A 57,671-nucleotide genomic window follows, 5' to 3' on the forward strand; every position below is an offset into this window, starting at 1 on the left:
AAAAAAACCTCTGCGTGTAGAGTATTTATTGAAAACACAGCGCAAGAAAGCAGCGTGATGCAACATACAAAAATTGCCGGCATTGACTGGTTACAGAAGAAGCTCGCCACTAAAGTATACGATTTAAGTATTTCTCCTTCTGCCATTATTGAAATTTTACAACAGGGAGAGAAGTATAAGGAAACAGGCAAGCATTTACATAATATTAATGAACTAAAAAATGTATTTTCAGAGTTATTAAAAAGCTCTTTTAATACTGAAAAACACGCTTAATGATTTTGGGTAAGTTCTCTCATATGTTCGAAGGTTTTTTTACTTTGTGCATCAGCTAACTTTAAGAGGGTTACAACCTCAGTGTTTAAACCATTGACCTTAACTTGCTGCTCAATAAGCTGGCACGTTTGCGCTAATCTTGTTGCACCAAAACTATAACCGCTACTTTTTAAGCTATGAGCGCACAGTTCAATTTCTGCGGCATCGGTTGAGGAAAGCATTTGCGCCACTAACTTTTTAGACTCATCAACAAAAACGTTTATCAGTTCAATGGCTGTGCTATCACCAACATCATACTTTAGTTGTTCTATTACAGATGTATCTATCATAATTTTCTTTTGGAGCTCATTGTGAATAATCAGATTATATTGTTTGTAGACTCTTCAATGATTGGTGGTATTGAAACTCATATTATAGAGTTATACAAGCTGCTTAACAAAAACCAGCTTAGTTGCTCGGTTTTATTTTATAAGAATCATGGGAATAATGAATTTTATGAGTTACTTGATAAGCAAAGCATACCGTATGATTTTCTGCAAGGTACACTCATTAGTTTAATCAAGCGGTTTCGCAGTTACGATCGCAATACAGTTATTCACACCCATGGTTATAAAGCCGGTATTTTAGGGCGTTTGGTTTGTAAAATCACAAATAAGCATTGTGTTAGCACTTACCATGCAGGAGAGGCTGGTACAGGAAAAATGTGGCTGTATAACAAATTCGATTTATGGCTTAGTTGGTTATCAACTAACTTTGCAGTGTCTGAAAAAATTAGTAAAACAATTAAAAACGCCCAATTACTGGAAAACTTCATCGCAATAGCCGAACCTCCCAGCACTGGTTTTGCACAACCGTTACTTAGAGTCGGGTTTGTTGGGCGCTTATCTTATGAAAAAGGCCCTGATATATTTTATGAGTTAGCTGAAAGTATGCAGACTAATAAACAGGTACAGTTTCACCTTTTTGGGGATGGCCCGATGCGTGATCGTATTCCACAATTAGACAACCTTCATTACCATGGTTTAACACCCCGAGATGATATTTGGCAACATTTAGATGCCCTACTTATTTGTTCAAGAGAAGAAGGCCTGCCTATGACGCTTCTAGAAAGTATGGCGCATTATAAAATTGTTATCAGCAGCCCTGTGGGCGCTATTCCTAGCATTATAAACAATGGAATTAATGGCTTTTTAATGAAATCAGCAAATACACTAGAGTGCCAACAATCGATAGAAGCATTACTTGCCTTGCCGGCAATACAAAAAAGTGAAATGGCACACTCAGCATACACTATGCTTGAAGAGCGTTTTTCAGGTAGAAAACAATTTAACTTGCTGCAAAGTGCTTATACAGCAAAAACATTATTATAAATTTTCTTCCCACCCTTTAATTTTTCGGTACAGGGTTGAAGGGCTTACATCTAAAAGAGCGGCAGCTTTGGGAATATTAGTTGCGCATATTTTTATGACCCGCTCTATATATTCTTTTTCGGCGATCCACAAAGCCTTAACCTCACTTTCAACCTGCGGTAACTCTTCAAACTCTTGAACTGGTAACGATGTATGTTGCTCTTTAACCAGCCCCTCGTTACCTGACTCTTTTTGCGGGCTTTGTGGCAATGCTGGTAGCATAGATACATCAATCCACTCTTGTGGGTTAAGCACTAAAATATTACGGATCACATTTTCCAGCTGCCTAACATTACCAGGCCAATCGTATTGTGCTAAAAAGTGCTTCACATCATCGGTTATCCCTTTATAAGGATGTTGCTCTTCCTTGGCTATTTTAATAAATAGCGCTTGCGCTATTTCGATAATATCTCTGCCGCGCTCTCTAAGTGGCGGCAACTCAATAGGAATAACATGTAATCTGTAATACAAATCTTCTCTAAATCGACCTGCCTCAACCTCAGCAAGCGGGTTTCTATTGGTAGCACAAACAAACCTCACATCAACCTTAACTTGTTTTTCGCTACCGACTTGTTGATAAGTACCTGTTTGAATAAAACGAAGTAATTTACTTTGTAAATTAATATCCATTTCACATAACTCATCTAAAAACAATGTCCCCCCATCCGCCTGCCCTGCGGCACCCAAGCGGTTTGCAATTGCTCCAGTAAAAGCACCTTTTAAATGGCCAAATATTTCACTTTCAATCAAATCTTTGGGGATAGCAGCACAATTAAGTGCAACAAAGGGCTTGTCGGCACGATTAGAGGCTTGATGAACTGCTCGTGCACAAAGCTCTTTGCCAGTACCACTTTCACCGGTAATAAATACCGTGGCTTTACTCGCTGCAGCAGAGCTAATAACTTGATACACCGATTGCATTTGCTTGGAGCTACCAATCAAGTCAAAGTAACGACCGTTTTCATAAATATTTTTATACTTGGTAACCGTTTGTTTTAAATCTTTTATTTTGAGAGTGTTGTTAATGGTTATACGAAAACGTTCTGCCTCTACAGGCTTTTCTAAAAAATCACTAGCGCCTAACTTAATCGCTTGAATCGCCATTTCTTTGGTAGCATGCCCAGTTAATACAACAACTTGCGGAAAATTATCAGGTTCTAGCTGAGCAAGAATATCCAACCCGTTCATATCGGGTAACATCACATCGAGTACGATCAGATCGGGTTTTATTTTATTAATAATATCAAGAGCGGTTGCCCCATCATTTGCCACTAGTGTGTTTACACCTGTTGGTAAAAGATAAGACTGATACATCATAGCAAGCGACTGGGTGTCTTCTACAATCAGTATTGTTGGTGGCATAATCCCATTCCTTTTAGCGACTCGCTAAGAATTATTTAGAGAAAAAATATTAACTTATGGATATTAAGTTAACTATACATAGTTAATTAAATCAAATTCAATTAATGATTATTAATGAGGCATCATCCACTTCTTTAGAAAGCGCAACCTGAGAATTTTTCCATAACGAGTGTGCAAAATCCTCTGCTGAGGAGCTTTGCATAGGGATGATTTTTTTTAATTCGGTCATTTCGTCTTTATCGGTAAAGCGGTTATCCGTCCAACCATCAGTATAAAGTATAATATGTTCAACATTATCAAGCTTGGCTTCATATAAAGTATATTGATGATCATTAGACAGCCCAAGCAATGGTCCGGTACCATTTAGCTGAGATAGCTCACCATTTTTACTGATAATAACCGGTGCGGGATGACCAGCATTGAGCCAATACAACTTATTATTTTCTAAAAAACAAATCATTAAAGTGACTAAGCTTGATTTACATAATTGCTGTTTATAAAGCGCATTATTGAGCGCAACGAGCATTTCTTGATACGCTAACCCGGTCGCTAAAAAGCCACTTATAAAACCTTTTATAGCAAAGCTTTCTTTGAGCGCTTGTAAGCCATGACCCATCATATCACCGAGTATAAAAGCAGTACCTTCATCATTAATTGGCATAAAAAAGTCACCGCCATTACCCACACTAATAGAGCCAAAAATATGCGCTGTTTTACCATGCCCTAAAAGCACTTTAGAAGGTGTTAATCCGAATGTACTTTGATAGGACAAGTATGCAAATCGATGAGTTACTCGATCTATGCTTTGTAATAACTTATTTTTTTTAACTGGTTTTATTAAGTAATCATCAACCCCTAATCGATTAATTTTACTGATCACTTCTTCGCTATCATCGCCAGTTAACATCACCACCGATAACTGAGATTTTAAATTCGATTTATTAAGCTTTTCCAGTAATGGCTCACACGTTCCTTGTTTAAGTTTATGATCAAGTAACAATATACTAGCATCAGAGGTTAAAATAGCTTGCCAGCCAGCCTCTATGTTTTCACAGGTGACGACATTAAATTTATCTTTTAGGTAGGCGCTCATTAATGCTAATTGAGTGACATCATCGTCGACATAAATAATACTCGGTCGTTTATCAATGTTAGTTAAGGGAAAAGAAAAATAGTTTTTTCCTGCTCGCGTGTCGTAGGTGGCATCCGCAAAGTAATGGCGAATAAGTTCAACCCCCATCCCTCCTTCTACCAGCTCAGCCGATGCTAATGTCCATGAAGAGTTGTTTTGTTTAAATAAATTATAAGGCTTAAGTTCATCTATAAAAGTTAATTGGTAAGTATCATGATTTATTTGGTTAATACGCAACATTATAAGCTGCTCATCGCCCTCATTATGGCGAATTAAGTTAGTTAGGTATTCGGTTGCGACTAAGCCTGCTGCATCCGCTTCATCTCGGGTCACCGATAAAGCGCCCAGTACATGCTTAAGTACTTGGCGTATTTCAGTTAAGGTCGGCCATAATAATTCAAAACGCCGCTCAAATAATATATCCATAAAAGTCTCAGTAATGTTTAAACAACCACTTTTGTTTATTTATTTTGCTGGTTAAAAAAGCGCACAGCCTTGGCCATTTTGGAGAGTGTCGTTGGAAGAGCAGTAGCATGCGCTCCCCTAAAGGAGCAAAGCTATGTTGACTTACCAGTAACTTTATATTGCTATGACCCGCTTGCTTAAGTTCTGCCACGCCTTGACATAACGACTCTTCATTATTAATACCTAGCGCAATAGTAACCAAGGTCAGCTCGCTACATAAGCTTAAAGAATGCAGTGGTACATTATTACGATTTAACTTTAATGCTGGCGACATATCCAGCAACACATAATCATATTCTTGCTTTAAACGCAGTACCGCTTCATTTAAAACATGTTTGTTTTTTGCTGAATCAATTGACTCTAAATTGTGAATTGTAAGTACTTCAATACCTTGATAAGGCATAACACTGAGCTGACAGGAAATATCATCAAAACGCCACAACTTAGTCAATGTTGGCAGCTGTTTGTCTAAACGAAACGAACTAATAGGGTTAAGGTCGATAACGAGTACTGACTTATTTTGACTTTTTAAACGTTGAGCAACACTAATACAGGCTGTGGATGAACCTTCGCCACCGTACAAAGAAATAAACGTCACGCACCGTGCTTCATCATCAATCAAGGTGTTACAGATGGTTTCTAGTTCATGATACTGCCCAGGTATCAAGTTCATAAGCTTATCACCAAAGCAATTATGGTTATAAAGTCGAGGAAGTTATCTTTAAATTGACTAATTAGGTCTTGACCTTTATCAGGGACATATAGCGTATCTCCAGCTCTAAGTACCGGAATATTGGCCGAGTTTGGAGACTTTATAAATTCCTCAAGATTAAACACGCGAGATTGTTCTTTACAGCATGAATGGTTAACAACCACTATTTTGTCAATGAGAGCTGAACTTGACGGCCCTCCAGCTTCAGCAAGCACATCTAAAATAGACATCGTATCATCAAAGTTATATCGACCCGGCTTTTGCACTGCCCCCATAATACGAACAACTCGCTCTTTAGGGGTACGTAACCAATCTTTGTCTTTTTCTGGAATAAATATTGTGTCGCCGGGTGACACATGAGGAAATAACGTTTCATCACCAGTTTCAAAATACATCGCTAAATCAAGTTTGCTCACTCGAGCGCGATTACCATTACGGTGCGTAACTCTAATATTACGAATATCCGCACTACCATTAGGACCATCTGCTGCTGCCAAAATATCAATAAAATGCATATTGTCATTGAACGCATAGCGCCCAGGGGAACCTACTTGCCCCATGATATAAATAGACTTGCTCGATTCTTGACGTATCCATTGCGATTTATTGTCTCCGGGGTCTACTGGTAACTCCTCAACAATAATAGTATCGCCAGCAATTAAACTCGGCAGCGCAATTTCACCGTTAGTAATGGTGTATTTTTCTAGATCAAATCGTTGGGTGACATCGCCATTTCGCAAAATTTTAATATCGTTCACGTTAGCCCCTTTAGTAGGGCCACCAGCATGCGCTAACAGATCAGTAAAGTCCATTTCGTCACTCCACTCATAACGACCAGGAGATTGAATAGCACCTATAATCTTAATCGCTCGTTTTGTCGGAATTTTTAACCAACTTTTTTCATTAACATCTGTTTTTTCAGGAACAAATATTACATCACCGGGGTTTAAATCGGGCACTTTAGCGGTGGTTAATCCCTCACTATAACCCTGTAAATCAAAAAGTATGCTCTCTCCCGCAGGGGTTAATATTTTTATTTGGCGTGTTTCTGCAAAGCGAGTTGGGCCCCCTGCATTTGCTAAAATATCTAAAAAGTTAGTACTGTCAGCAGCCTCATAGGCCCCCGGCTTTTGTACCTCACCCATAATATAAACCGTGCGTGATGTAGTATTTACATCATCCACCATAATCGGCACATATATGGTTGACCCTGCTTTTAGTAGCGGCATGTTGCTATCGGTAGGTTTATCTAAATATGCTTTTAAATCAAAAATAACAGGAGCTTTATCAACGATCACTCTAATTTTAGTTACATCCGCATAGCGAGTAACCCCTTCCGCACGCATCAGTGCATCTAGAAGAGTCATATTTTCTTTAAACGAAAAACTACCAGGGTTATGCACTTCGCCAAGCATAGTAATGGCACTGTTGTCGCTTGCATCCCCTGTCGCACTAAGTGTTTGTGCATCAAAATCAATTTGCACGTTACCAAGGAGCGGAGAAACAGGCACAAACACAGTATCTTCACTTTTAAGCTTTGGTAATAAATTTATGTCGCCTGAGTCTAAATATGCTTTGTAATTAAATTCAATTACTTCATCTTTGCGTCTTATTTGTAAACGATCGAGCTGTGCGCCAGGTCTTAAACCATTAGCCTTAGCTATCACCATCTGAATATTGCCATCATCAGGAATACTCACCTGTGAGGGCGTGATCACATACCCTAAAACATTAATAAATATGTCTCTGCTTCTAAGCTCTACATAAAAGTCATTTATAGCAACAAACAACTCTGCAAGAATAGGTTTAAGTTCTGCCTCTATTTGCGTAACCGTTTTATTACCGACCTGAAATTGCCCCACCTCAGGTATGTTAATTTGACCTTTTTTATCGACCTCAAAAGTTGTTTCAAATTCAACTTCCCCTGGGACATATAAAAACAGCTTGTTACCTGCTTGCACTATAGGCTCATCGGCTTTTTCAGCAAACGCAGAGCTTGATACTAAAAAGAAAAAAACGAAGACAGCAAAAATAAATCTCATACATTACTCCTTTCTCTTTTCAATAATTTTAGTCCAATTCATTAGTGACTTTACTTGTTTGCTATCTTCACTTTGCACGTTAGCATCTAAAATAATAGCCTCAACTCGGCGATCTGAATGACGTTTTTGCTCACTTTGTTCCGACTCACTAAATGGTTTTAAACTGCCTTGGGTTAAAGTGGTAATGTTATAGGTAGGCACACCATAAACACTCAACCAATGCTTAACAGTATCTGCGCGTTTTAAAGCCAGCTCGTAATTACTATTTTTACTGCCTACAGAGTCAGTATGCCCGATAAGTAAAATACTAATACTTTCTAGTTGTTTGATTAAATCGGCTGCTTGAGCAACTCGTACGGCATATTTAGGGGTTATTTCAAAGGCATTAAATGCAAATTGGTTATCGCTATTTAATAACTCCGCTATTTGCTTTTTTACATTAACTAATGCGGGTTGTTCATCAATCGATGCAGCGCAATTAGTCAACTTTCTAACAGTATCAAAATGGTTAGCTAATTGATTAAGGCCATGATAATGAATTAATAAGTCATGTTCCGCGTCTTCCCACATTTGAGCTGCGATTAAACGACGAATACGATTCTCATAAATTTGGGCTTTTAATAACTGTGCCGGCATACAGGCATTAATATCCTGCGACTTTAATAATTCAAGCTTAAGTTCTAAGTGCTCAAACTCGCTCCTTACAATACTCTCAGGTTGATTAAATGTTTCATCTAGCTGCTGATCATCTAATGGATAGTTTTGGTATTTTTCGGCCAAGCCTCCCTGCCCTTCATCTGGCCAAGTAGCGCATCCGCCTAAAAACATGAAAATGAAAATTGCTATGCTCGCCTTCATAAAACTCTCCCTGATAACCTCTACACAGCGTCAATAAATGGAATGGTTTTATCCACTCTTAATAAGTTCATTAACTTAAACGGCTGCCCGGTGACATTAAGTAAAGATAGCTTATTACTTTGTTTTTCAATTCTTTTATATAGAAAAACAATAGCACCTATTCCCGAAGAGTCGATAAATTCGGTTTTAGAGAAGTCTAAAACAACAAAATTAGAGTCTTGCTCAACGAGCAGCTCAAACTGATCTTTTAGCTCATCGACAGCAAAGCCTGAAAAGTCATTAGGAATGGTAATAACGGTTGGATCGGTTTTGTGGGCTACATTTTTCATTTTAATCACCTATTAAAAGTATGAACTCAAATAGACAGTTACAAGAAGAATGCCAAACTTAAGACATTGAAATATAAAAGCTTTAATGGCTTACTAATTAATTTTTGAAATAGAAGTGCATAATGCAATTGCTTTTTGGGTGTACAATTGCATTATGCGAAGCGGGTTATTGGCCCTTACCAGTAAAAATAACAACCAATGTTTTAAAGAAAATAGTCAATTCCATATAACACCAGCTACGAGCTGATGAAGTGCTCAACATATAGGCGTAATCCCAACCAATTTTATTACGTGCATCGTCAATAGTTTCATCATAGCCATTCATTACTTGCGCTAACCCAGATATACCTGGCTTTATGCCATAAGTACGCTGACAAAAATACGGAATATCTTTTTCAAGTTTTGAATAAAAAACAGGTCGTTCAGGGCGAGGGCCTATCAACGACATATCACCTATGAGTACGTTCCAAAGCTGAGGTAATTCATCTAACCGTGTCTTACGAATAAAGCGCCCTACTGGGGTAATACGCGGATCATCTTTACTTGCCCATACGGCTCCACTTTTAACCTCAGCATCAACCACCATAGAACGGAATTTTAATACGTTAAAAAGTGCCACAAAGTCATCATCACTTTGCCCTACTCTTAACTGTTTAAACAACACTGGTCCTTTAGAGCTGAACTTAATCACCAATGCAACCATGAGCATTACAGGAAACAGAACAATTAAGCCAGTAGCAGAGCCTAAAATATCAATACTGCGTTTTACTGCTCTGATTATTAAATTATTAGACTGCTTAGTTTGGTGAACGCGCTGCCAATGCTTACTATAATCACCGCGTTCAAATTTAATAATCCCCCAAAAAGCACACAAGTATGCCGCAACCAAATAGTTAATACTGTCGATCACCGGCCATTTAACTTTTATGCTCAAAAGCTGTTTTAATACACCCAGCCCATGTATAGCGGCTAATGTAATACAGGCTACTTTGGCTAAAAACACGTTAGAGAAAACCGCCAGAGAAATTAGTAATCCATAAATCAGTACCAGTATAATGGGCATAATGCCACGTAATACCTTGTGCGAAATATAATTAAAGCTTACCCAGCCTAGTTTTGGATTAAATAGCTCAGACAGCATTTTAATTTGCTGCCAATTGCCAGCGCCTAACCTTACCCTTCTTGCATAATCATGGCTTTGTTCATCGCATTCACGTTCAACAATGTTGATCTCGTTATTTACTAGCGCTTTGCCACCTTTATTAAGTGCTTTCATCGACAAAATAAAATCATCGTTTATAGTGCTCGCATCTAATAACTGAACATATTCAGCGCGTATAGCAAACATGGCACCCGGTACGCCAATAACAGCGCCTAATGATGACTCCATACTTTTTACTTTATTTTGATACTGCCAATACTGTTGCTGCTCTTTGGTGGCTAAGTCATCTAATATGTACACCCCCGTGATCACATTGACCTGAGGGTCTTTAAAATCAGCATCGATTTTATTTAGTACATCAACGCTGAGTAATGCGCTGACATCGGTAAACAGCAATACATCGTAATTTGGCCTGGTTAGTTTTATTAACTCATTAACACCAAACGACTTGCCTTTATTGACCTTATTAAAATGCAAATGACACACTACATTTTGCTTTGCAAGATGCGATTGAGCAATCATCGCCTCGTCATAGGTTTTGTCTGTACAGCCATCAAGATAAACATGAATAGCATACTGCTCTGTGCTGTATAACATAGAGCCAAGGTTATAGAGCTTTTCACGAATATGTTCTTGCTCGTTGTAGGCGCACATTAAAATACCAAAGCGCGTGGTTGCCGGGGTAGCGTTTAATTCGATGTTCACTTCATCGTTACTAAAAAGCTTTAATAGCAATAAGTAACCAACATGATGGTACAACACCAACACAATCAAAATCGCCAATGTAATCAGTAAAAAAGTCATTGTAATCCCCTTATGAAGCTAAACCATTATAAAAATGGTCATAGGCTTCGCTCATTTTGTTTGCATCCGCAATTGAGAGAATATACTCTCGAATGCATTGCCCGTGCTTCATTTCCAATGCTTTTAATAGGGCAAGTTTTAAGCCAAAAGAATCATTAGGTTTTACTAAAATACCCTGCTTATCACTGACAACTTCACTAATGCCACCGACATCAGTTGCCACTATTACTTTGCCACATGCCATCGACTCTAAAATAGACAGAGGTAAGCCCTCTCGTTGCGAGTACAAGCACATCACATTAATGGCAGAATAAAATAATTTCATATGCTGCACATTTCCTAAGAAATGTACTCGCTCTACCACCCCTAGTGACACTGCAGCACTCATTAATGAAAAACGTAAACTGCCATTACCAGCAAATACGAGTTCAATCTCTTTGGGTAGCGCAGGCAGTAATTTAATTAAATCTAAATGCCCCTTACCTGGCTCTAAACGAGCAGAGCATCCAATGAGCTTTTTGTCATGGGGCAAGTTAAGCTTAATCCGTGCAGTAGCGTCATCTGTATCTATAAACTGTTGAAAATCAATGCCGTTAAGAATAGTACTATCAGCTTTAATAGCGGTTTCGTTGAAAAACTCATTAGCGACCACATTTGCATCGGCCACCCAATGAATTTTAGTCAGCTTATTCAATACTTTTGTGATCACTCGCTGTTTAAAGTTTTTTAAATACCACGCATCATGAATTGTCGATACGTGTTTAATACTTGGATTAACTAAACAGGTGAGGCTAGCGTAAAGCATTGGGCCAATGTGATGGCTATGAATCACTGTAATATTATGTTTTTTAATTATTTCACTAAGCTTTTTAATTACACTTAGTTCAAATTTAGGGGCTTTGTTTAAGCTTATAAGTTTTTGCTCAAAGGCTGACAGTGCTGGCCATTCATTTATTGCATCCCTTTCAGTTCCTTCCAAAGAAACAAGAATACTGGTGTTTGCAAATCGACTTTTTTGCATCAAAGTCACGGCCATTTTTTCCAGCCCACCTATTTTAAAGTGTTGAACTAAATGTAAAACGTTCATGTTAATTTCCCTCACTAAGGAAGTGCATTGATGGACTAACCCCAGCATGTAACGTGCTGTGACCAACAATGGGTAAAATGGTAACCACGTCTAGTGACGATAGTTTTTCAATGGTTTGAATATCTTTTAAATGACTGTCGAATAAGGTCGCAACAAACACACAGGTGACACTGGTAAATATGCCTAAAACAATACCCATAATAATTGCCACCACGAGTGAAGTATTAATTGGTTGAGTAGGACTATAAGCTCGCTCAATGGTTTTAACTTTGTCAGGGCCTTCATACTTAACCAGCTTGCCTGTCACTTTTGCCATTTCGTAACGCCCTAACATGTCTTTATATAATGACTGTTTAACATCGTAGTCACGCTCGAGCTTTCTAAGTTGTTTTTCTATATCACTGGTTACTAGTAAGCGCTCGCTCACTGCATTGACTTGTTTTTCTAACATGTCGTATTCTTGCTGATGCTGCAGAACATTATTTTTAGCTTCTTCTAGAGCGAGTATTTGTGACACCAACACATTACTTTCATTGTCATTTCCACTGGGTAAGGTATTAGCCATTTGCCAAAGCTGATCAATATTAGTGGCATCAAGGCCTTTACCACTTTCAATTAACGCTTGTTGCCGTGCTCTAATGCTGAGTAGTTCGCGCTTTTTTGAAACCACTTTGCTGTGTTTATCGGTATAGCGGGTTTTTAAAAAACTGAGCTCTGATTCTGCAGTAATTATTTTCTCTTCTATACGACCGAGAATCGGGTTTGCTTGACCCATTTTTGTAGTAAGTGCCTCAAGCTTGGCATTAGCGCCTGAGAGCACAATGGACTTTTGTTGTTGATCACTTAATAACTTATCGAAAGTTTGCCTATTACTGTGTAAAACAGCGGGTAAGGTATTACTGTTTTTTGCTTTAAAGCTTGCCAATGAAGCCTCAGAAATCTCCAACTCTTCTCTTAAACTTACCAGTTGCTGATAAAAAAATTGCTCAGAGGTATCCAGTGATGCTTTCGTTGGGGCTAATAAACTTTCTATAAATTTCTCTACCACTTTTTCAAGCACCGCCTTCATTTGGGTTTGGTCATGCCAAATAAAGTTAACCCGAACTAGCTCGTCTCCCACCAATGATAAGGAAAGCGCCTGTGAAAGCTCTTGATGTATTTTTTCTATTTTGGCGGGGGATGCATCCTTTGGTACTAAATTGGTTTCTTTTGCCACGGCAATCAGAACTTTGCGGCTAATCACTAAGGTACGCAAAGCTGCCATCCTATTTGATAAATCAAACGAGAACGACAAATCATCTAAATAGGGATTAAGCAGCGCCGATTCTTCTATAAGAATAGTGGCGTGGTTTGTATATTGTTTTTGTGACGTTGCCGCGAGTACAATCACTACTACGGGTACAATCAGCAACGGCAAAACAAATAACTTTGCCCTGGTGTAAACAGCGTACAAAGCTAAATAAAGTAATCTTTTTATTTGCTCTCTAACTAACATATTCGCTACCCATTGATTTGCATATTGCTATGCGAAACTTTGCGGCTATTTGCAAAATAAAAATTTACAGCGTAAATAGCCTTCTTTAATGGAGTAGTTGCACAGGGCGCGCCAATATTATAGTTATGGTTTAATCGGAGGGATTTAATATTTGTAGATCGTTGATCACAGTGAGAGCTTTTACCGGCCAGCTATGCTCTTTCGCTATGTTTTTTTGGACTGCATGCAATAAACTTAATTTTGCTTGACTGAGTGACAACGCCTGATCAATTTTTTCAATAAAGTTATTCTGTGACTGAGCGATAAAAATTTGCGAGTGATAATGATTCACTGCCGCGAAATCGGTTGCGACTATCGGTTTGCCTACCGCTAAATATTCTTTTAATTTAAGCGGGTCGCAAGCCCTAATTTGCTCATTATCGACAAATGGTAAAATAGATACATCCCAATGAGCCGAGAAAGATACCAACCGTTTATGCTCAACCGCACTAATATGCGTTACATTTTTAAACTGCAACAACCCTGAAATGGGAGTGGTAATATCGCCAACTAATACCAATTGATATTGCGGCCTAGCAGTGGCCAACGCCATTAATAAAGGGATATCTAGCCAGGCATTGATACTGCCATAAAAGCCAATAATGGGGGCTTCAATAGCGCTGATTTCTGCGGCTTTGTCGACATTACTCGTAAATAAATCAAAGCTCACGCCATGTGTTAGTAACTTAGTTTTTTCAGCAGGCATTTTAGTTTTTAATAACTCGCTGATCACATAAATAAGATCTGCGTTTTTAATCAGCTGCTGCTCAAAAGGCGCAATCAGCATAGGATCAACCCCAGCCAGCGCACTAAAATCGTCACCACAATAATAAATTAGCGAGTCGGTGGCTCTTTTATCAAACAGATAGCATGCCGTTGGCACACTTAACCAATATACAATAGGTTCACTGGTTTTATGAGCACCAATATGACGAGAGAAAACCCAACGGTTATAACAGCGCACTAAGCCATTATCATGCCATGGTAAAATAGGCAGTTTATATACCGTCATATTTTTAGGCGTGGCTATTTTACTATTATTAGAGGGTTGAAATAGCTGCTTAAATTTATTAAAAATACGTTTTATGTCGTGCAGCTTTACGCTAGGTTTACGCATTCCCACAGAATTAACCCAATTCACTTGCTGTCTTTTTGCAAGCTCTGAAAATAAATGCTGAGTACTACTAGGGTGGCTCCCCCAATCTTCTGCAAAAACAATAAATTTCATTCGCTCACTCCACTATGTTTTTGACTACTTTAGCCGGATTACCTGCGGCAATAGTAAAATCGGGAATATCTTTGGTTACCACACTGCCCGCCCCTATAATGGCTCCTTTACCTATGGTTACTCCAGCAAGTACCGTAACACCGGTCCCAATCCATGCTCCACGCTTAATAATAATATCGCCAATTTGACTCTCATCATCACTTTGGCCGTTCGCACGACGTTCACAATCAATTGGGTGACCAGGAAAGCCTGCTAAAAAAACACGTCCCGCAAGTCTTACATCATCTTCAAGTACAATTTTTCGTCCTACCGAAAACGCATTTTGCCAGCCAATATCAACATTATTACCAATACTTAGTAGAGGCTCACGCTCATTACTTACACGGCCACACAAAGTGCTGATCCCCGAGATCCTGACATCGTTTTTACATTCAACCCTTAATTTACCAATTACCTGAGGCATACCCGAATATAAATATAAACGTTTTTTACTGCCTTGAATTTGGCTTTTAAATAATGGGGTGTAATAAAATATTCTCAGCAGTTCATGAACAAACTGCTTTATAAAATGGTGCAGATGATAAAGCCCACTATGTAGTAGAGGAATAACGGGTAGCTGTGGATTACGCAGCGACTTTGCAAATTTAAACAAACGTTTTGCCGAGGGACTGTTACTATTTTTTAGCCAATACTTTAGTTGGGTCACCATAAGACGAATCCTTATTACTATCGATAGTCAGCTTTTCTAGGGCAATGGTCAGGGACAAAATGATATACAAAGGCCACGTAAAAGCTTGAGTTAAAAACGTACCTGCAACCATAAAACCAATTAAACCGGCTTTTAGCGCATTAGCATTCACTGTCACTTCAGGATTAAAGTTAAGCTTATTAATGCAAAATACTCGAGACAAGCTGCGATAAATACTGGCGATAACCAGTAAAAAAATACATATACCAACAAAGCCTGTTTCACCAAGTACCTGAAACCACGTACTATGCACTGCATGATTCTTGCCATCCCAGTGCGGGCTATAAAAGTAATAGTTTACGAAGAAGTTATTTACCCCAACTCCTGTTAGCGGGTTAGCAAGCGCCATGTTTATTGCAGCTTGCCAAGCATATATTCGACCCATAGCAGACTCGTCAACTCCACTTTCAGCAGCACCACCACTTTGCCTATCTGAAATCCCCGCAAAGACCATCATGGCAAGCATGGCAACTGCCCCACATGCAGCCACAACCACTGGATTTTTTACCTTTTGATATAAAAAGAAACTCAAAATAGCAGCAATACCTAATAGGCCGCCTCGGCTTTGCGTAGCTATCACTCCTGAAATAGCCAAAATTAAACCAACGCCTGCAAATAATCGTCGATATGGATTGTTGTATGTATTAAATAATTCAGCAGCTAAAAAAGACACAGGAAACATCAGCACTAAAGATAAATCATTAGGATCGCCCAGTTGTGAACGATACTCTCGAGAAATAGTGACTCGGGTGCCCTCAACTAGCCCCACACCATTAATTTTGTTATTCAGTGCCACCAGCGCAATGGCCACACCAGAAATCATAATTCCTAGTCTTACGTAACTAAAGTGAGAAAATCGCGTTAACCACCAGCTGATCACAAACACCATAATAAAAACTTTAACCAACACTCCAGACCAATACTCAATAGCAACGCCACGGTTTGAAGCCGAAAACACACACACAGTAAGCCAAACAAACCAAATGACAAAAATAAGATGAGCTGAGCTCCAATGCGGTTTTAATGTTTTGGAAATAAATAAATGCCAGAAAATGGCCAGTAAAGAGGCTAGCGCTAAGAGTTTAGGGATTTTAAGCGGCATTAAAAATACAAATGCCTCATGGATCCTAAAATAACTAAATAAAATAAATAAGATAATAAACACAGTACTAATACGCACGGCTAATACGCCAGCAAATGGCAGTAACAATAAAGCAAAAGCAGCTATGGGCCCAAATAACGAATATAAGCTTAAAATAAGCGCCGTTATCACTAAGCCATTTATTAATAAGTAATGCTCTTTATACCAGTTAACCATGCGCCTTCCTTGCTAAAAGCCGTTGCAATATTCCCGTGATGTGGTGTTTATACTTTTTAAATAACAACGCAAACAAACATATCAACACAGCAACCTGTCCTACAATGTAGTAAGACACTTGAGTCACACTTAACGAAAACACAAGAATAAAGCACAGCCAGCTAGGGAGCAGACTGTGTACTTTAAATGCTAAATGCTCTAGCTTTTGACTAATAACTACAAACAGTAGCGTTTTTAAAGTTTGCGCCAATGCTAACGATACAACAGCACCTAATATTCCCCATTTTGGCACTAAAAAACTTAATGCAATTAATACGCTCGTAGCACTCACTGCATTAATAATAGTCACAAACAAGCCGTTATAGTGAACATAACAACCAATATTAAGTAAATCGCTATGGTGTCTCAGCACAACAATGAGTATTAAACTGGGTAATAACCAGGCATTAAGTAAATAATTTTGTGGTAAAACGAGGGTGAATAAGTGCGGCGCTAAAAGTAGCATTATGCAGCAAAGGGTAATCGCAATCTCAAGGCTTAATTCACATAAAAACACATAGTGGTTGCGGCTTGAGGTTAACTCGTCAAAACGGCGTGAAAACCACCACATTCTGATTGGTTCAAATGTAAACGAGGTCATGACTGCAAATTGCAGAGCGACATAATATTGAGCGAGCTTTTCTTTGCCCACACTGGCTACAATATACCAGTTTTCTGCGCCATTATTAGCGTACACAAAGAGTGAAGAGACAATAATGCTTAACAAAAACAGCGTATTTTTAGGCGTAATATTCCATGCGATACATTTAAAACTAATATTAATCGTGCGTGCTATTTGCCACAGTGACAGTATCAGTACAATAAAACTCGCTATCACACCAGATAGCATAACGCCGGTTACACCATAGCCTAGATATAGCAAGATGATGGTCAGTAGAGTTTGTCCGACCCCTTGTAAAACAGCTAAATAGCAGAACTGCTTAGCCATTTCGTAATACCTAAAAAAACAAAATACAATCGACAACACCGACGAAAATGCCAAGTTAACAGCTAATAATTGCAAATCTATTTGATTAACAGAGATAGGTAATAAATTCAGCAAAAGGTCAGCAAACAATACAACAGCAATTACAAATGCAGTGCTTAACACACTACATAAAATCAACGCATCCCTAAATAAAGCCTGCTTAAAAACAACGCTTTTCATTTGCTGTTTAAAAAGGAGCTCAGGTAAGCCTAGGCACAACAACAAAGACATTACGGCTGAAATAGAGACTAAAAAATTAAGTTCACCAAACTGTGCAGGGCTTAAAAGACGAGTCGATATAGGGAGTAAAGCAAAGCCAAGCCCTTTGAGCAATAATGTTGATAGTCCAAAATAGGCTATTTGCTTAAGTCCGTTCATCTTCATTCCTTATGAGTTTTGCACCCAAGATGACAACTTTTTAGCTTGTGAGCTGGCATTAAATTTATTTGCTACCAATCGTTTAGCATTGATACCTTTGGCATATCGTTCATAGGGATTAAGCTCACAGAATTGAGTTAAGATAGTCTCTAAACCAATAATGCTTGAAGGCTCACATTTAAAACCAACAGAATCATTTACAATTTCTTTTGCCCCCATAAGCTTGGTCGTTAGCACAGGAATACCACTGGCCATAGCTTCTTTAAGAACTACTGGCCCAGTGTCTCTGTCACCATTACTAGATACACAAAATGGCGCAACCAGTGCTGAGTAGTTACTGGTATTTTTTGATAACCAAAGAGGCGTACGACGCCCTAAAAATCGAACATCTTTATCAAGCCCAAGCTCTTCACACAAAAACTTTAAATCATTCATTAATGGGCCTTCGCCCACGATGTCTAGACATATGGCGTATTTTTTACTTAATTTTTTTATAGCGGGTAATAGAAATTGCAGTCCTTTTTTTTCAACTAAGCGCCCAATGAATAACAATTTAACAGACTCATGAAGTCGATTTGGAGTGCTGCTAAATAAACTTAAATCAACACCACAATGCAATAGCTCAACTTTTCCAACTTTGTAATTACTTAGTTTTTGAGCCATGTCTTTACACACAGCAACCGAGAAATCACATAACGAAAGCTTGAGTTTGAGATCGGTATCGTTTACATATACATCATGGCCATGACCGATTGATGAGACACTAATACCCGCAATTTTGCTAGCAACAATCGAGTATGCCAACGGTGCATGCATAAAGTGACAATGTATATGAGAGATACCGTGCCGCTTAATTATTTCTGCAATGTTTAACCCATACCCTAGAAGCGACATGGCTGAGATTGAGGTAAAGCGAAAAGCAATTTTAGCAGCGTTAAGAGCTACTAGCGGCTTAGACATTGCAAATTTAGCAGCAGCACTAAAAGACTTTTTAATGATAATTACATTTACACTGCTATCGAGATTTGCACTGGTATTTAAATTCTCAAAGGTAATAACACTTACTTTATGACCTGCTTTAACAAGTGCATTTATTTCTGTCACCACAAAGGTTTCTGACGGGATATGGAAGCTTGGTACAACAATGCCTATATGTTTCATGCTAAATACTCCAAAAGATTCTAATGGTTATTTCGCAAGAACCATGCCCAGTTAAAAAGCACTAAAAATGGTTAGATTAAAGTCAATTTGCGAACATATATTGCAAAATGCAAAGCATTAGACAAAAAACACTCCACAAAGCTATAAAAATACTTGGCGCTTAACTTGCGTAGCACTTATCTAGTTAATTAATAGAAGCCAGGGTGCAGCTCATGAATATAGAAATAAGCGTTATTATCCCAAACTACAATTGCAAACAGTATTTAGCAAAGGCACTGAGTAGTGTTATTGCTCAAAAAAATGTCAATCTAGAAATTATCGTTGTAGACGATGGCTCAACCGATGGCAGTGTTGAATGGTTGAGAAAAGCGCAGAACACATTTCCACAGCTGGTTATTTTAGAACAAGAAAATACCGGTGTAGTTAATGTACGCAACCGCGCTATTGCAGCTTCTAAAGGGGACTATATTGCATTCTTAGATGCCGACGACTATTGGAGTGATGATAAACTGTATGAGCAATTAGGTTATATGAAAGAAAACTCCGAATGTGTTTTAAGCTTTACTAACTATATGCATGTAAATGAAGACTATGAGCCTATTGTGGATTGCTTTTCTTTTTGGCCTGAATTTTCAAAATTTGTTGATAAGAAAAATATGGGCTACCAAAATTTAAAGTCGCCAATGGACTTGCTTATTTTTGCTAATGTAATAGGAACCTCTTCAGTTATGGTTAAACGCTCAGCCATTAATTATATCGGCCGATTTGATAACGTATTAAACAGCGCAAGTGATTGGGATTGCTGGTTAAAACTTGCAAGAATTGGTGATGTAGCTTTTTCACCGCGCATAGCCATGGATTACTTAATGAGAGCGGGCTCTATTACTGCGAATCGTAAAAATAGGCTCAACGCGATGAAAGAAATTGTTTCACGCTGCAAAAGAGATGCTGGAATGATTGCACAAATAAAAGCACAGGCACGTATATTAGAATGCTACGGTGAGTATTATCGAGAAATAGGCGCAAAATTTAAAGCGTTATCGACTACAACTGCCGCGTTTACGTTATTCCCGCATAAACGTAATTTACGCCATTTATTACATGATTTAAAAAACACATTTACTACTGCATCATAAATACTTCGCCAATACACAGCAAATAGCGTTTAAGCTATTTGTTTTGTATTGGCCTAAAGTAAATACTTCACCTAACTTTTTAAATTTAATGTATAACTTAATATTTTATGATCGCTGCCTTTAAACTCACTCACTTCCAGAGAAGATAAATTAAACTCTTGATTGAAAATACAATGGTCAATTGGCAAGCCTGTCATTAAAGTGTGTTTTATTGCAGTAGGTGCAAAGCTGGTATATGCATTTGCAGCTGCATAACAACTTTGCGCATTAAACCAATTAAAATAGCTCGACCAGGGAACAATATTTAAATCTCCCGCAATAAACCAAGGATCTATCTCTTTTGTACTCGCCTCGTTCATTGCTGATAATAACCGATTACGATTATGCCAATGAGTAGCAGTTCTTGGTGAAGGTGGATGGGCAATAAAAGCGGTAATAGGATGTTTATCTAATAACAGCTTAAGCTTAATATAACCTAATCGGTCGCCATCTAATTTAACTTGCTGTCTGTGTATAATCGGTAAACGCGAAATAACCACAATGCCGTAGGGGATCCCTTCGACTTCGCGATAACCAAACAAACTAGCTTTATTTAAAAACGGTTTAAGCAAATGCCGGTTTAAATCGCTAAACTCCTGCAAAACAAGCACATCCCATTGCTGGTTTTGTAAGTTCTTTAGATGCATGTCTACATAGGGATTATTGTAATTGAGGTTAATTTGCTTAACCGTTATCGCAGCCTTCGAGGGAATGACTTCTAATGAATGCAGCGGTAAAAGTGAACTTAAATTGATAATACAAATAATCGCAATCACTCCCCCTAGCCATAGTTTTTTTAGCGCAAGCAGTAACAATGCAAAAAACAACGCAGCAGCTAACAAAGGAAACCGAAAGGATATTAATAAATCAGCGTAATAAAACTGCCACGGATTAAATGCGGCAACAATTAGCAGCAAGGCAATTACTGCGATAACAGCAATGCTATAACCTCTTTTTGAATTACACCGCCTACTCGAAATAACCTTGAACATGAACGCCCCTTTTAACAATAAAAAAAGAATATACCTGAGTATATTCTTTATCTTAACTTTGAGTTTTATCAATTAAGCCGATAAAACTTAACCAGAACTCGACATAACCTGATGTTATCTAATCTCAAACATTTGGTTTTGTGTTTGAGCATCAAACTGCCAAGTAAAAGCAAGTGGTTGGGTGCTGGTATCGTAAAACCAAATTTCCGCTACTAGCTCAATATCTTGTCTGCTCATCGCAAGTGTGGTTGTGAGTGCCCCTTGCGTTAGAGGGGCTCTGAATAAGCAGTTATTGTAATCTGCTCGTTCTGTATTCAATTTTTTCTGACAAATATTTAGATACGCTCTTTCATCGCCTCTAGAAAGCGCTACATCAATAGCTAAATTAAATTTTGTTGATAAGTTAAAGTCATTATTTATAACTAAACTTGCCATACTTTGAGGCTCAACTGTTACAGGATCTGCAACCGGTGGAGCGACATTGGTCGGTGCAGGTGCTGCACCTTCATCGCCTCCGCCCCCGCAGGCTGTTAACAGTGATAATGAGCATAAGATAACGGTTAATTTATTCATTACTGTTCTCCTTTAACAACCACACTCGGTGCGTTGTAACTGTTAAACCACTGCGGCGCTTGCTGACCTGACGACTGTGCAAAATTAGCAAAACGATCATAAGCATTGGTGATATCCACCCCTTCAAGTGGATGTAGCCACTGCATACCGACTTCAATCGCCCAGGGAAGGCCATTTTCAGTTTGAAAAAATAACTCAGAGGCTTGCTGAGTGGCATCATCTGCACCATTAACAGCGAATAAACTACTATCGAAAGCCTCTGTTGGCGCTTGGTTTTTTAGATGAACCTCCCAGCTTCTTGCATTTTTACCAACTAAAAAGTCACCATGATAAAATCCTTCGCTACCAAAAATGAACGGATCGAGAAGTGTACCAGGTGCATTCGCTAGCGCTTTAGCTGCTTTTAATGGAATAGTCATACTAAACGTTACTTTACTGTTTACGTCACAATTGCTTTCGGTTCTAAAGTAATCACAGCCGGCTTGCTTCGTAATATGTTGCCAAGTGTCCTGCATGAAAATCAAAATTGCCTGCTCACGGTTTGCTTCTAATGGCGAGTCTAGTTGCGGCTCTCCATTGATAGTGTAAATGATATTTTGCTCATCAATTTCACTACTTAAAATAGCATTGGTTGTGCTATTAGTAGTTTCTGTAAGCCTTACAGCAAAACCATTGTGATAAGTTGCGCCCACTCCAACAAGTTGACCATCAATTTTATAGCCAACCACATTGCTTCCTTCAATCAGCTGCGTAGTACGATAATTTACAACGACATCATTAAAGTCGTAATCGCCTGAGAACGGCCATTTATCTTCATAGGCAAGCGTAACCCAATCGTTTTCACCAGGATAAACAGCGCTAGCAAATGTGGTTATTGGATAATCTTCCACTTCGCCACCTAGCACCCCACCCGTGGCAGTAATTAATGATGCCTCGGAGCCATCAGTAACTCGAAAGCGAGCCCATGTTTGCCCTGCTTTAACATTGCTCGGTACGCTAACTAAAATACTATTATCGCCTTTGTTAAGCGGATACTTAGTTACCATGCGCTCAGATTCACTAAAGCCACCATTTTGATCCCAGTCAAACCAAGCATATAAAAAGCTATCAGCTGACGCGTTAACAATAATTTGGCTATCTTGTCCTGCAGCAATCGCGGTTACAAAACTAACCCCGTCATCGGAGTCATCAATGGGATTCTTGATTAAATCATCATTCGTATTGATGTTTTCACCATCGACCGTTTCACCCAAGTAAATAAGATTACTACCAGTACTATTAGGATCAAATAAGTGTCGAGCGCCACTTTGCTCAAGACTCGTGTTATATGGGCGAGGAGCATCACCAAAATCGATAGAACTATCGGTAACTGCAACTTCTGCAATAGCGCATCGCGCACCATCATTTTGACTAGATTTAGGTCCTGAGGTAAATACGTTTGCTGTTGGTGTGTAGTCAACTACGGGGCTAATACTTAAATCAACTTTATGTATTTTTCCGCTTTTGTTATTACTAAAGTAAAACTGACCGTCAATGTCAAAGTAAGCGGCACCAAATGCGCCCGTATCATCACCAATGTCGAGCTGAGTTATAAATTTAGAAGTATTATTAGCAACGTTAATTTCATGCAAATCACCATTTGATTCAACTGCATAAAGTAAATTACTTTGTGGATGAAAGGCAAAATCATAAATCCCTAAATTCCAGTTAGCACTATTAGGTAAAAGCTGCGCAGTAATCTCAGCGGTTAGATCTGAGTTTAAATCGATTTCGTAAAGGCCAAACCGAGGAGTATAAACATAATATGAAGCGCGCTGATTTGCTGCATCGCCTGTTACCTGAATGTCACCTACATAAAAATTAGTATCTGGCAGCCCTGTGATATTTAAGCGAGCCATTTGGTAGTTACTGTCTATTTGCACCACACTTTTTGGTGCTTGGCGGCTAAAGCCATACAAGTACTGATCTTTATAATTAAAGCCAATGGCGTTTACGCTCTCATTGTTTGCCTCAGTAGTAAACGTTAAAGCCGCGGCTAACACCGTTGGTTTAGCTGATACTAAATCTATACCGTATAACTGTGCTTTGGCATCTTGCATTAAAAAAGCCTGACTTGGACAATTCTCAAATGGCTGACTAAGAACGGTGCAAGGCCACAATACACAGCAAACTTTTCCGAGATGGGTTAATTTCATACGTAAGCCCTCTATAGTTACATAGTTGAACTAATGCAGACTTTATTCCAAACTTTAACCTATTGAATTTAAATAATAATAAAAAATTACATCACTTAGATATGCAAGTTGCAACACATGTCTTTGCATTATGCGAGAGTAAAAATCACCTTCACAAACTCTCTGTATCTATGCTCTTAGACACGGGCTATTTGCTCTAAGTATGCAGCAGTTGAGTAAGCTTCATTAAATAAAGTACAATAGTAAAATTAAGGCAGGCCTTTTTAACGGCTGTGCTTGTTCATTTTAGGTAAAAAATCATGGCACACTCTCGCGGAAACTTATTCATTTTATCGGCACCTTCTGGGGCAGGTAAATCTAGCTTAATAAATGCACTACTGAAAAAGCATGCTGATATGAAAGTATCGGTATCGCACACCACTCGCGCACCGCGCCCTGGTGAAAATAATGCAGAACATTACCACTTTGTATCAGTTGATGAGTTTAAAGCGCTGATTGCCAAAGATGATTTTTTTGAATGGGCACAAGTATTTGATAACTATTATGGTACTTCTAAGCAAGCGATTGAAGAGCAACTCGCCGCAGGTATTGATGTATTTTTAGATATTGACTGGCAAGGCGCTCGCCAAGTTCGAGAAATAATGGACGACGTAAAAACTATCTTTATTTTACCGCCATCAAAACAAGAGCTAGAACAACGTTTAAATAATCGCGGCCAAGACTCTGCTGAAATTATTGCAGGTCGAATGGCGCAAGCTCAATCAGAAACCTCTCATTACAACGAATACGACTATGTTGTAGTGAATGATGATTTTGATACTGCTCTACGCGATTTAGAAACCATAGTAATTGCACAGCGATTAACGCTAAAAGCACAAACAACACGTCATCAAACTTTAATTAATGAGCTGCTCAAGTAATCTAAATTACGATTAATTTTCGGTTCATGGCTTAAAATAGATAAAAATTAACCACTGGCTATTGGCGAAACTTGCTGCGTGCAGTAAACTACGCCTTTGCTTTTAAATTATTTTGGAGTGCTAAGATGGCTCGCGTAACAGTTGAAGATGCAGTAGATGCAATTGGTAATCGTTTTGACTTAATTTTAGTTGCGGCCCGTCGTGCCCGCCAAATTGCTGTTGGTGGTAAAGATCCACTAGTAGATCCTGAGAACGATAAGCCGACAGTTGTTGCTTTACGTGAAATCGAACTTGGTTTAGTTGATAATTCTTCAATGGATGTTATTGACCGTGAAGAACAACAACATCAAGAAGCGGCAGAACTAGCTGCTGTTGCTGCCATTGTTGGTGGCAACCAATAATCAACCGCCCGGTCTGATTTAGCTAACGGCATAGTTTTTCAACTATAGCCGTTGGCAATCCTTTGTTTTCATCGTATATTCGTAACTTATCCTAACTTATTTGCTTCACGAGAACATTGGAGTGTGAATGTATCTTTTTGAAGGTCTTAAAAAGAAAATCTCAAAATACTTGCCAGCAGACGATGTTGAGCTAGTTCAAAAAGCCTACGTGGTAGCCCGAGAGGCTCATGAGGGTCAAACTCGTTCAAGTGGCGAGCCTTACATTACTCACCCCGTTGAAGTCACTCAAATATTAGCAAGCATGCATCTTGACCATGAAACGCTCATGGCAGCACTCATGCATGATGTGATTGAAGATACCGATTTTAGCCAACAAGATTTAGCTGAAATATTTGGTGAAACGGTGGCAGAACTCGTAGAGGGTGTGAGCAAGCTTGATAAATTGAGCTTCAAAGATAAAAAAGAGTTCCAAGCTGAAAACTATCGAAAAATGATTATGGCAATGACCCAAGATATTCGGGTTATTTTAATCAAGCTAGCTGATAGAACACACAACATGCGTACACTAGGCGCACTTCGTCCTGATAAGCGCCGCCGTATTGCTCGTGAAACCCTTGAGATTTATGCACCAATTGCTAATCGCTTAGGTATTCATGATATAAAAAATGAGCTAGAAGATTTAGGTTTTCAAGCACTGTACCCTATGCGTCATCGTGCACTTAAATCGGAAGTGGCTAAAGCGCGTGGTAATCGCAAAGAAGTTATTTCAAATATTCAAACTGAAATTGAAGCTCGCCTTGAAGAATCTGGCATAAAAGCGACCGTATCAGGCCGTGAAAAGCATCTATATAGTATTTATAAAAAAATGCTCAATAAAGAGCTGCTGTTTAACGAAGTCATGGATATTTACGCATTTCGTATTGCAGTAGACTCTATGGATACCTGTTATCGCGTACTTGGTGTAGCTCATAACTTATATAAGCCAATCGAAACCCGTTTTAAAGACTATATTGCTGTACCAAAAACTAATGGTTACCAATCATTACATACTTCTTTAGTTGGCCCGCATGGTATTCCTGTAGAAATTCAAATTCGTACTTTAGATATGGATCACATGGCTGATAAAGGGGTCGCAGCTCACTGGATGTATAAAAAGTCGGGTGACAATGCGGGTCATACTGCACAACAGCGCGCACGCCAATGGATGCAAAGCTTATTGGAATTACAACAAAGTGCAGGTTCCTCGTTTGAATTTGTAGAGAATGTAAAAACAGAGCTATTCCCAGAAGAAATTTATGTCTTTACCCCAGATGGTCGGATTATTGAACTTCCTATGGGTGCAACGGCGGTTGATTTTGCTTATGCCGTTCATACTGATGTAGGTAATACTTGTGTCGGTGCACGTGTGAACCGCAAGCCTTATCCTTTAAGTAAAGCCATTGATACAGGGCAAACAATAGAAATTATTACCAGTTCAGGCGCTCACCCTAACGCAACATGGCTTAACTTTATTGTTACTGGCAAAGCACGCTTGGGCGTACGCAACTACCTTAAAAGTCAACAGCATGAAGAAGCGTTATTACTTGGTCGTCGCTTACTTGACTCAGCGCTAGGGGAAAACAAATTTGATAACCTGCCAGCTGAAAATATTACCCGAGTGCTTGAAGAGCATGAGCTTTCCTCTACCTTAGAACTGCTAGTAGAGATTGGCTCAGGTAACTTAATGAGTATGCTGATTGCTAAACGCTTGTTACAAAACGACAATGATGATTTAAACGACATCGCAAAGCGTGCCAAGGCAACTATTATTGGTACCGAAGGTATGTTGGTTAATTATTCTAAATGTTGTCGTCCTGTACCTGGAGACGCTATTACTGCCCATGTTAGCCAAGGTAAAGGTTTAACCGTTCATCGCCAAGAGTGTAAAAATATTCGTGGTTGGGAAAATGATCGTTCGAAATACCTAGTCGTAAAATGGGATGATAATCCTGAAAAAGAATATATAGCGACTTTAAGAGTAGAAATCATTAACCACCAAGGTGCGCTGGCTAAATTAACCAATGTGGTCGCCACTACGCAGGCCAATATTGTAGAAATAGCTACCGATGAAAAAGAAAGTAATTTATACGTGATAGACTTAGGGATCACAGTTAAAAACCGTATTCATGTCGCCAATATTATGCGCCGCATACGTGTTATGCCCGATGTACAAAAAGTCTATCGTAAAAAATAAAATAGGAACATCATGAATAAAGCATTTATATCAACGGATAAAGCACCTGCAGCAATTGGTACATATAGCCAAGCAGTAAAAGTGGGTACAGCTGTTTATTTATCAGGGCAAATACCACTTGTCCCAGAAACAATGGACGTTATTTCTGAAGACTTTAGTGAGCAAACACATCAAGTATTTAAAAATATCAGTGCGGTTTGTGAGGAAGCTGGCGGTTCTATTCAAGACCTAGTAAAAGTTAATATTTACCTTACTGATCTTTCAAACTTTGCCATTGTGAACGAAGTTATGAGCCAATATTTTAAACAGCCTTACCCTGCGCGTGCAGCTATTGGCGTTCGTGCACTCCCTAAAGGTGTACAAGTAGAAATTGACGGCATTATGGAACTTCCTTCAACAAACTAACCTCTATAAGCTATGAGCGCCGCTCATAGCTTTTATCCCATTCTATAGCTACACTTTGATGAATTCTTGACTCAAAACTAAAATTCTAGCACTCTGTAATCACGTTATTTTATTAAACCTTACTTTTGTAGTAGAAAAGGATAACTTGTGTTTAAGCTTGCTCATAATGGCAATGTATTGCTCGATACGAGTAAATCTGCACCCACCAGTGCTGCTTTTATCATTGAAGCAATTGAACAATCGCCTTACAGCGAGTGTGAAATCGATCATGACGCCATAAATAACTATTTCAGTAGTGCAACACCTGAACGAATCTTAGTCGTTGCAACACGCCACGATGCAACCTTAATCGTTGAAATCAGCGATGATAAAATGCTAGCCACTGGCACGCTCACTCTCGCCAAAGGTGGCGCAACACTCAGTTTTGATGAAGCTAAAAAAGAATTAGTGAAAGCGCATGTTGCTAGAGGTTATAAACAAGCATTTTTAGAGCAGCTTTTACAAAAGCAATTTGAGCTTCCTCCGGGCTCTGTAGTTAGCGGACCACTCGCTAAAGGACGTTTACCTACTGACGGCCAAGATAGTAAATTTAAAGCCATGGTTAAAACCTTAAAGGACCGCCTTAAAGCACCCAAATTAAAAGAAGATGGTAGTGTTGATATGCGTGATTTTGGTAAATTAGCAAGTGTTAAACCGGGTGAATTACTAATCCAGCAGCAACCTGCTACTCCTGGTCAAGAAGGGTTTACCGTGATAGGTGATGTTTTACCAGCCAAACCAGGGCAAGTTCATGCCCTAATTGCAGGTGAGGGTACTGAAATATCAAAAAATAACCCGATGGAATTACTTTCAACTATTGCCGGCGTGCCTGTTGAAATAAATAACGGAATGCGTGTTGACGATATTTTCACTGTTAACGATGTGTCTGTAAAAACAGGCCATATCGACTTTGAAGGTAGTGTTATAGTTAGTAAAAATGTAGAGCCTGGAATGCGGATAAATGCAACAGGTGACATTACCGTTTTTGGTACAGTCGAATCTGGAGAATTAACCGCCGGTGGCGATATACTTGTAAAACAAGGGGTGATTGGCCATCAAAAGCCTGAAGATAAATCACTTTCTTGCAGAATAATTTGCGCAGGTGATGTGCATGCCTCACACTCTCAATATTGCTACATTGAAGCTAACAGCATATTGCTTGACCGCCAAGCCAGCCACAGCTCAATGAAAGCAAAAAATATAATTCAAATTGGTCAATCAGAACTACCTAAAGGAAAGTTATTTGGAGGTGAAATTTTAGATGCCACTAAACTAATTGCCGGAGAAATTGGTAACGAATCAGGGGCTAAAATGGCAATTAATTTAGCCGCTTCAGCTACTCAAATGACCAAAGATATTGATAAATATTTTAGTGAATTAACAGCTGCAAATGAACAGGTTGATAGCTTACAAGCTGCATTAGAAAAAGCAGATTTAATTAAAGATGCTCATAAAAAAAGCGAGCTCATGAATAAGATTGGATCAACTCAGATACATCATAGTCAACAAGCTGAACAACTAGAAAAGCAGATAGCGAGTTTAGAGCAAAAACTAAATACCATGCTCGATGAAGCCATTTTAACCGTAAATACCGTTTTACATTCTGGAGTGGAAATCCATATATTCAACAAGTTACTTAAAACAACTCGTAACTTTCCACCAAGTAATGTTAAGTTAGAAAACAATAAAATAGAAATTGAGTTTAAAACTTAATTATAAGGGGCTGTTAGTAACAGCCCCTTATTCTTTATAGTAAGCCGTCTACACTGTCATAGGTTTGTGCTGGCCACACACCTACCTGCACTTGCCCTATGTGTTGTTTTTGTAATAACAGCATAGCCAAGCGAGACTGACCAATACCACCACCAATTGTTTGAGGAAATTTACTTTCTAACAATGCTTTATGCCAATCAAACTCTAAACGGTCTTCGTCACCGGTAATTCCCAATTGAGCTTGCAAAACTTCAGGACTCACTCGAATTCCCATAGATGATATTTCGAAAGCATCTTCAAGAATTGGATTCCATACTAAAATATCGCCATTTAATCCCATATACTGATCACATGTTGGTGTTGACCAATCGTCGTAATCTGGCGCTCTCACATCATGAATTTTACCATCACTTAATGCTCCGCCAATACCAATTAAAAACACAGCACCATATTCTTGAGCAATCGCTTTCTCACGCTGCTTAGCGCTAAAGTCAGGGTACATTTTACGCAGTTCTTCACTGTGTACAAAAGTAATTTTAGCTGGCAAAAATGCTCTTAAGCCAAAGCTTGCACTAACATATTGTTCAGTGGCTTTAATACCTTGGTAAATCGTTTCAACCGTTTGCTTGAGAGTAGATAGCGAACGTTGCGTACTTTCACAAATAACTTGCTCCCAATCCCATTGATCAACATAAACAGAATGGATTGGGCTTAATGAATCTTCATCAGGTCGCAACGCTTTCATTTGCGTATAAATTCCCTCACCTTGTGAAAAGCCATATTCACCCAAGGTTTTACGCTTCCACTTAGCAAGAGAATGCACCACTTCGTAACGGCTATCTGCAATCGCTTTAATATTCACAGCCACGGCGTTCTCGTGCCCACTTAAGTTATCCTGTGTACCGTCGCCTACTTTAGCTAAAATAGGCGCTTGAACTTCAATTAAGCCCAGTTTTTGTTCTAATTGCTGCGAAAAGAACTGCTTAACTTTACTTATTTGCTGCTGCTGCTGCACATAATGTGAACTCATAATAATTGGCCTCATTCCCAGTTATTGTATTTACTACTTAGCGCACAATCACGCTTCAATGAGGTTATCGTAACAATTAAACTATTTAATTCAATATCCCATAATAAAAATAGCTTTACGATATTAAAACCATTAAAAAAGTGGTATAAAAATAACTAATACCATAATTAAAGACGGTTAAATCTATGGAAAATTATCAAATCGATAATCTTGATAAACAGATTCTGCATGCATTAATGGATAATGCGCGTACACCTTATGCTGAATTAGCAAAACGCTTTAGTGTAAGCGCAGGAACAATTCATGTGCGAATCGAAAAAATGAAACATGCAGAGATCATCACAGGTACTCAACTAACCATTAATACAAAGCAATTAGGTTACGATGTGTGTTGTTTTATTGGTATTAATTTGAACAACGCGCGCGATTATCCGCAAACACTTATAAAATTAGAATCATTAGAGGAAGTGGTCGAAGCATATTACACCACTGGTAATTACAGTATTTTTATTAAAGTAATGACTCGCTCTATCGATCATCTACAAGATGTATTAATCAATAAAATACAGGCAATAGAAGCCATTCAATCAACCGAAACCCTGATCTCATTACAAAACCCGATTAGTCGAACAGTGGTGCCTTAAGGTGAAAAATCTCGTATAATTTGCCGAAAAAGAGGACTCCCATGCAGCAAACTCGTTACCAAAGAATTGAAAATGTACTTTCACGTCGTCAAACCGACCTTACCGTATGCTTAGAAGACGTACACAAACACCATAACTTATCAGCAATTGTTAGAACGGCTGATGCCGTTGGTTGTCATCATGTGCATGCCGTGTGGCCAGAAAAACAAAAGTGGCTAACCAATAATACCTCAGGTGGCAGTAAAAACTGGTTAGACACACATCTTCACAGAAACATAGATGATGCCGTTGCGAGTATGCGTACTCATAATCCTGATGTACAAATTTTAGCGACGCATTTAAGTGAAGATGCTGTCGACTTCAGAGAAATTGATTATACTAAACCGACTGCAATTATTGTCGGCCAAGAAAAAACGGGGATCTCTCCACAAGCCTTAGAGTATGCAGATCAAAACATCATTATTCCAATGCAAGGCATGGTGCAGTCGTTAAATGTATCAGTTGCAGCAGCCCTAATTTTATTTGAGGCGCAGCGTCAACGTGATCTAGCTGGTTTATACAATAGAAATATGCTGAGTGAAGAAATTAAGCACCCAATGTACTTTGAAGGCTGCCACCCAATTATTGCAAGGCAATGCAAACAAAAAAACCTACCTTACCCTGCTCTTGATGAAAACGGCGAAATTGTTGCTGATGAACAGTTTTGGCAGGCGTTAAAACATACTTGATGCATATACAGTGTATCAGTACACTTAACTTACTAAATAATAATAATTGAGCCTACATTGTCTAAACCTAGCTTAAGCCAATACCCAATCACAGAACTTAAAGGCGTTGGTCCTAAAATGGCTGAACGGCTTTTAAAGCTAGGTATTAGTACAGTACAGGACATGCTATTTCATTTGCCGCTTAGGTATGAAGACAGAACCCGTATTTATACAATTAGTGAGTTGACCCCTCATAGCCACGTAACTGTTCAAGCAACCATTGAAACCAGTCAAATAACCTTTGGAAAGCGGCGCATGCTGGTTTGCCAAATAAATGATGGTACAGGTAGGTTAACACTACGATTTTTTAATTTTACCGCAGCACAAAAAAATGCATTTAGCACAGGCAAAATAATTCGTTGCTTTGGCGAAATACGTCGCGGACGTATTGGCTTTGAAATGAGTCATCCTGAATACAGTATTAGCGACACTTTTGAACAACAACCAACATCATCAACACTTACGCCAGTCTATTCAACAACCGAGGGGTTAAAGCAGCTCTCCATTAGGGCGTTGAGTGAACAGGCAATAGAATTACTTCAAAAGTATGCAGTAGAAGAGCTACTTCCCCAACAATGGCAACCATCGCAACTACCGTTAAGTGATGCGTTATTATTACTACACCGCCCCCCTAATGATGTAGATATCATTGCGCTTGAACAAGGGACTCACCCAGCACAGCAGCGACTCGTATTTGAAGAATTACTGGCGCAAAATCTCAGTTTATTAAAAGTAAGAGAACAGGGGCAGCAAGTTAAAGCCGTTGCACTTGAGCCCACTAATTCATTAGAAACACAATTTTTAGCACAATTACCCTTTGCGCCAACCAATGCACAAAGCCGTGTGGTATCAGAAATTAAAGCAGATATGCAACACGCTTACCCTATGATGCGACTTGTCCAAGGGGACGTTGGCTCTGGTAAAACACTAGTCGCAGCACTGAGCGCGTTAACTGCGATAGCAAAAGGCTACCAGGTCGCATTAATGGCGCCAACAGAGATATTGTCAGAGCAACACGGAATCAACTTTTCTAGCTGGTTTGAAAGCCTTGGAATAACGGTTGCTTGGTTAGGTGGTAAAACAAAAGGTAAAGAGCGCGTAAGTACACTTGCAATGATTGCCTCAGGTGAAGCGCAAATGATTATCGGTACCCATGCGTTATTTCAAGATGAAGTAAAATTTAACAATCTTGTACTTATCATTATTGATGAACAACACCGCTTTGGAGTTCATCAACGTTTATCATTGCGTGAAAAAGGCCGTTTTGGTGATTGTTATCCACATCAGCTAGTAATGACAGCAACTCCTATACCACGTACGCTGGCGATGACTGCCTATGCAGACTTAGAAACCTCAGTGATTGACGAATTACCACCTGGGCGGACTCCTATCACTACAGTTGCGATTCCTGATACTCGTCGAGATGACATTATTAGTCGCGTAAAACTTGCCTGTAACGAACAAGGTCGACAGGTTTACTGGGTATGTACACTAATAGACGAGTCTGAAGTACTACAATGCCAAGCAGCGGAAGACAGTGCATTACAGCTAAAAGAAGCATTACCTGAGCTTGCTATTGGCTTAGTCCATGGGCGAATGAAAGCTACGGAAAAGCAAGCCATTATGAGCGACTTTAAAGCGGGTAAAATTCATGTACTTGTGGCAACAACCGTGATCGAAGTTGGGGTTGATGTGCCTAATGCGAGTTTGATTATTATCGAAAACCCTGAGCGCCTAGGTTTAGCACAGCTTCACCAACTACGTGGCCGCGTAGGCCGTGGAGCTACGGCATCTCACTGCGTGCTTTTATACCATGCACCGCTTTCACATACCGCACAGAAACGGTTAGGAGTACTGCGCGATAGTAACGACGGATTTGTTATCGCAGAACGTGATTTAGAAATACGCGGCCCAGGTGAAGTTCTTGGGACCAAACAAACCGGCTTAGCAGAATTTAAAATTGCAGACTTAACTAGAGATAAGCAAGCCTTAAATCAAGTTAGACCCATAGCACAACAGATGTTGAAGCAATATCCTCAGTATGTAGACCCTCTCATTCAACGCTGGTTAGGCAACAAGTCAAATTACGCACAAGCTTAGTAACTTATTCGCATAAAGCCACATATTAATTTTCCCAACTAGTTATTCCCTTATACCGTAACTTCATGCCCATAAACTTACACCTATGTTTTCACTCTCCTACAGACGTAAAAAAGCCCAACTCTTTCGAATCGGGCTTTCTTGTATTTGGAGTCGAGCGACAATGCCCTAGAATGTCGTAGTGTCCACAGCGATGGAAAGCCACATAAAAAATGGGATACTATCATTGTGTCGGGAGTCGCTTCGCTCGCCCAACCTACGCGATAGGTGCTGGGTGAATGTGCGCATTTTGCTTTCCTTCAAACAGCAAAAAAACCGTCACATTTCTGTAACGGGTTTCTCTTATTTGGAGCCTGGTAATGACCTACTTTCACATAACAAATGCTACACTATCATCGGCGCTGTTTCGTTTCACTACTGAGTTCGGCATGGGGTCAGGTGGGTCCAAAACGCTATTGTCACCAAGCAAATTTGGTGTAAGTTCGATTTAATCGAGCTTACTAAAATTTGGAATTCTGATAATAAAATGTCTTCAGTAATCTACTTTAGTTATATTAACTTCTTCGCTTGTTTCACTATCACATAAAACGCGTTTGGCGTTGTATGGTTAAGCCTCACGGGTAATTAGTACAAGTTAGCTTAATGGCTCACACCACTTCCACATCTTGCCTATCAACGTTGTAGTCTTCAACGGCCCTTCAGAGACTTTAAAAGTCTAGTGAGAACTCATCTCGAGGCCTGCTTCGCGCTTAGATGCTTTCAGCGCTTATCAGTTCCGAACGTAGCTACCGGGCAATGCCATTGGCATGACAACCCGAACACCAGCGGTTCGTTCACTCCGGTCCTCTCGTACTAGGAGCAACCCCTCTCAATTCTCAAACGCCCACGGCAGATAGGGACCGAACTGTCTCACGACGTTCTAAACCCAGCTCGCGTACCACTTTAAATGGCGAACAGCCATACCCTTGGGACCGACTTCAGCCCCAGGATGTGATGAGCCGACATCGAGGTGCCAAACACCGCCGTCGATATGAACTCTTGGGCGGTATCAGCCTGTTATCCCCGGAGTACCTTTTATCCGTTGAGCGATGGCCCTTCCATTCAGAACCACCGGATCACTATGACCTACTTTCGTACCTGCTCGACGTGTCTGTCTCGCAGTTAAGCTGGCTTCTACCATTACACTAACCGTACGATGTCCGACCGTACTTAGCCAACCTTCGTGCTCCTCCGTTACTCTTTGGGAGGAGACCGCCCCAGTCAAACTACCCACCAGGCACTGTCCGTAACCCCGATTCAGGGGCCAACGTTAGAACATCAAAACTACAAGGGTGGTATTTCAAGGACGACTCCACAAAAACTAGCGTCTCTGCTTCAAAGTCTCCCACCTATCCTACACATGTAGGTTCAATGTTCAGTGCCAAGCTGTAGTAAAGGTTCACGGGGTCTTTCCGTCTAGCCGCGGGTACACAGCATCTTCACTGCGATTTCAATTTCACTGAGTCTCGGGTGGAGACAGCGTGGCCATGGTTACACCATTCGTGCAGGTCGGAACTTACCCGACAAGGAATTTCGCTACCTTAGGACCGTTATAGTTACGGCCGCCGTTTACCGGGGCTTCGATCAAGAGCTTCTCCGAAGATAACCCCATCAATTAACCTTCCGGCACCGGGCAGGTGTCACACCGTATACGTCATCTTGCGATTTTGCACAGTGCTGTGTTTTTAATAAACAGTCCCAGCCACCTGGTCACTGCGGCTCCAATCAGCTTAGAGAGCAAGTCTCATCACCAATCGGAGCGTACCTTCTCCCGAAGTTACGGTACGATTTTGCCTAGTTCCTTCACCCGAGTTCTCTCAAGCGCCTTAGTATTCTCTACCTGACCACCTGTGTCGGTTTGGGGTACGATTCGGTATAATCTGAAGCTTAGAGGCTTTTCCTGGAAGTATGGCATCAGCAACTTCATCACCGTAGTGACTCGTCTCGTGTCTCAGCCTAACAGCAACCCGGATTTACCTAAGTCACTAGCCTACACACTTTCACATGGACTACCATCGCCATGCTTGCTTAGCCTGCTCCGTCCCCCCATCGCAATTATACCAAGTACGGAAATATTAATCCGTTTCCCATCGACTACGCCTTTCGGCCTCGCCTTAGGGGTCGACTTACCCTACCCTGATTAACATGGGATAGGAACCCTTGGTCTTCCGGCGTGCGGGTTTTTCACCCGCATTATCGTTACTCATGTCAGCATTCGCACTTCTGATACGTCCAGCATACCTCCCGGTACACCTTCAACCGCTTACAGAACGCTCCCCTACCACTCAGAATAAATTCTGAATCCGCAGCTTCGGTGCATAGTTTAGCCCCGTTACATCTTCCGCGCAGACCGACTCGACCAGTGAGCTATTACGCTTTCTTTAAAGGATGGCTGCTTCTAAGCCAACCTCCTGGCTGTCTGGGCCTTTCCACATCGTTTCCCACTTAACTATGACTTTGGGACCTTAGCTGGCGGTCTGGGTTGTTTCCCTCTTCACGACGGACGTTAGCACCCGCCGTGTGTCTCCCGGATATTACTTTACGGTATTCGGAGTTTGCAAAGGGTTGGTAAGTCGGGATGACCCCCTAGCCTTAACAGTGCTCTACCCCCGTAAGTATTCGTCCGAGGCTCTACCTAAATAGATTTCGGGGAGAACCAGCTATCTCCCGGTTTGATTAGCCTTTCACTCCTAACCACAGGTCATCCCCTAACTTTTCAACGTTAGTGGGTTCGGTCCTCCAATTGATGTTACTCAATCTTCAACCTGCCCATGGCTAGATCACCGGGTTTCGGGTCTATACCTTGCAACTATTCGCCCAGTTAAGACTCGGTTTCCCTACGGCTACCCTAATCGGTTAACCTCGCTACAAAATATAAGTCGCTGACCCATTATACAAAAGGTACGCAGTCACCCTCGAGGGGCTCCTACTGCTTGTACGTACACGGTTTCAGGTTCTATTTCACTCCCCTCACAGGGGTTCTTTTCGCCTTTCCCTCACGGTACTGGTTCACTATCGGTCAGTTGGGAGTATTTAGCCTTAGATGATGGTCCACCTATATTCAGTCAAAGTTTCACGTGCTCCGACCTACTCGATTTCACTTAAAATGCGTTTTCATGTACGGGACTATCACCCTGTATCGTGGCACTTTCCAGAGCCTTCCATTAACACATAATAAGCTTAAGGGCTGTTCCGATTTCGCTCGCCGCTACTATCGGAATCTCGGTTGATTTCTTTTCCTACGGGTACTTAGATGTTTCAGTTCTCCGCGTTCGCCTCGTTAACCTATGTATTCAGTTAACGATACCTGCAAGCAGGTGGGTTTCCCCATTCGGAAATCCTAGTCTCAAGTGCTTTTTACTAGCTTGACTAGGCTTATCGCAAGTTAATACGTCCTTCATCGCCTCCAACTGCCAAGGCATCCACCGTGTACGCTTAGTCACTTAACCATACAACCCAAACGGGTCTTTGTTTTGTGACAGTTTAACTTCGCCAGAAGTTAATATTGAATACTAAAGTAGATACCAATTAATCCGAGGATTAAATGGCACTGAATGATACTGCTATCATTCTTTTTTACTTTTGAAAACTCTGTACAAATACAATGTATTCATACGAATTTTATTATCAGCTTTTCCAAATTTTTAAAGAGCATATTAATTAGTAAACTCAAAGAGCAAACTAACTAACAATCATCTGTGTGGACACTACGAACAAATAAGTTCTAAATCGTATAAGGAGGTGATCCAGCCCCAGGTTCCCCTAGGGCTACCTTGTTACGACTTCACCCCAGTCATGAATCACTCCGTGGTAAACGTCCTCCCGAGGGTTAGACTATCTACTTCTGGAGCAACCCACTCCCATGGTGTGACGGGCGGTGTGTACAAGGCCCGGGAACGTATTCACCGCGTCATTCTGATACGCGATTACTAGCGATTCCGACTTCATGGAGTCGAGTTGCAGACTCCAATCCGGACTACGACGCACTTTAAGTGATTCGCTTACTCTCGCGAGTTCGCAGCACTCTGTATGCGCCATTGTAGCACGTGTGTAGCCCTACACGTAAGGGCCATGATGACTTGACGTCGTCCCCACCTTCCTCCGGTTTATCACCGGCAGTCTCCTTAGAGTTCTCAGCATTACCTGCTAGCAACTAAGGATAGGGGTTGCGCTCGTTGCGGGACTTAACCCAACATCTCACAACACGAGCTGACGACAGCCATGCAGCACCTGTATCAGAGTTCCCGAAGGCACCAAACCATCTCTGGTAAGTTCTCTGTATGTCAAGTGTAGGTAAGGTTCTTCGCGTTGCATCGAATTAAACCACATGCTCCACCGCTTGTGCGGGCCCCCGTCAATTCATTTGAGTTTTAACCTTGCGGCCGTACTCCCCAGGCGGTCTACTTAATGCGTTAGCTTTGAAAAACAGAACCGAGGTTCCGAGCTTCTAGTAGACATCGTTTACGGCGTGGACTACCAGGGTATCTAATCCTGTTTGCTCCCCACGCTTTCGTACATGAGCGTCAGTGTTGACCCAGGTGGCTGCCTTCGCCATCGGTATTCCTTCAGATCTCTACGCATTTCACCGCTACACCTGAAATTCTACCACCCTCTATCACACTCTAGTTTGCCAGTTCGAAATGCAGTTCCCAGGTTGAGCCCGGGGCTTTCACATCTCGCTTAACAAACCGCCTGCGTACGCTTTACGCCCAGTAATTCCGATTAACGCTCGCACCCTCCGTATTACCGCGGCTGCTGGCACGGAGTTAGCCGGTGCTTCTTCTGTCAGTAACGTCACAGCTAGCAGGTATTAACTACTAACCTTTCCTCCTGACTGAAAGTGCTTTACAACCCGAAGGCCTTCTTCACACACGCGGCATGGCTGCATCAGGCTTGCGCCCATTGTGCAATATTCCCCACTGCTGCCTCCCGTAGGAGTCTGGGCCGTGTCTCAGTCCCAGTGTGGCTGATCATCCTCTCAAACCAGCTAGGGATCGTCGCCTTGGTGAGCCATTACCTCACCAACTAGCTAATCCCACTTGGGCCAATCTAAAGGCGAGAGCCGAAGCCCCCTTTGGTCCGTAGACATTATGCGGTATTAGCAGTCGTTTCCAACTGTTGTCCCCCACCTCAAGGCATGTTCCCAAGCATTACTCACCCGTCCGCCGCTCGTCAGCAAAGTAGCAAGCTACTTTCTGTTACCGCTCGACTTGCATGTGTTAGGCCTGCCGCCAGCGTTCAATCTGAGCCATGATCAAACTCTTCAATTAAAAAGTTTTATGTCTTTCGACAGCTCAATGAATTCTGAATTTATTTAATATCTTTCGATATTGAATTGACTGTGCTGCAATTCCTACCTAAGTAGTTATTGCTGTTGGTCACTCAGTTTCAATTGAGACTCTAAATTTGTTTGCCTCACTTAGTAAACTAAGCTTGGCTGTTAGAACTCAATCTGTACGAGTGCCCACACAGATGATTGCTTTATATTGTTAAAGAACGTTGCGATTAAAGCGTTAAACTTTATCTCGCTAGGGCTGCGCATATTACGCTTTCCTATTTTTTTGTCAACACTTAATTTTGTTAAACTTGAAAGTTTTCAAAACTAAGTTTTACTCGACTCACTGAGTAGCTCGTGCCTCGCTATGCGTTGCGTTCTGCCGTCTCAGTGGGGTCGCATTATAGGGAGATCCGAAAACAGATCAACCCTTTTTTGAAGAAAAATTGAAATAAATGACTGTTCGCTTGATATTTAGACTAAACGCTTAAAAAGACAACTAAACCTAATCATATTTCGCCTTTAAAGCTGTAAAAACTTATTTTTTGGAAAAATCTTTTCATAGTTTTTGTAGCTATTACCAAGAAAAGAAATTGTTTAACTTTATATGGCCATTTAGATTAGTGGCGAATAAATACATCAGGCAAGGGCTCTACTATATAAAGTTAATGAGCTATTGGTGGGTATCAACTATTTCGAACTTTTTTATATTAATAACTATAAACTGTAAAAGTCGTTACATGGTCATATATTTATTAGTCTAAATAACTTTACTTATAAATAGAAAGATAGCAGTCCTAAACGCTCGCATTATGATTCGTCGATTCTAGTTAGGCTATTTTATTAGATGAAAGAAATGAGAATAAATTTGCTATAAATAATAGAGCTAAAAGCTTTATTCATTTTGTGTGAATTTTAGATATTAAAAAGCCGAGCATAAGCTCGGCTTTTTGGTGTCTCTTTAAGACTTACTCTGCAGACTGCGCGTCTTCTTGAACTTCTTCGCTCGCCGCTGGGCGACCAACTAGTTCAATATAAGCCATTGGTGCATTATCACCAGCACGGAAGCCACACTTAAGAATACGAGTGTAACCACCTGGACGATCCGCATTACGAGGACCGATTTCACTGAATAACTTACCAACTACTTCATTATCACGCGTGCGAGCAAACGCTAAACGGCGATTTGCTACACTGTCAGTCTTAGCCAGTGTGATTAAAGGTTCAATTACACGGCGTAACTCTTTCGCTTTAGGCAAAGTAGTTTTGATGATTTCATGTTTCACCAAAGAACCTGCCATATTGCTGAACATCGCTTTACGATGGCTACTGTTACGGTTTAATTGACGACCACTCTTACGATGGCGCATGACCCTATCCTTCTAACTAAACTAATATAGTGATTTAGATTATTCAGCTAGGCTTGCAGGCGGCCAATTTTCTAGGCGCATGCCTAGAGAAAGACCACGTGAAGCTAGCACGTCTTTTATTTCAGTTAGAGACTTCTTACCTAGATTAGGCGTTTTAAGAAGCTCAACTTCAGTGCGCTGAACTAAATCACCGATATATTGAATTTGCTCGGCTTTCAAACAGTTTGCTGAACGTACTGTTAATTCAAGATCATCAACTGGACGAAGTAGAATAGGATCGAATTCTGGCTTCTCTTCTTTCTCTTCTGGCTCAGTTACATCACGTAAATCTACGAATGCATCTAATTGCTCAGCTAAGATAGTAGACGCACGGCGGATCGCTTCTTCAGGATCTAAAGTGCCGTTTGTTTCCATATCAATGATTAACTTGTCTAAGTCTGTACGTTGCTCAACACGGGCTGATTCAACCGAGTACGCAATACGTTCAACTGGGCTGAATGATGCATCAAGCAGCAATCGACCAATTGGACGCTCATCGTCATCAGAGGATAAACGACTAGATGCCGGCACATAACCACGACCACGCTCAACACGAATACGCATGCTGATCTCGCTGTTATTTGTTGTTAAATTACAAATAACATGATCTGGGTTAGCAATTGTTACATCGCCATCGTGCTGAATATCTGCCGCAGTCACAGGGCCTACACCAGATTTAGTCAGGGTCAGAAAAACTTCATCTTTGCCTTCTAACGTTACCGCTAGACCTTTAAGGTTTAGTAGTATTTCAATGATGTCTTCTTGTACGCCTTCTTTCGCGCTGTACTCATGCAATACACCGTCGATTTCAACTTCAGTTACTGCACATCCAGGCATAGATGATAACAGTATACGGCGTAAGGCATTACCCAAAGTGTGACCAAAGCCACGCTCGAGTGGTTCTAAAACTACTTTAGAACGCGTTGGGTTGATAGCGTCGATATCGACTAACCTTGGTTTTAGAAATTCTGTAACAGAACCCTGCATTTTATCCTCTCTTAACTCTTAACTTTACTTAGAGTAAAGTTCGACGATTAGTTGTTCATTAATGTCCGCAGACAGATCTGAACGCTCAGGTAGGCGCTTGAAGCTACCTTCCAATTTCTTACCGTCAACTTCAACCCAAGTCGGCTTTTCACGTTGCTCAGCCAACTCTAGAGCAGCGATGATACGTGCTTGTGTTTTAGACTTCTCACGGATTACAACAGTATCTTCTGGAGTAATTACGTATGAAGGAATATTCACAACACGACCATTAACTAGAATCGCTTTGTGGCTTACTAACTGACGTGCTTCAGCGCGTGTGCTAGCAAAACCCATGCGATATACAACATTGTCTAAACGTTGCTCTAAAAGCTGTAACAAGTTTTCACCTGTGTTGCCTTTAAGGCGAGCAGCTTCTTTGTAGTAGTTACGGAATTGCTTTTCTAATACACCGTAAATACGACGTACTTTTTGCTTTTCACGTAATTGTAAACCGTAATCAGATAAGCGTCCTTTACGAGCGCCGTGCTGACCAGGTGCAGTCTCAAGTTTACACTTAGAGTCGATAGCTCTTACGCCGCTCTTAAGGAACAGGTCAGTACCTTCACGACGACTCAGCTTGAGCTTAGGGCCCAAATATCTTGCCATGTTATTTCTCCTAACCTATTGTTAAACGCGACGTTTCTTCGGTGGACGACAACCATTATGTGGTATTGGCGTCACGTCAGTAATGTTGGTGATACGGTAACCAGCAGCATTCAAAGCACGTACAGCAGATTCACGACCTGGACCTGGACCTTTGATGAAAACTTCTAGATTTTTTAAACCGTATTCTTGAGCAGCAGTACCTGCACGCTCTGCAGCAACCTGAGCAGCGAATGGAGTAGATTTACGTGAACCACGGAAACCTGAACCACCGGCAGTAGCCCATGATAGTGCATTACCTTGACGGTCGGTAATCGTTACAATAGTGTTGTTGAAAGACGCATGAACATGAGCCATACCATCAGCAACTTGCTTTTTAACCTTTTTACGACGAATTGGTGTCTTAGCCATTTTACTATCCCCTTATCGCTTAATAGGCTTACGAGGACCCTTACGGGTACGCGCGTTAGTCTTTGTTCTTTGACCACGAAGTGGTAAAGAGCGACGGTGACGTAGGCCACGGAAACAACCAAGGTCCATAAGGCGCTTGATATTCAAAGTAACTTCACGACGAAGGTCACCTTCTACAGTGTACTTGCCAACTGCTTCACGCAGTACGTCAAGTGTTTCGTCTGAAAGTTCACCGATTTTTGTGGTCTCGGCGATACCAGTCGCTTCTAAGATAGCCTTAGAGCGAGTCTTACCTATGCCATAAATAGCTGTTAAACCAATAACTGCATGTTTATGATCAGGGACGTTAATGCCAGCGATACGGGCCACTAACACATCTCCTATATTTGAATTTGGTAATCATCTGTTTGAAAAGCCCGTAAGGATACTCAAACGAAGACCAAATCACAACTAAAAACACAGGCCGAGAAACCTCAGCCTGCACGACTGTTTACTTAGCCTTGCCTTTGCTTATGCTTAGGCTCACTGCAAATTACGCGTACTACACCAGCACGTTTAATAACTTTACAGTTACGGCATATTTTCTTAACGGAAGCACGTACTTTCATTGCTCAACTCCGTAAACTGACCTTATCGACCGTAGCCTTTAAGGTTCGCTTTTTTCAGCACAGAATCATACTGATGTGACATCAGATGCGTCTGTACTTGTGCCATAAAGTCCATGATTACAACAACGATAATCAAAATTGATGTACCGCCGAAATAGAATGGCGTTTGCCATGCCATAGTCATGAATTCGGGCACCAGACAGATAAAGGTTATATACAAAGCACCTGCCAATGTCAGGCGTGTCATCACTTTATCAATGTATTTAGATGTCTGCTCACCTGGACGAATACCTGGGATAAATGCGCCAGATTTTTTCAGGTTGTCTGCTGTTTCACGCGGGTTAAAAACCAACGCTGTGTAGAAAAAGCAGAAGAAGATGATAGCCGCAGCTAAAACCATTGCATACAAAGGCTGACCTGGAGTCAACGTTGTAGCAATTGCTTGTAGCACATCAGCAACCGGACCTTCACCCTGGCCGAACCAGCTTGCAATTGTACCAGGGAACAGAATTATACTGCTAGCGAAGATTGGTGGAATAACACCCGCCATATTTACTTTCAGAGGTAAATGCGTGCTTTGAGCAGCAAATACTTGACGACCTTGTTGACGTTTGGCGTAGTTAACAACAATACGTCGTTGACCACGTTCAAAGAATACAACAAGATAAGTAACAGCGAATACTATAACCGCAACCATCAACAGTACAAAAACATTCAAATCACCTTGGCGCGCCATTTCGGCTGTCGAACCAATAGCAGACGGCAGGTTAGCTACAATACCAACAAATATTAGAACTGAGATACCGTTACCGATACCACGTTCTGTTATCTGTTCGCCCAACCACATAAGGAACATAGTACCGGTTACTAAACTCACCACTGCGGTGAAATAGAATCCCATACCTGGGTTAACAACTAACCCGTTCATCATGCCCGGTAAGCTTGTGGCAATACCGATTGATTGGATAGTAGCAAGCACAAGCGTGCCGTAGCGTGTGTACTGGCTTATCTTTTTACGCCCTTGCTCACCTTCTTTCTTAAGCTCTATAAACGGCGGATACATATGCGTTAATAGTTGCGTAATAATCGAAGCCGAGATATACGGCATGATACCCAGTGCTAACACTGAAGCTCGCTCAAGCGCACCACCGCTAAACATGTTGAACATCTCAACAATGGTGCCCTTTTGTTGCTCGAAGAAATCGGCAAGTACAGCGGCGTCAATCCCAGGGATCGGCACAAATGAACCTAGACGGTAAATTATGATAGCACCCAATACGAAGAGTAATCGGCGCTTCAATTCCGAAAGTCCACCTTGTGCACTTTGTGTATCTTGACCTGGTTTAGCCATTAGTACTTCCTTAGTCTTCTACCTTGCCTCCGGCAGCTTCGATAGCTTCGCGTGCACCTTTAGAAGCCTTAAGGCCTTTAACGGTAACAGCGCGTGAAACTTCGCCAGATTTAACAACTTTAACGAACTGAACGTTCTTTTTAACTAGACCAGCTGCTTGTAACGCGCTTAGGTCTACCACATCGCCTTCAACTTTAGCGATTTCGTATAGGTTAATTTCTGCAGATACTAAAGATTTGCGAGAAGTGAAACCGAACTTAGGTAGACGACGTTGCATAGGCATTTGACCGCCTTCAAAACCAACGCGTACTTTACCGCCAGAACGTGATTTTTGACCTTTGTGACCACGGCCACCAGTCTTACCAAGACCAGAACCGATACCACGACCAACACGTTTTGGAGCAGTTTTTGAACCTGCAGCAGGTGAAAGTGTATTCAAATGCATCGAATTACCCCTCTACCTTAACCATGTAATAAACCTGGTTGATCATACCACGCACACATGCTGTGTCTTCTAACTCAACAGTGTGATTGATACGACGTAAACCAAGACCGCGTAATGTAGCTTTATGCTTCGGTAAACGACCGATAGAGCTTTTTACTTGTGTTACTTTTACAGTTTTATTAGCCATGGTTTACCCCAAAATCTCATCTACTCGAAGACCACGTTTTGCAGCGATCGACTGAGGAGAATTCATGTTCTCAAGAGCTGAGATCGTTGCACGTACAACGTTGATCGGGTTAGTAGAACCGTAACATTTAGAAAGTACGTTCTGCACACCAGTCACTTCAAGTACTGCACGCATAGCACCACCTGCAATGATACCAGTACCTTCAGATGCTGGTTTCATAAACACTTGTGAGCCAGCATGACGTCCTTTAACAGGATGCTGTAATGTGTTGCCATTTAGGTCTACGTTGATCATGTTACGACGTGCTTTTTCCATTGCTTTTTGAATAGCAGCTGGAACTTCACGTGCTTTACCATAACCGAAACCTACTTTACCTGCGCCATCACCAACTACAGTTAGTGCAGTAAAGCTAAAGATACGACCACCTTTAACTACTTTAGACACACGGTTCACCGCGATTAGCTTTTCAGCTAAATCAGGCTGTTGTTGCTTTGCTTCTACGTTAGCCATTGTCTACTCCTAGAATTGCAAACCGGCTTCACGCGCAGCATCAGCTAGCGCCTTCACACGGCCGTGATATTTAAAGCCACTGCGATCAAAAGCAATCTTTTCGATGCCTTTGTCAGCCGCACGTTCAGCAACCGCTTTACCAACTGCTTGTGCAGCTGCAACGTTGCCTGTGCCTTTAACTGTTTCGCTAATAGCTTTCTCAACAGTAGAAGCAGCAGCCAGTACATTACCCTCAGCGTTTACAACTTGAGCGTAAATGTGACGTGGCGTGCGGTGGATAACAAGACGCGTTGTGCCTTGTTCAATATAATTTCTACGAGTGCGTTTAGCACGACGTAGACGAGCTGTTTTTTTATCCATCGTCTTACCTTACTTCTTCTTAGCCTCTTTACGGCGTACATTCTCATCTGAATAACGAACACCTTTACCTTTATAAGGCTCAGGTTTACGGTATGCACGAATGTTAGCAGCTGTTTGACCAACTAACTGCTTGTCTACGCCCTTAACTAGAACTTCTGTTTGGCTTGGAGTTTCAATCGTAATTCCTTCAGGAACTGCGAAATTAACTGGGTGCGAGAAACCAAGAGTTAAGTCTAAAACTTTGCCCTTAGCTGCAGCACGGTAACCAACACCTACTAACTGAAGTTTCTTCTCGTAACCTTCATGCGTACCAACAACCATGTTGTTGATTAGAGCGCGAGCAGTACCTGCTTGTGCCCATGCATTGGCTACGCCTTCACGAGGTAAAGTTGTAATAACGTTGTCGTTAACTTGTACTTCAACAGCATTGTTGATAGTACGAGTAAGTTCACCGTTTTTGCCTTTAACTGTGATTTCCTGGCCTTTTAATGTAACTTCTACACCGGCAGGAACGTTTATTGGTGCCTTTGCTATGCGAGACATAGTTCCCCTCCGATTAAGCTACAAAACCAATGATTTCACCACCAACGCCTGCACTACGTGCTGCGCGGTCTGTCATTAGGCCTTTAGAAGTTGATACGATAGCGATACCTAAACCACCCATTACCTTCGGTAATTCGTCACGTCTCTTATAGATACGTAGACCAGGGCGACTTACACGCTGGATATTTTCAATAACAGCTTTGCCTTCGAAGTACTTTAACTCGATAGAAAGCTCAGGTTTAACATCACCACTTACTGCGAAGTCTGCGATGTAACCTTCATTTTTTAATACATTAGCTACTGCTACTTTCAGTTTCGAATTAGGCATCGTTACAGATACTTTCTTCGCTGACTGACCGTTACGGATTCGTGTAAATAAATCCGCGATAGGATCTTGCAAGCTCATAGTCTTACTCCCATGATTCTATTACCAGCTAGCCTTTTTAAGGCCAGGAATTTCACCGCGCATAGCTGCTTCGCGAACTTTAATACGGCTCATGCCGAATTTGCGAAGGAAACCATGTGGGCGGCCCGTAATGTTACAACGATTACGTTGACGTGCAGGGCTAGAATCACGAGGTAAAGCTTGTAGCTTAAGTACCGCGTCCCAACGATCATCTTCAGATGTATTAACATCACTGATGATAGCTTTTAGTGCTGCACGCTTTTCAGCGTACTGAGCAACTAGTTTAGTGCGCTTTGCTTCGCGCGCTTTCATAGAATTCTTTGCCATAACCCTACCCTTATTTCTTGAATGGGAAGTTAAACGCTTCTAACAACGCACGGCCTTCCTCATCTGATTTCGCAGATGTAGTGATTGTGATATCCATACCGCGTACACGGTCTACTTTATCATAATCAATTTCTGGGAAGATGATTTGTTCACGTACGCCCATGCTGTAGTTACCACGTCCATCAAAAGACTTAGCACTTACACCACGGAAGTCACGGATACGTGGGATAGCGATTGAAACCAAACGCTCAAAAAAGTCCCACATACGCTCGCCGCGTAGGGTTACTTTACAACCAATCGGGTAACCTTCACGCACTTTGAAGCCAGCAACAGATTTGCGTGCTTTAGTGATTAAAGGTTTCTGACCAGAGATAGCTTCTAGATCCGCAACAGCGTTATCTAAAATCTTCTTGTCAGCTAAGGCTTCGCCCACACCCATGTTTAATGTGATCTTTTCGATCTGAGGGACTTGCATGACAGAGCTGAAACCAAACTTCTCTTGAAGTTCAGCAACTACTTTGTCTTTATATACTTCATGCAGTTTCGCCATCATTCTACTCCAACTATTAGATAGTTTTACCAGTAGATTTAAAGATACGTAATTTCTTACCATCTTCAATCTTGAAACCTACACGATCTGCTTTGCTCGTTTCCGAGTTGTAGATCGCAACGTTTGATACGTCGATAGACGCTTCTTTCTCAACAATACCGCCAGCTTGGTTCAACTGTGGAACCGGCTTTTGATGTTTCTTGATTAAGTTAATGCCTTCGACAAATACTCGACCAGACTCGGTTACAACTGAAAGCACTTTGCCGCGCTTACCTTTGTCTTTACCTGCTAGTACGATTACTTCGTCATCACGACGGATTTTTGCTGCCATGATAGACTCCTTACAGTACTTCTGGGGCTAGTGAAACGATTTTCATGAACTTTTCATTACGAAGTTCGCGAGTCACAGGGCCGAAAATACGAGTACCAATAGGCTGCAAGTTATCATTTAAGATAACAGCCGCATTGCTGTCGAAACGGATCAATGAACCGTCTGGACGACGAACGCCTTTTTTGGTACGCACAACTACCGCGTTTTTAACATCACCTTTCTTCACTTTACCGCGAGGAATCGCTTCTTTTACAGAAACTTTAATGATATCGCCAATCGCTGCATAGCGACGGTGTGAACCACCAAGGACTTTTATACACTGCACTTTGCGAGCGCCGCTGTTATCAGCAACTTCCAGCTGAGTTTGCATTTGGATCATGTTAATGACCTCCGGTGTAGTAATTACAACTTGTCTTAAATTTGTTTAAAATCAAGACATTTCGATTGAATTCCACTCAAAAAACATACTAGATGTCTCTTAAGGGCGGGCAATTGTATCAGCATTGAGAGGGGAGTGGTAGGTTATTTTTTAATTAATTTAATGCGGACGCTAAATTAGAAACTGGTTTTTTATGCTATTTATCTAAATTACAGGTGGTTATAAAACAAACAAGGCATCTCAGCGATGCCTTGTTTTATATCAGTAATTAAAATTAGCCAAACAAACCTTTTAATTTGTCTTTAATTTTGTCTTTAGCTTTTTCTTTTGCTTCATCTTTAACCGCACTGCCTATATCTAATTTTATGCCAACATCATGAAATGGGCCTTTTATCCTCAGGGGAATTTTAAAGCCAGTGCTATCATCGGTAGTACCTTGACCTTCAATAGAATCAACTAAACCTGTTACTAGGCGGTAATTAACCAGAGTTTGCGGTAAATCAACATCTCCTTCACCTGAAATACGTATTAAAGGGCTGATCAACGATAAATCAGTATTTTTGCCTACGCCATTGGTAAAGTTAAAACTACCAGAAAGTGCAGAGAAATCTGTTTTCTCAGATTCCTCAAATCCTGTATCTAATCCCTCAGACACGGCATTAAAGTTGCCTTTAACTAGCTCTTTACCCTTACGCACCATTTCTGCTACGTTTGCTCCCTTAACTGCACCATCAGCGAACTTGAACCCTAGTTTACCATTAAGCGCGTTAATAAACGTTTTTTGGCTTTGCCCTGCTGTGGTTAGATTCCAGTTTAAAGAGCCCTTGCCCATTAGCTTATCAAACCCTGCAGCATCGCTAAGTAATGGCTGTGCGTCTATTTTATCTAAATCGAAGTTGGTTGCTATTTTATACGGGGTATTTTGGGCATTGATAGTCACCCCCCCTTTACCTGTTCCTTCATAAGCGGCAAAGCTATCTAAGCTTAATTTAGCAATGCTATTTTTAAGTGCTACAGTAAACTGGTTAGCGCCGAGTTTAATGTCGTTAGCTTTTAAACCGCTTGAACGGACAATCACATTTGCATCTAATGCATTTAAGCCACTTAAATCAATTTTAGTATCATCCCACACTATTGGCTCTGCAGGCTTAGAGTCGTCTTTTGCTGGGACTTCTTTTTTAGCTACGGTTTCAGGTAAGTAAGGATTTAAATCAAGCATGCCTAAGTCAATATCAGCATTAACCGCTAAACGACTGCCTAGATTCACCTTACTTTTACCTTTAATCTCGAGTGCATCGAGCGTTGCAACTAATTCAGTTAGGTTAAACTCTTCACCGAGCAGGTGCATTTGGGCATTGATACTAAAGGCATTAAACGCATTGTCTTTAGCGTTTAAGTCAACCCCTTGCCAGTTAGCAATATTTTTAACTGAATCACCGTTAAGTGCTAATAATCCATTAATATCTTGGCCTTGTTTGGCTATGCTGCCATCAAACGTTAAATCTACTAAACGTGAGTTAAGTTTTTGCTTTACATTAAATGTGGCGCCTTCAATCGCTTTTGCTGGAGTATCAAGTTTTACATCAAGTTCAAATCGCTCTTGCATATAAGTAATAGCACCGGTTACTTCGAGCTGTTTGCGCAGTGAAGGCAGTAATATAGCCAGTTCTAAATCGCTAATTTGTTGTTTAGCACCCGTTTGACCATCTAAATAAGTAAATGACCCGCCATAAATAGCGACTTCACCTAATTGAATATCAAAGTTTTCAGGTAGTTTGACTGCCTCACCCGATTGAGTTTGTTGCTCTGGTTGCTTGGCCACTGCATCAAATAACTGCCAGTTTGCTTTGCCGCTTTTATCGGTTTCTAGCAAAATATCAGGCTCATTAATTACAAACTTTTCTAGCTTTAGTTCGCCACCGAGTAATGAAAGCCACGGAATATGAACTGCAAGCTGCTGCATACTCGCCATATCAGCGCGAGAGCCGCTCGGCATATTGGCAAAATGCACATCATTAAGCTCCAGCTTTAATGCAGGAAATACACTGAGGGTTTTATCTCCCTTTATGGTTAATGTGCGCCCGGTTGTTTTTTCAACCTGCTCAGACACTTTATTAAAAATGGTATCAGTTGGAATTAAAAAAGGTGCAGCAACAATTAGTGCTATGCATACCAATAATATAACACCAATAACTTTAAATAAGGTCTTCATGATCATCCTTTCAAACGTGCAAATAATGCTCTTATCATAGCGAGAGTTAGCGCGAAAAGCATTGTTAAACAAATAAAAATCTATTAACCATAGCTATCCTCTTTCTAAATTAGGTTTTAAAGACTCACTTTAATAAACTTAAAGATTCACGCTTCTGATTACATTCCTTTAATTGTTCGGTATGATGCGCGCCCCTGTTGTATTTAGCCTAAATAAGCTAAAATAAAGCGACTAAAAAGTATATCTAACCGGAGAGTCTACAAGGCATGAAGAAACTGCTAATTTCACCGTCAAAAATGGCATTAGGCGAGCAAGAAAGTCAAATTTACCAAAACATTCTGAAGCAATCTTCAGAGCTAAGCCTAAACCTGATGGCTGTGAAAGTGGAAAACCATCCAGAAGACTTTTTAGGTTGGTGTTACGAGCTATTAAGCGCAAGCCGCGACCGCATTAATTATGACTTACTCGAAACCCCACAATTACCATTATTAAAAAAGCTGCATGACCAACTTATTTCAGCCATTAGCTTTTTACAATTAAAAACATTACGGGTAGCGCCTTGGCCAGTAGTGAGTATGTTTGTAGAGCAACATAAAGAACTGGTGGCACTTGATGAGCAGTTACGTTTAACTACTTATATTGCAGGCCTACGTGAAAAATCGTTAAAAGATATGATCCCTGAAGACTTACTCGCTTTTAGCGGTAAGCATATGGCATCACTCGATCCGAGTACTTATAACTTTGATGTAGAATGGTTTGCCTCTACCAAAAGCGCCAAAGGTTTTCACCAGATGCTGGCTGACCTGCCAGGTGCCTTCGACGATGCGCTTAGCAACATTCCACTTGAGGGTGATGTAGCCCAAACTGATTATCAGCAATTTGTAGTTGCTTACTTGAGTGCATTTAATGGTTGTGATGAAAAACCAACACTGGCACCTGCCACCCGCTTATTAGCAATGCGCCGCCCTGATGTATTTACACCAATAAGCAATAGCCGCTTAGATGCACTTTGCTCAGCTTTAGGTATCACCAAATTAAATAACCGCGACTTTGAGCGTTATTGGCAAGATGTAGTACAAAGTATTCACGCTATGTCATGGTTTAAAATGGCCAACGCTGGTAATGAACTAGAAACCCAATTAGTAGATATTAAAGCGCTTATACCTTGCTTTTTTTACTATGCAGATACTAACACTGCTGATAACTCTAACTACATTAAGCTACTTAATAAACCTACACGTAGCACTTCTAGCAGCAGTAAAGCGCCACGCCGAGGTAAAGAATCTGCTGAGATTTTAGTGGACCGCGCTCTTGCTGCTGATGATATCCCAGAACATATTCGTGCTAAACGTGACTCCATTATTAGCGAAGTACAGAAAGGTCGTGGCGTAAACGAAACAATTACCCTAATGCGTACCATATTTGGTTAATTAATCAACAAGCAAACCCAAATGGCCTAGCAGCGCTTTGATGGTGCAGCTAGGCTACTTTTTGCACCAGCAAAGTGAACCTTTAAAATAATCACTTTTGTATACCTACCTCATATTATTTTCAATACATTGTTTTAAATAATAAAAATAATTTATAAACAAATAAGTTTAATTTGGCACACACAGTGCAAATACCCCATTAGTAACATAATAAAATGCCGCCAAACAAAAGGTTGTAGTCATTCATAATAAAAAGCCTTGGCGTGCAAAATCATACAATGGGAAATAAGACATGCTAAAACTACAAAAAACAATATTGATCAGTGCATTGGCATTAACAGGAATGACATCAACTACTGCATGTGCTGAAGTAACAGCAAATGCAGCAGCCACTTCTAACTACTTATGGCGCGGACAAGAGCAAACTGGGGGCGATGCAGCTGTATCTGGCGGTATTGATTACGCTAATGAATCTGGCTTTTATGCGGGTACTTGGGCGTCAAATGCGTCTTGGGCCGATGAAATGACCTACGAGCTAGACTTATACGCAGGTTTTGGCGGCGCAATTAATGAAAGCGTGAGTTATGACGTAGGTTATATTTATTACGCATACCCAGATGCGGCATCAGGTGCCGATGCAGATTTTTCTGAAGTTTACGGTAGCATTAGTGTGCAAGGTTTTACATTTGGCGCAGCCGTACTTGCAACTTCTGCTGCCAATGGTGACGGTACTGATTTTGGTGATTCATTGTATCTAAATGCCGATTACAGCTTCGCTGTTGGTAGCGATGGCACAGAAATGGCGCTACACATAGGGCATTACTCAGGCGATTTCATCGGTGATGACAATATTATTGATTATGGTGTATCTGTGTCTAAAGATGGTTTTACTTTTGGTCTATCAGATAACGACATGGACGGCTCTGATGTAAAAGCCTATGTAGCCTACGCTGTAGACTTTAACCTATAAAAAATGTGTTACTTGCTGCAACACTAAGGGCCGCAAGGCCCTTTCTCGTTTCATTGAGATCTTACTGCTACTCAAATTTGTTTTTGCTAAAATTTTTTTACTGCCAGTTTATTTTTATGATTGAATAAGCTTAATAACACTTGCTTAGAAATGAGCCTATCGGTATAAAAACCAAACACTCTAAAAATAAGAAGCGAACAGCCATGCAAGATCACAAAAGCCAACCATTAACCGATTTTATAGAATACCCGCCAGAGGAAATGCTCGAGCGAGCGAATGAGTTTTTACAAACTAGCCAACGCCGCCATAGTATTCGCAGCTTTAGTAACCGCCAGGTGCCAAAAGAAATAATCGAAACCTGTATAAAAGCGGCAGGTACAGCACCTAGTGGCGCAAACCACCAGCCTTGGCATTTTGTGGCCATTAATAGCGCAGATGTTAAAAAGCAAATTCGTGAAGCAGCCGAGAAATTAGAACGCTCATTTTATGAAGGTCGCGCAGGCGAAGAATGGCTTGATGCATTAAAACCATTAGGTACCGATGCTAATAAACCCTATTTAGAGCACGCACCATGGTTGATTGCAGTGTTTAGTCAAAAAAAGGGGGGTGTAAATACGGACGATAAAAACACTAATTACTATGTACATGAATCGGTAGGGCTGGCCACTGGTTTTTTAATTCAAGCACTACACCGAGCAGGCCTTGCAACCCTGACCCACACGCCAAAACCAATGAGCTTTTTAACCGATATTTGTGGCCGTGATAAAGACAACGAGCGTCCTTATATGCTATTAATTGCAGGCTACCCCGATGAGCATGCAACGGTGCCTCTGCATGCACTTGATAAAAAATCGCTGGATGAAATAGCCACATTTATTTAACCCGAACTCTGGTTATTGAGTTATTGGTTAATAATCCACTGCTATTTTATCGCCAGCTTTAAGGCCCGTAATAACATGTTGCTGATTATCAAACTGCTCACCTAAGCGTACAAAGCGACGCTCAATTTTGTCAGCGCTAATGACATACATCATACTGAGCTGTCCAAAATCATGTATCCAACGAGGATCTACCAGTACACCTTGGGTGCTTTTAAACGGTAAATGCAATTGTGCATATAACCCAGGGATCATCCCAGGCTGTGGTTCAATTTCTAGTCGTATAAGTAAGCTACGTGCAGCGTTATCAACAACAGGTATAATTTCACTGATATTGGCAGCTGTTGTCATATCGAGCGAAGGCAAACTCACGTTTAAACGATCGCCTAATTTAAGCTTTACTGCTTGTTGCTCTCGTACATTAAAAGCAAGTTGAAGTTGTTTTGGATTATAAAGCGTTAACAACGGTATACCAGGTGTGGCTGTATCGCCTGGTTCGGCTAAACGCTCAACAACTACACCCGAGATTGGGGCTTTAATTTGCGTGTAATTAAGTGATACCTGTGCCTGGGTTTGCTGCTGTTTTGCTCCAGCTAAGTTGGCAGTTAAGTTATCAAATTTTGCTTTAGCATCATCAAATTCACTCACTGGTACTAACCCTTTTGCCTGTAAGTCAGTTACTCTAATAAGTTGCTTTTTAGCTTGGTTTAATGAGGCTTGCACCGCATTAATATTTGCCTCACTTTGTGCCAGCATCGCTTTAAAGTCATCTTGCTTTAGGGTGATCAATAAGTCACCTTGACTAACCTTATCACCGGCGCGCACTTTAAATTGCCTTACTTGTGCCATTACATTTGACGAAATTTGGGTGTTTTGTTTCGCAATTACACTCCCTGGTACATACTCTGTTCGCGAAATAGTTTGCAGCTCAACAGTGACCACCTCACCTTGATATTGAGTAACTGGAATCTCTTTTAACCCTGCAGATTGTTTATCACTAAAGCTACCGGCCATGTATAGCACAGCTACAATAACCACAACCAATGCACTGATTGCGCCTAAAACTTTTGATTTACCCTGCATGTGCTTCTTCCTCTGGGTTTGTAAACACTAAATAATAAACAAGCGGTACAACAAATAACGAAAACACGGTAGACGCCACGATGCCAAAAATAATTGCTATGGCTAATCCGCTAAATACTGGGTCAAGTGTGATCACTAAGTTACCTAATAAAGTAGTTCCGGCGGTTAACAATACTGGGCGCATTCGTACTGACCCTGCAGCAATAAGTGCCTCTTTTATTGCCATCCCCTGAGCGCGTGCTTGGTTAATAAATTCAACTAAAATAAGTGAGTTACGAACGACAATACCTGCTAAGGCAATCATGCCTATCATCGCAGTCGCGGTAAATAATACCGGCTCAGGAGCCCCCGCTATGGTGCGTTCACCAAATTGATTGAGTAACCAAAACCCAGGCATAATACCAATCACAGTTAATGGAATAGCCGACATGATAATCAGCGATAAACTCGCCGACTGTGTTTGTACCCGTAAAATAATAAATATAGCACTGAGCGCAAAGGCAAAAGCAATGCCCATATCCCTGAACACATCAATAGTGATACGCCACTCACCTTCACCACTAAAGTTAACATCAGTTCCTTGCGGTAATTGCCATGGCGCGGTTCCACCATTATTAAAAAAGTGCCGTGTTAACCACGCCTTTTTTTCAAATCCTTCATTGCGTGCGTTCAAATCGGCATTTACATCCGCAATAACCTCTGCAGGCGTGCGTCCATTTAGTTCGGCCATCACATAAATAACGTCACGCTGATCTTTACGCATTAGTGTGTCGGCCACGTTTAATGGTTTAAACTCTCCCAGCTCTGAAAGCGACACTAAAGGTCTGGGGGCACTTGTTATACCTAACTCATTACTGGTTTTAGCTAAGTCCCTATCCCCTCTTACTTGCAGTGTAAGTAATTGTGAAAGCTGATTACGCTCGCTATAAGGCAATTGTAATTGTATTGGAACTGGCTGAGTTTCACCGCTTACGTACAACACTCCAACCTGTTGCCCCTGCGAAGCAATACTGAGTGTTTGTGCAATATTTTGGGTAGCAATAGCACTGAGCGCAGCCTTGGTTTTATCCGTAATAAAGCGCTGTAATGGGGCTGGGGCAACTAAAGATGTGTCAACCTCAACAACATGAGGCTCTTGGCGTAAACGTGCTGCAACATGTTGAGCAGCCTGCCTATGGGTATGCTTATCAACAAAGGGATCACGATACACTTCAGCGACTAAAGTGCTCAACACCGGTGGCCCAGGTGGTACCTCAACCACTTTAATAACAATGCCATTTTTTGCTAAAGGAGCAAGTTGTTCGCGTAACCGCATAACCACCCCATGCGATTGATGATCTCGTGCTGATTTATCCACCAGCAATACTCTGAGCTCTGCTAAGTTAGCAGCTTCACGGCGATAATAACCACGCACCATGCCATTAAAATCCATGCTGGAGGGCTGCCCAATATATGCGGCTATTTCACTTACTTCATTTAACTGCCACGTGAGGGTTTGAATTTGCTTAGTAAAAGCAGCTGTGCTCTCTAGATTAGTACCCTCTGGCATATCTATAAGTACTTGCAGCTCATTTTTGTTATCAAAGGGCAGGAGTTTTAATGGTACCAAGCGCATCACGGGTAACATGGCACTGATAATAAACAATCCTAATGTTATCCATAGCACCCATTTAGCTCGCACTTTTGAGGCAAGTAATGGACTGAGTAATCGTTGGTATAAACCCGCTTTAGGCTCAAGCTCAGGTTGTTCTAGGGTGTTTGGTTTAAGCAATTTCATTGCCAACCATGGGGTGACAAAAAAGGCTACCAAAGTAGATACCATGACACTAATGGGCACGTTGAACGCCATAGGTGCCATGTATGGCCCCATCATGCCGGTAATAAACGCCAGTGGAATAAACGCCACCATTATAGTGAGTGTCGACATAAGCAAGGCATTTCGAATTTCGCTCATTGCGCCAACAACATGCTGTTTTTTATCGCCTTTGTTATTTATAAAGCGACTAATATTATCAATACCCGTGATTGGGTCGTCTACCAGTAAGCCTAATGATAAAATAAGCGCAAATAAGGTCACCCGGTTAATGGTGTAACCAAATGCAAAATCTAATGAGAGTGTAAT

53 protein-coding genes and 3 rRNA genes (2 of these 56 running past the window's edge) are annotated in these 57,671 nt (G+C 40.9%); 14 read left to right on the forward strand and 42 right to left on the reverse strand.

Annotation, left to right across the window (positions count from 1 at the left end; genetic code table 11):
- A protein-coding gene (yvcK, locus tag FLM47_RS14225) for a uridine diphosphate-N-acetylglucosamine-binding protein YvcK (protein ID WP_178956697.1) crosses the window boundary here: on the forward strand, positions 1-273 show its end. 600 nt of this gene lie to the left of the window's left edge; the window shows 273 of its 873 coding nt (coding positions 601-873); the start codon falls outside the window, past its left edge; it ends in the stop codon at positions 271-273.
- Here yvcK and FLM47_RS14230 read toward each other — a convergent pair.
- Positions 270-602, reverse strand: a complete 333-nt coding sequence (locus FLM47_RS14230; protein ID WP_178956698.1) for an Hpt domain-containing protein — start codon at positions 600-602, stop codon at positions 270-272. The two genes, yvcK and FLM47_RS14230, sit on opposite strands and share 4 nt — an antisense overlap.
- A gap of 21 nt (positions 603-623) precedes the next feature.
- On the opposite strand from FLM47_RS14230, the gene FLM47_RS14235 reads away from it, so the two are divergent.
- On the forward strand, positions 624-1,643 hold the full coding sequence (locus FLM47_RS14235; protein WP_178956699.1) for a glycosyltransferase family 4 protein: 1,020 nt from the start codon (positions 624-626) through the stop codon (positions 1,641-1,643).
- On the opposite strand, the gene FLM47_RS14240 is transcribed toward FLM47_RS14235, so the two are convergent.
- The 14 genes from FLM47_RS14240 to FLM47_RS14305 all read right to left on the reverse strand — a co-directional run bounded on the left by FLM47_RS14240 (position 1,638) and on the right by FLM47_RS14305 (position 19,029).
- Complete coding sequence (locus FLM47_RS14240) at positions 1,638-3,044, reverse strand: sigma-54 dependent transcriptional regulator (RefSeq protein WP_178956700.1); 1,407 nt, start codon at positions 3,042-3,044, stop codon at positions 1,638-1,640. The genes FLM47_RS14235 and FLM47_RS14240 overlap by 6 nt on opposite strands.
- 97 nt (positions 3,045-3,141) lie before the next feature.
- Positions 3,142-4,602 carry a SpoIIE family protein phosphatase gene (locus FLM47_RS14245; RefSeq protein ID WP_138606337.1) on the reverse strand — a complete coding sequence of 487 codons (1,461 nt, stop codon included), beginning with the start codon at positions 4,600-4,602 and terminating at the stop codon, positions 3,142-3,144.
- Between the two features lie 7 nt (positions 4,603-4,609).
- A complete protein-coding gene (locus FLM47_RS14250; RefSeq protein WP_178956701.1) occupies positions 4,610-5,314 on the reverse strand; it encodes an AAA family ATPase in 705 nt (234 codons plus the stop codon).
- Entirely contained in the window at positions 5,311-7,395 is a 2,085-nt protein-coding gene (locus FLM47_RS14255) for an SLBB domain-containing protein (RefSeq protein ID WP_138606335.1), read from the reverse strand. Before FLM47_RS14255 ends, FLM47_RS14250 begins: the two co-directional genes overlap by 4 nt.
- A gap of 3 nt (positions 7,396-7,398) precedes the next feature.
- Complete coding sequence (locus FLM47_RS14260; protein ID WP_138606333.1) at positions 7,399-8,253, reverse strand: OmpA family protein; 855 nt, start codon at positions 8,251-8,253, stop codon at positions 7,399-7,401.
- 20 nt (positions 8,254-8,273) lie between these two features.
- On the reverse strand, positions 8,274-8,582 hold the full coding sequence (locus tag FLM47_RS14265; RefSeq protein WP_178956702.1) for an STAS domain-containing protein: 309 nt from the start codon (positions 8,580-8,582) through the stop codon (positions 8,274-8,276).
- Positions 8,583-8,748: 166 nt separating this feature from the next.
- The gene (locus FLM47_RS14270) at positions 8,749-10,548 is read right to left on the reverse strand and encodes a sugar transferase (RefSeq protein WP_178956703.1); all 1,800 of its coding nucleotides are present in this window, start codon (positions 10,546-10,548) and stop codon (positions 8,749-8,751) included.
- A 10-nt stretch (positions 10,549-10,558) separates the two neighbouring features.
- Positions 10,559-11,635: a glycosyltransferase gene (locus FLM47_RS14275; protein WP_178956704.1), complete on the reverse strand. Its 1,077-nt coding sequence runs from the start codon at positions 11,633-11,635 to the stop codon at positions 10,559-10,561.
- A 1-nt stretch (position 11,636) separates the two neighbouring features.
- Positions 11,637-13,130, reverse strand: coding sequence for a GNVR domain-containing protein (locus tag FLM47_RS14280; protein ID WP_178956705.1), 1,494 nt, complete (start codon positions 13,128-13,130; stop codon positions 11,637-11,639).
- A 130-nt stretch (positions 13,131-13,260) separates the two neighbouring features.
- On the reverse strand, positions 13,261-14,397 hold the full coding sequence (locus FLM47_RS14285) for a glycosyltransferase (RefSeq protein WP_178956706.1): 1,137 nt from the start codon (positions 14,395-14,397) through the stop codon (positions 13,261-13,263).
- Between the two features lie 4 nt (positions 14,398-14,401).
- On the reverse strand, positions 14,402-15,106 hold the full coding sequence (locus FLM47_RS14290) for an acyltransferase (protein WP_109875861.1): 705 nt from the start codon (positions 15,104-15,106) through the stop codon (positions 14,402-14,404).
- The gene (locus FLM47_RS14295; protein WP_055013278.1) at positions 15,072-16,463 is read right to left on the reverse strand and encodes an O-antigen ligase; all 1,392 of its coding nucleotides are present in this window, start codon (positions 16,461-16,463) and stop codon (positions 15,072-15,074) included. The genes FLM47_RS14290 and FLM47_RS14295 overlap by 35 nt, the downstream gene beginning before the upstream one ends.
- Positions 16,456-17,868: a lipopolysaccharide biosynthesis protein gene (locus FLM47_RS14300; protein WP_178956707.1), complete on the reverse strand. Its 1,413-nt coding sequence runs from the start codon at positions 17,866-17,868 to the stop codon at positions 16,456-16,458. The genes FLM47_RS14295 and FLM47_RS14300 overlap by 8 nt, the downstream gene beginning before the upstream one ends.
- A gap of 9 nt (positions 17,869-17,877) precedes the next feature.
- Entirely contained in the window at positions 17,878-19,029 is a 1,152-nt protein-coding gene (locus FLM47_RS14305) for a glycosyltransferase (protein WP_138606316.1), read from the reverse strand.
- A gap of 212 nt (positions 19,030-19,241) precedes the next feature.
- On the opposite strand from FLM47_RS14305, the gene FLM47_RS14310 reads away from it, so the two are divergent.
- Positions 19,242-20,165: a glycosyltransferase family 2 protein gene (locus tag FLM47_RS14310; RefSeq protein WP_138606314.1), complete on the forward strand. Its 924-nt coding sequence runs from the start codon at positions 19,242-19,244 to the stop codon at positions 20,163-20,165.
- Between the two features lie 71 nt (positions 20,166-20,236).
- Here the strand turns inward: FLM47_RS14310 and FLM47_RS14315 are convergent, their stop codons facing one another.
- The 3 genes from FLM47_RS14315 to FLM47_RS14325 all read right to left on the reverse strand — a co-directional run bounded on the left by FLM47_RS14315 (position 20,237) and on the right by FLM47_RS14325 (position 23,964).
- A complete protein-coding gene (locus FLM47_RS14315; RefSeq protein WP_256729579.1) occupies positions 20,237-21,196 on the reverse strand; it encodes an endonuclease/exonuclease/phosphatase family protein in 960 nt (319 codons plus the stop codon).
- Positions 21,197-21,310: 114 nt separating this feature from the next.
- Entirely contained in the window at positions 21,311-21,769 is a 459-nt protein-coding gene (locus tag FLM47_RS14320) for a hypothetical protein (RefSeq protein ID WP_178956708.1), read from the reverse strand.
- The gene (locus FLM47_RS14325) at positions 21,769-23,964 is read right to left on the reverse strand and encodes an LruC domain-containing protein (protein WP_178956709.1); all 2,196 of its coding nucleotides are present in this window, start codon (positions 23,962-23,964) and stop codon (positions 21,769-21,771) included. The genes FLM47_RS14320 and FLM47_RS14325 overlap by 1 nt, the downstream gene beginning before the upstream one ends.
- A gap of 299 nt (positions 23,965-24,263) precedes the next feature.
- Between FLM47_RS14325 and gmk the strand changes: the two genes are divergently transcribed.
- From gmk to FLM47_RS14350, 5 genes are all read left to right on the forward strand, one after another.
- Positions 24,264-24,884 carry a guanylate kinase gene (gmk, locus tag FLM47_RS14330; protein WP_054202954.1) on the forward strand — a complete coding sequence of 207 codons (621 nt, stop codon included), beginning with the start codon at positions 24,264-24,266 and terminating at the stop codon, positions 24,882-24,884.
- A 125-nt stretch (positions 24,885-25,009) separates the two neighbouring features.
- Positions 25,010-25,285, forward strand: a complete 276-nt coding sequence (gene rpoZ, locus FLM47_RS14335) for a DNA-directed RNA polymerase subunit omega (protein WP_008108220.1) — start codon at positions 25,010-25,012, stop codon at positions 25,283-25,285.
- A gap of 127 nt (positions 25,286-25,412) precedes the next feature.
- A complete protein-coding gene (gene spoT / locus FLM47_RS14340; RefSeq protein WP_109875868.1) occupies positions 25,413-27,518 on the forward strand; it encodes a bifunctional GTP diphosphokinase/guanosine-3',5'-bis pyrophosphate 3'-pyrophosphohydrolase in 2,106 nt (701 codons plus the stop codon).
- A gap of 12 nt (positions 27,519-27,530) precedes the next feature.
- A complete protein-coding gene (locus FLM47_RS14345; RefSeq protein ID WP_010392969.1) occupies positions 27,531-27,923 on the forward strand; it encodes a RidA family protein in 393 nt (130 codons plus the stop codon).
- A gap of 147 nt (positions 27,924-28,070) precedes the next feature.
- On the forward strand, positions 28,071-29,675 hold the full coding sequence (locus FLM47_RS14350; RefSeq protein ID WP_178956710.1) for a DUF342 domain-containing protein: 1,605 nt from the start codon (positions 28,071-28,073) through the stop codon (positions 29,673-29,675).
- A 34-nt stretch (positions 29,676-29,709) separates the two neighbouring features.
- Here the strand turns inward: FLM47_RS14350 and asnA are convergent, their stop codons facing one another.
- Positions 29,710-30,705, reverse strand: a complete 996-nt coding sequence (asnA, locus tag FLM47_RS14355; RefSeq protein ID WP_178956711.1) for an aspartate--ammonia ligase — start codon at positions 30,703-30,705, stop codon at positions 29,710-29,712.
- 185 nt (positions 30,706-30,890) lie between these two features.
- Between asnA and asnC the strand changes: the two genes are divergently transcribed.
- From asnC to recG, 3 genes are read left to right on the forward strand one after another with little or no spacing between them, the layout of a single operon-like run.
- Positions 30,891-31,349 carry a transcriptional regulator AsnC gene (gene asnC, locus FLM47_RS14360; protein WP_138606304.1) on the forward strand — a complete coding sequence of 153 codons (459 nt, stop codon included), beginning with the start codon at positions 30,891-30,893 and terminating at the stop codon, positions 31,347-31,349.
- 41 nt (positions 31,350-31,390) lie between these two features.
- Entirely contained in the window at positions 31,391-32,077 is a 687-nt protein-coding gene (trmH, locus tag FLM47_RS14365; RefSeq protein ID WP_138606303.1) for a tRNA (guanosine(18)-2'-O)-methyltransferase TrmH, read from the forward strand.
- 57 nt (positions 32,078-32,134) lie between these two features.
- Complete coding sequence (gene recG, locus FLM47_RS14370; RefSeq protein WP_178956712.1) at positions 32,135-34,216, forward strand: ATP-dependent DNA helicase RecG; 2,082 nt, start codon at positions 32,135-32,137, stop codon at positions 34,214-34,216.
- 351 nt (positions 34,217-34,567) lie between these two features.
- On the opposite strand, the gene rrf is transcribed toward recG, so the two are convergent.
- The 21 genes from rrf to FLM47_RS14475 form a co-directional block, all read right to left on the reverse strand.
- Positions 34,568-34,682 (reverse strand): 5S ribosomal RNA (gene rrf, locus FLM47_RS14375).
- Positions 34,683-34,819: 137 nt separating this feature from the next.
- Positions 34,820-37,704, reverse strand: a 23S ribosomal RNA gene (locus FLM47_RS14380).
- 285 nt (positions 37,705-37,989) lie between these two features.
- Positions 37,990-39,525 (reverse strand): 16S ribosomal RNA (locus tag FLM47_RS14385).
- Together the 16S, 23S and 5S rRNA genes form the textbook arrangement of a ribosomal RNA operon.
- Before the next feature lie 973 nt (positions 39,526-40,498).
- A complete protein-coding gene (gene rplQ / locus FLM47_RS14390; RefSeq protein WP_008115370.1) occupies positions 40,499-40,900 on the reverse strand; it encodes a 50S ribosomal protein L17 in 402 nt (133 codons plus the stop codon).
- 39 nt (positions 40,901-40,939) lie between these two features.
- The gene (gene rpoA, locus FLM47_RS14395; RefSeq protein ID WP_008115371.1) at positions 40,940-41,926 is read right to left on the reverse strand and encodes a DNA-directed RNA polymerase subunit alpha; all 987 of its coding nucleotides are present in this window, start codon (positions 41,924-41,926) and stop codon (positions 40,940-40,942) included.
- 24 nt (positions 41,927-41,950) lie between these two features.
- Positions 41,951-42,571: a 30S ribosomal protein S4 gene (gene rpsD, locus FLM47_RS14400; protein WP_002959461.1), complete on the reverse strand. Its 621-nt coding sequence runs from the start codon at positions 42,569-42,571 to the stop codon at positions 41,951-41,953.
- Positions 42,572-42,592: 21 nt separating this feature from the next.
- The gene (rpsK, locus tag FLM47_RS14405; RefSeq protein WP_002959471.1) at positions 42,593-42,979 is read right to left on the reverse strand and encodes a 30S ribosomal protein S11; all 387 of its coding nucleotides are present in this window, start codon (positions 42,977-42,979) and stop codon (positions 42,593-42,595) included.
- Between the two features lie 12 nt (positions 42,980-42,991).
- Positions 42,992-43,348 carry a 30S ribosomal protein S13 gene (gene rpsM / locus FLM47_RS14410; RefSeq protein ID WP_008115377.1) on the reverse strand — a complete coding sequence of 119 codons (357 nt, stop codon included), beginning with the start codon at positions 43,346-43,348 and terminating at the stop codon, positions 42,992-42,994.
- 125 nt (positions 43,349-43,473) lie between these two features.
- Positions 43,474-43,587 (reverse strand): 50S ribosomal protein L36, encoded by a 114-nt coding sequence (gene rpmJ / locus FLM47_RS14415; RefSeq protein ID WP_002959476.1) that lies wholly within the window; start codon positions 43,585-43,587, stop codon positions 43,474-43,476.
- Positions 43,588-43,609: 22 nt separating this feature from the next.
- Entirely contained in the window at positions 43,610-44,938 is a 1,329-nt protein-coding gene (gene secY, locus FLM47_RS14420; protein WP_008115380.1) for a preprotein translocase subunit SecY, read from the reverse strand.
- Between the two features lie 10 nt (positions 44,939-44,948).
- Positions 44,949-45,383 carry a 50S ribosomal protein L15 gene (gene rplO, locus FLM47_RS14425; protein WP_008115382.1) on the reverse strand — a complete coding sequence of 145 codons (435 nt, stop codon included), beginning with the start codon at positions 45,381-45,383 and terminating at the stop codon, positions 44,949-44,951.
- A gap of 4 nt (positions 45,384-45,387) precedes the next feature.
- Entirely contained in the window at positions 45,388-45,570 is a 183-nt protein-coding gene (gene rpmD, locus FLM47_RS14430; RefSeq protein ID WP_008115384.1) for a 50S ribosomal protein L30, read from the reverse strand.
- A 3-nt stretch (positions 45,571-45,573) separates the two neighbouring features.
- Entirely contained in the window at positions 45,574-46,080 is a 507-nt protein-coding gene (gene rpsE / locus FLM47_RS14435) for a 30S ribosomal protein S5 (protein WP_008115387.1), read from the reverse strand.
- A gap of 9 nt (positions 46,081-46,089) precedes the next feature.
- Complete coding sequence (rplR, locus tag FLM47_RS14440) at positions 46,090-46,440, reverse strand: 50S ribosomal protein L18 (protein ID WP_008115388.1); 351 nt, start codon at positions 46,438-46,440, stop codon at positions 46,090-46,092.
- A gap of 9 nt (positions 46,441-46,449) precedes the next feature.
- Complete coding sequence (rplF, locus tag FLM47_RS14445; RefSeq protein WP_008115390.1) at positions 46,450-46,983, reverse strand: 50S ribosomal protein L6; 534 nt, start codon at positions 46,981-46,983, stop codon at positions 46,450-46,452.
- A gap of 13 nt (positions 46,984-46,996) precedes the next feature.
- Positions 46,997-47,389 (reverse strand): 30S ribosomal protein S8, encoded by a 393-nt coding sequence (gene rpsH / locus FLM47_RS14450; RefSeq protein ID WP_008115392.1) that lies wholly within the window; start codon positions 47,387-47,389, stop codon positions 46,997-46,999.
- 21 nt (positions 47,390-47,410) lie between these two features.
- A complete protein-coding gene (gene rpsN, locus FLM47_RS14455; protein ID WP_006794245.1) occupies positions 47,411-47,716 on the reverse strand; it encodes a 30S ribosomal protein S14 in 306 nt (101 codons plus the stop codon).
- 10 nt (positions 47,717-47,726) lie between these two features.
- Positions 47,727-48,266 carry a 50S ribosomal protein L5 gene (gene rplE, locus FLM47_RS14460; RefSeq protein WP_010392500.1) on the reverse strand — a complete coding sequence of 180 codons (540 nt, stop codon included), beginning with the start codon at positions 48,264-48,266 and terminating at the stop codon, positions 47,727-47,729.
- Between the two features lie 16 nt (positions 48,267-48,282).
- Positions 48,283-48,597 (reverse strand): 50S ribosomal protein L24, encoded by a 315-nt coding sequence (gene rplX, locus FLM47_RS14465; RefSeq protein ID WP_004589210.1) that lies wholly within the window; start codon positions 48,595-48,597, stop codon positions 48,283-48,285.
- Between the two features lie 10 nt (positions 48,598-48,607).
- The gene (gene rplN / locus FLM47_RS14470) at positions 48,608-48,976 is read right to left on the reverse strand and encodes a 50S ribosomal protein L14 (protein WP_008115397.1); all 369 of its coding nucleotides are present in this window, start codon (positions 48,974-48,976) and stop codon (positions 48,608-48,610) included.
- Positions 48,977-49,250: 274 nt separating this feature from the next.
- Complete coding sequence (locus tag FLM47_RS14475; RefSeq protein ID WP_178956713.1) at positions 49,251-51,188, reverse strand: AsmA family protein; 1,938 nt, start codon at positions 51,186-51,188, stop codon at positions 49,251-49,253.
- A gap of 266 nt (positions 51,189-51,454) precedes the next feature.
- On the opposite strand from FLM47_RS14475, the gene FLM47_RS14480 reads away from it, so the two are divergent.
- The 3 genes from FLM47_RS14480 to FLM47_RS14490 all read left to right on the forward strand — a co-directional run bounded on the left by FLM47_RS14480 (position 51,455) and on the right by FLM47_RS14490 (position 54,469).
- Positions 51,455-52,618, forward strand: a complete 1,164-nt coding sequence (locus FLM47_RS14480) for a hypothetical protein (RefSeq protein WP_178956714.1) — start codon at positions 51,455-51,457, stop codon at positions 52,616-52,618.
- Between the two features lie 292 nt (positions 52,619-52,910).
- A complete protein-coding gene (locus tag FLM47_RS14485; RefSeq protein ID WP_178956715.1) occupies positions 52,911-53,588 on the forward strand; it encodes a TorF family putative porin in 678 nt (225 codons plus the stop codon).
- Positions 53,589-53,791: 203 nt separating this feature from the next.
- Positions 53,792-54,469, forward strand: a complete 678-nt coding sequence (locus FLM47_RS14490; protein WP_138608294.1) for a nitroreductase family protein — start codon at positions 53,792-53,794, stop codon at positions 54,467-54,469.
- A 27-nt stretch (positions 54,470-54,496) separates the two neighbouring features.
- Here the strand turns inward: FLM47_RS14490 and FLM47_RS14495 are convergent, their stop codons facing one another.
- Positions 54,497-55,549 (reverse strand): efflux RND transporter periplasmic adaptor subunit, encoded by a 1,053-nt coding sequence (locus tag FLM47_RS14495; RefSeq protein ID WP_178956716.1) that lies wholly within the window; start codon positions 55,547-55,549, stop codon positions 54,497-54,499.
- Positions 55,539-57,671, reverse strand: partial view of an efflux RND transporter permease subunit gene (locus FLM47_RS14500; RefSeq protein ID WP_178956717.1) — the 3' portion only. The gene runs 1,143 nt beyond the window's last position; 2,133 of the gene's 3,276 nt are visible here — the last part of the coding sequence; its start codon lies off the right edge, out of view; its stop codon occupies positions 55,539-55,541. Before FLM47_RS14500 ends, FLM47_RS14495 begins: the two co-directional genes overlap by 11 nt.

Origin of the sequence: Pseudoalteromonas sp. Scap06 (genome assembly GCF_013394165.1) — a bacterium.
In the GTDB taxonomy this organism is placed as follows: domain Bacteria; phylum Pseudomonadota; class Gammaproteobacteria; order Enterobacterales; family Alteromonadaceae; genus Pseudoalteromonas.

Bases quoted from the DNA above. Each gene is read 5' to 3' on its own strand.
- FLM47_RS14230 (WP_178956698.1), bottom strand. From the start codon at position 602: ATGATAGATACATCTGTAATAGAACAACTAAAGTATGATGTTGGTGAT.
- FLM47_RS14240 (WP_178956700.1), bottom strand. From the start codon at position 3,044: ATGCCACCAACAATACTGATTGTAGAAGACACCCAGTCGCTTGCTATG.
- FLM47_RS14245 (WP_138606337.1), bottom strand. From the start codon at position 4,602: ATGGATATATTATTTGAGCGGCGTTTTGAATTATTATGGCCGACCTTA.
- FLM47_RS14250 (WP_178956701.1), bottom strand. From the start codon at position 5,314: ATGAACTTGATACCTGGGCAGTATCATGAACTAGAAACCATCTGTAAC.
- FLM47_RS14255 (WP_138606335.1), bottom strand. From the start codon at position 7,395: ATGAGATTTATTTTTGCTGTCTTCGTTTTTTTCTTTTTAGTATCAAGC.
- FLM47_RS14260 (WP_138606333.1), bottom strand. From the start codon at position 8,253: ATGAAGGCGAGCATAGCAATTTTCATTTTCATGTTTTTAGGCGGATGC.
- FLM47_RS14265 (WP_178956702.1), bottom strand. From the start codon at position 8,582: ATGAAAAATGTAGCCCACAAAACCGATCCAACCGTTATTACCATTCCT.
- FLM47_RS14270 (WP_178956703.1), bottom strand. From the start codon at position 10,548: ATGACTTTTTTACTGATTACATTGGCGATTTTGATTGTGTTGGTGTTG.
- FLM47_RS14275 (WP_178956704.1), bottom strand. From the start codon at position 11,635: ATGAACGTTTTACATTTAGTTCAACACTTTAAAATAGGTGGGCTGGAA.
- FLM47_RS14280 (WP_178956705.1), bottom strand. From the start codon at position 13,130: ATGTTAGTTAGAGAGCAAATAAAAAGATTACTTTATTTAGCTTTGTAC.
- FLM47_RS14285 (WP_178956706.1), bottom strand. From the start codon at position 14,397: ATGAAATTTATTGTTTTTGCAGAAGATTGGGGGAGCCACCCTAGTAGT.
- FLM47_RS14290 (WP_109875861.1), bottom strand. From the start codon at position 15,106: ATGGTGACCCAACTAAAGTATTGGCTAAAAAATAGTAACAGTCCCTCG.
- FLM47_RS14295 (WP_055013278.1), bottom strand. From the start codon at position 16,463: ATGGTTAACTGGTATAAAGAGCATTACTTATTAATAAATGGCTTAGTG.
- FLM47_RS14300 (WP_178956707.1), bottom strand. From the start codon at position 17,868: ATGAACGGACTTAAGCAAATAGCCTATTTTGGACTATCAACATTATTG.
- FLM47_RS14305 (WP_138606316.1), bottom strand. From the start codon at position 19,029: ATGAAACATATAGGCATTGTTGTACCAAGCTTCCATATCCCGTCAGAA.
- FLM47_RS14310 (WP_138606314.1), top strand. From the start codon at position 19,242: ATGAATATAGAAATAAGCGTTATTATCCCAAACTACAATTGCAAACAG.
- FLM47_RS14315 (WP_256729579.1), bottom strand. From the start codon at position 21,196: ATGTTCAAGGTTATTTCGAGTAGGCGGTGTAATTCAAAAAGAGGTTAT.
- FLM47_RS14320 (WP_178956708.1), bottom strand. From the start codon at position 21,769: ATGAATAAATTAACCGTTATCTTATGCTCATTATCACTGTTAACAGCC.
- FLM47_RS14325 (WP_178956709.1), bottom strand. From the start codon at position 23,964: ATGAAATTAACCCATCTCGGAAAAGTTTGCTGTGTATTGTGGCCTTGC.
- gmk (WP_054202954.1), top strand. From the start codon at position 24,264: ATGGCACACTCTCGCGGAAACTTATTCATTTTATCGGCACCTTCTGGG.
- rpoZ (WP_008108220.1), top strand. From the start codon at position 25,010: ATGGCTCGCGTAACAGTTGAAGATGCAGTAGATGCAATTGGTAATCGT.
- spoT (WP_109875868.1), top strand. From the start codon at position 25,413: ATGTATCTTTTTGAAGGTCTTAAAAAGAAAATCTCAAAATACTTGCCA.
- FLM47_RS14345 (WP_010392969.1), top strand. From the start codon at position 27,531: ATGAATAAAGCATTTATATCAACGGATAAAGCACCTGCAGCAATTGGT.
- asnA (WP_178956711.1), bottom strand. From the start codon at position 30,705: ATGAGTTCACATTATGTGCAGCAGCAGCAGCAAATAAGTAAAGTTAAG.
- asnC (WP_138606304.1), top strand. From the start codon at position 30,891: ATGGAAAATTATCAAATCGATAATCTTGATAAACAGATTCTGCATGCA.
- trmH (WP_138606303.1), top strand. From the start codon at position 31,391: ATGCAGCAAACTCGTTACCAAAGAATTGAAAATGTACTTTCACGTCGT.
- rplQ (WP_008115370.1), bottom strand. From the start codon at position 40,900: ATGCGCCATCGTAAGAGTGGTCGTCAATTAAACCGTAACAGTAGCCAT.
- rpoA (WP_008115371.1), bottom strand. From the start codon at position 41,926: ATGCAGGGTTCTGTTACAGAATTTCTAAAACCAAGGTTAGTCGATATC.
- rpsD (WP_002959461.1), bottom strand. From the start codon at position 42,571: ATGGCAAGATATTTGGGCCCTAAGCTCAAGCTGAGTCGTCGTGAAGGT.
- rpsK (WP_002959471.1), bottom strand. From the start codon at position 42,979: ATGGCTAAGACACCAATTCGTCGTAAAAAGGTTAAAAAGCAAGTTGCT.
- rpmJ (WP_002959476.1), bottom strand. From the start codon at position 43,587: ATGAAAGTACGTGCTTCCGTTAAGAAAATATGCCGTAACTGTAAAGTT.
- secY (WP_008115380.1), bottom strand. From the start codon at position 44,938: ATGGCTAAACCAGGTCAAGATACACAAAGTGCACAAGGTGGACTTTCG.
- rplO (WP_008115382.1), bottom strand. From the start codon at position 45,383: ATGCATTTGAATACACTTTCACCTGCTGCAGGTTCAAAAACTGCTCCA.
- rpmD (WP_008115384.1), bottom strand. From the start codon at position 45,570: ATGGCTAATAAAACTGTAAAAGTAACACAAGTAAAAAGCTCTATCGGT.
- rpsE (WP_008115387.1), bottom strand. From the start codon at position 46,080: ATGGCTAACGTAGAAGCAAAGCAACAACAGCCTGATTTAGCTGAAAAG.
- rplR (WP_008115388.1), bottom strand. From the start codon at position 46,440: ATGGATAAAAAAACAGCTCGTCTACGTCGTGCTAAACGCACTCGTAGA.
- rplF (WP_008115390.1), bottom strand. From the start codon at position 46,983: ATGTCTCGCATAGCAAAGGCACCAATAAACGTTCCTGCCGGTGTAGAA.
- rpsH (WP_008115392.1), bottom strand. From the start codon at position 47,389: ATGAGCTTGCAAGATCCTATCGCGGATTTATTTACACGAATCCGTAAC.
- rpsN (WP_006794245.1), bottom strand. From the start codon at position 47,716: ATGGCAAAGAATTCTATGAAAGCGCGCGAAGCAAAGCGCACTAAACTA.
- rplE (WP_010392500.1), bottom strand. From the start codon at position 48,266: ATGGCGAAACTGCATGAAGTATATAAAGACAAAGTAGTTGCTGAACTT.
- rplX (WP_004589210.1), bottom strand. From the start codon at position 48,597: ATGGCAGCAAAAATCCGTCGTGATGACGAAGTAATCGTACTAGCAGGT.
- rplN (WP_008115397.1), bottom strand. From the start codon at position 48,976: ATGATCCAAATGCAAACTCAGCTGGAAGTTGCTGATAACAGCGGCGCT.
- FLM47_RS14475 (WP_178956713.1), bottom strand. From the start codon at position 51,188: ATGAAGACCTTATTTAAAGTTATTGGTGTTATATTATTGGTATGCATA.
- FLM47_RS14480 (WP_178956714.1), top strand. From the start codon at position 51,455: ATGAAGAAACTGCTAATTTCACCGTCAAAAATGGCATTAGGCGAGCAA.
- FLM47_RS14485 (WP_178956715.1), top strand. From the start codon at position 52,911: ATGCTAAAACTACAAAAAACAATATTGATCAGTGCATTGGCATTAACA.
- FLM47_RS14490 (WP_138608294.1), top strand. From the start codon at position 53,792: ATGCAAGATCACAAAAGCCAACCATTAACCGATTTTATAGAATACCCG.
- FLM47_RS14495 (WP_178956716.1), bottom strand. From the start codon at position 55,549: ATGCAGGGTAAATCAAAAGTTTTAGGCGCAATCAGTGCATTGGTTGTG.